The sequence below is a fragment of the Corynebacterium jeikeium genome (genome assembly GCF_028609885.1).
Taxonomy (GTDB): domain Bacteria; phylum Actinomycetota; class Actinomycetes; order Mycobacteriales; family Mycobacteriaceae; genus Corynebacterium; species Corynebacterium jeikeium.
Map to the genome: position 1 here is coordinate 1,036,352 of NZ_CP063195.1, position 57,671 is coordinate 1,094,022.

The 57,671-nt window shown below is 61.1% G+C and carries 49 protein-coding genes, 1 tRNA gene and 3 rRNA genes (2 of these 53 running past the window's edge); 34 read left to right on the top strand and 19 right to left on the bottom strand.

Annotated features, from left to right (window positions below; translation table 11 throughout):
* From tyrS to der, 22 genes are all read left to right on the top strand, one after another.
* Window positions 1-930: the 3' portion of a tyrosine--tRNA ligase gene (gene tyrS, locus CJEIK_RS04540; RefSeq protein ID WP_005295680.1), read on the top strand. Its footprint begins 357 nt before the window's first position; 930 of the gene's 1,287 nt are visible here — the last part of the coding sequence; its start codon lies off the left edge, out of view; it ends in the stop codon at window positions 928-930.
* Window positions 931-1,512: 582 nt separating this feature from the next.
* Window positions 1,513-3,040: ribosomal RNA gene (locus CJEIK_RS04545) — 16S ribosomal RNA — on the top strand.
* Between the two features lie 405 nt (window positions 3,041-3,445).
* Window positions 3,446-6,521 (top strand): 23S ribosomal RNA (locus CJEIK_RS04550).
* A gap of 148 nt (window positions 6,522-6,669) precedes the next feature.
* A 5S ribosomal RNA gene (gene rrf, locus CJEIK_RS04555) occupies window positions 6,670-6,787 on the top strand.
* Together the 16S, 23S and 5S rRNA genes form the textbook arrangement of a ribosomal RNA operon.
* 229 nt (window positions 6,788-7,016) lie before the next feature.
* Window positions 7,017-7,925 (top strand): tetratricopeptide repeat protein, encoded by a 909-nt coding sequence (locus tag CJEIK_RS04560; RefSeq protein ID WP_005294513.1) that lies wholly within the window; start codon window positions 7,017-7,019, stop codon window positions 7,923-7,925.
* Between the two features lie 3 nt (window positions 7,926-7,928).
* Entirely contained in the window at window positions 7,929-8,936 is a 1,008-nt protein-coding gene (locus tag CJEIK_RS04565; RefSeq protein ID WP_005294515.1) for an HAD-IIA family hydrolase, read from the top strand.
* The gene (locus CJEIK_RS04570) at window positions 8,937-9,113 is read left to right on the top strand and encodes a hypothetical protein (RefSeq protein WP_005294519.1); all 177 of its coding nucleotides are present in this window, start codon (window positions 8,937-8,939) and stop codon (window positions 9,111-9,113) included.
* The gene (locus CJEIK_RS04575) at window positions 9,113-9,964 is read left to right on the top strand and encodes a TlyA family RNA methyltransferase (RefSeq protein ID WP_005294521.1); all 852 of its coding nucleotides are present in this window, start codon (window positions 9,113-9,115) and stop codon (window positions 9,962-9,964) included. The genes CJEIK_RS04570 and CJEIK_RS04575 overlap by 1 nt, the downstream gene beginning before the upstream one ends.
* Complete coding sequence (locus tag CJEIK_RS04580) at window positions 9,961-10,950, top strand: NAD kinase (RefSeq protein WP_005294523.1); 990 nt, start codon at window positions 9,961-9,963, stop codon at window positions 10,948-10,950. Before CJEIK_RS04575 ends, CJEIK_RS04580 begins: the two co-directional genes overlap by 4 nt.
* A gap of 2 nt (window positions 10,951-10,952) precedes the next feature.
* Window positions 10,953-12,668 carry a DNA repair protein RecN gene (recN, locus tag CJEIK_RS04585; RefSeq protein ID WP_005294524.1) on the top strand — a complete coding sequence of 572 codons (1,716 nt, stop codon included), beginning with the start codon at window positions 10,953-10,955 and terminating at the stop codon, window positions 12,666-12,668.
* A 114-nt stretch (window positions 12,669-12,782) separates the two neighbouring features.
* Window positions 12,783-13,508, top strand: a complete 726-nt coding sequence (locus CJEIK_RS04590) for a hypothetical protein (RefSeq protein WP_143336400.1) — start codon at window positions 12,783-12,785, stop codon at window positions 13,506-13,508.
* 262 nt (window positions 13,509-13,770) lie between these two features.
* The gene (locus tag CJEIK_RS04595) at window positions 13,771-15,372 is read left to right on the top strand and encodes a hypothetical protein (protein ID WP_005294526.1); all 1,602 of its coding nucleotides are present in this window, start codon (window positions 13,771-13,773) and stop codon (window positions 15,370-15,372) included.
* 46 nt (window positions 15,373-15,418) lie between these two features.
* Window positions 15,419-16,621, top strand: coding sequence for a putative cytokinetic ring protein SteA (gene steA, locus CJEIK_RS04600; RefSeq protein ID WP_005294529.1), 1,203 nt, complete (start codon window positions 15,419-15,421; stop codon window positions 16,619-16,621).
* A gap of 33 nt (window positions 16,622-16,654) precedes the next feature.
* Entirely contained in the window at window positions 16,655-17,587 is a 933-nt protein-coding gene (locus CJEIK_RS04605; RefSeq protein ID WP_005294532.1) for a copper transporter, read from the top strand.
* A gap of 63 nt (window positions 17,588-17,650) precedes the next feature.
* Window positions 17,651-19,318, top strand: coding sequence for a CTP synthase (locus CJEIK_RS04610; RefSeq protein ID WP_034964895.1), 1,668 nt, complete (start codon window positions 17,651-17,653; stop codon window positions 19,316-19,318).
* 39 nt (window positions 19,319-19,357) lie between these two features.
* Entirely contained in the window at window positions 19,358-20,014 is a 657-nt protein-coding gene (locus tag CJEIK_RS04615; protein WP_005294537.1) for an NUDIX domain-containing protein, read from the top strand.
* Window positions 20,011-20,910 carry a site-specific tyrosine recombinase XerD gene (locus tag CJEIK_RS04620; RefSeq protein WP_005294541.1) on the top strand — a complete coding sequence of 300 codons (900 nt, stop codon included), beginning with the start codon at window positions 20,011-20,013 and terminating at the stop codon, window positions 20,908-20,910. Before CJEIK_RS04615 ends, CJEIK_RS04620 begins: the two co-directional genes overlap by 4 nt.
* A gap of 75 nt (window positions 20,911-20,985) precedes the next feature.
* The gene (locus CJEIK_RS04625; RefSeq protein WP_005294544.1) at window positions 20,986-21,879 is read left to right on the top strand and encodes a ParA family protein; all 894 of its coding nucleotides are present in this window, start codon (window positions 20,986-20,988) and stop codon (window positions 21,877-21,879) included.
* A gap of 64 nt (window positions 21,880-21,943) precedes the next feature.
* Window positions 21,944-22,711 carry a segregation and condensation protein A gene (locus tag CJEIK_RS04630; RefSeq protein WP_248623866.1) on the top strand — a complete coding sequence of 256 codons (768 nt, stop codon included), beginning with the start codon at window positions 21,944-21,946 and terminating at the stop codon, window positions 22,709-22,711.
* A gap of 33 nt (window positions 22,712-22,744) precedes the next feature.
* Window positions 22,745-23,341: an SMC-Scp complex subunit ScpB gene (gene scpB / locus CJEIK_RS04635; protein ID WP_005294548.1), complete on the top strand. Its 597-nt coding sequence runs from the start codon at window positions 22,745-22,747 to the stop codon at window positions 23,339-23,341.
* 64 nt (window positions 23,342-23,405) lie between these two features.
* A complete protein-coding gene (locus CJEIK_RS04640) occupies window positions 23,406-24,278 on the top strand; it encodes a pseudouridine synthase (protein ID WP_005294550.1) in 873 nt (290 codons plus the stop codon).
* A gap of 49 nt (window positions 24,279-24,327) precedes the next feature.
* Entirely contained in the window at window positions 24,328-26,661 is a 2,334-nt protein-coding gene (der, locus tag CJEIK_RS04645) for a bifunctional cytidylate kinase/GTPase Der (protein ID WP_005294553.1), read from the top strand.
* Window positions 26,662-26,691: 30 nt separating this feature from the next.
* On the opposite strand, the gene trhA is transcribed toward der, so the two are convergent.
* Window positions 26,692-27,351 carry a PAQR family membrane homeostasis protein TrhA gene (trhA, locus tag CJEIK_RS04650; protein ID WP_005294557.1) on the bottom strand — a complete coding sequence of 220 codons (660 nt, stop codon included), beginning with the start codon at window positions 27,349-27,351 and terminating at the stop codon, window positions 26,692-26,694.
* 95 nt (window positions 27,352-27,446) lie between these two features.
* Complete coding sequence (locus CJEIK_RS04655; protein WP_005294561.1) at window positions 27,447-29,135, bottom strand: formate--tetrahydrofolate ligase; 1,689 nt, start codon at window positions 29,133-29,135, stop codon at window positions 27,447-27,449.
* A gap of 141 nt (window positions 29,136-29,276) precedes the next feature.
* On the opposite strand from CJEIK_RS04655, the gene CJEIK_RS04660 reads away from it, so the two are divergent.
* Window positions 29,277-30,743 (top strand): glyceraldehyde-3-phosphate dehydrogenase, encoded by a 1,467-nt coding sequence (locus tag CJEIK_RS04660; protein ID WP_005294564.1) that lies wholly within the window; start codon window positions 29,277-29,279, stop codon window positions 30,741-30,743.
* A 36-nt stretch (window positions 30,744-30,779) separates the two neighbouring features.
* Here the strand turns inward: CJEIK_RS04660 and CJEIK_RS04665 are convergent, their stop codons facing one another.
* Window positions 30,780-32,408, bottom strand: coding sequence for an aspartate:alanine exchanger family transporter (locus CJEIK_RS04665; protein ID WP_005294566.1), 1,629 nt, complete (start codon window positions 32,406-32,408; stop codon window positions 30,780-30,782).
* Window positions 32,409-32,780: 372 nt separating this feature from the next.
* On the opposite strand from CJEIK_RS04665, the gene CJEIK_RS04670 reads away from it, so the two are divergent.
* Window positions 32,781-34,475 (top strand): ABC-ATPase domain-containing protein, encoded by a 1,695-nt coding sequence (locus CJEIK_RS04670; RefSeq protein WP_005294568.1) that lies wholly within the window; start codon window positions 32,781-32,783, stop codon window positions 34,473-34,475.
* Here the strand turns inward: CJEIK_RS04670 and CJEIK_RS04675 are convergent.
* The 5 genes from CJEIK_RS04675 to CJEIK_RS04695 all read right to left on the bottom strand — a co-directional run bounded on the left by CJEIK_RS04675 (window position 34,472) and on the right by CJEIK_RS04695 (window position 39,014).
* A complete protein-coding gene (locus CJEIK_RS04675) occupies window positions 34,472-35,515 on the bottom strand; it encodes a glycerophosphodiester phosphodiesterase family protein (RefSeq protein ID WP_005294570.1) in 1,044 nt (347 codons plus the stop codon). The two genes, CJEIK_RS04670 and CJEIK_RS04675, sit on opposite strands and share 4 nt — an antisense overlap.
* 91 nt (window positions 35,516-35,606) lie before the next feature.
* On the bottom strand, window positions 35,607-36,209 hold the full coding sequence (locus tag CJEIK_RS04680; protein ID WP_005294573.1) for a response regulator transcription factor: 603 nt from the start codon (window positions 36,207-36,209) through the stop codon (window positions 35,607-35,609).
* The gene (locus CJEIK_RS04685) at window positions 36,206-37,333 is read right to left on the bottom strand and encodes a sensor histidine kinase (protein ID WP_005294575.1); all 1,128 of its coding nucleotides are present in this window, start codon (window positions 37,331-37,333) and stop codon (window positions 36,206-36,208) included. Before CJEIK_RS04685 ends, CJEIK_RS04680 begins: the two co-directional genes overlap by 4 nt.
* A complete protein-coding gene (locus CJEIK_RS04690) occupies window positions 37,333-38,094 on the bottom strand; it encodes an ABC transporter permease (RefSeq protein ID WP_005294577.1) in 762 nt (253 codons plus the stop codon). Before CJEIK_RS04690 ends, CJEIK_RS04685 begins: the two co-directional genes overlap by 1 nt.
* A 2-nt stretch (window positions 38,095-38,096) precedes the next feature.
* On the bottom strand, window positions 38,097-39,014 hold the full coding sequence (locus CJEIK_RS04695) for an ABC transporter ATP-binding protein (protein ID WP_005294579.1): 918 nt from the start codon (window positions 39,012-39,014) through the stop codon (window positions 38,097-38,099).
* A gap of 159 nt (window positions 39,015-39,173) precedes the next feature.
* Between CJEIK_RS04695 and CJEIK_RS04700 the strand changes: the two genes are divergently transcribed.
* The gene (locus tag CJEIK_RS04700; RefSeq protein ID WP_005294581.1) at window positions 39,174-40,487 is read left to right on the top strand and encodes a glycosyltransferase family 87 protein; all 1,314 of its coding nucleotides are present in this window, start codon (window positions 39,174-39,176) and stop codon (window positions 40,485-40,487) included.
* Window positions 40,488-40,502: 15 nt separating this feature from the next.
* A complete protein-coding gene (locus tag CJEIK_RS04705) occupies window positions 40,503-40,643 on the top strand; it encodes a type II toxin-antitoxin system Phd/YefM family antitoxin (protein ID WP_005294583.1) in 141 nt (46 codons plus the stop codon).
* An 84-nt stretch (window positions 40,644-40,727) separates the two neighbouring features.
* On the opposite strand, the gene CJEIK_RS04710 is transcribed toward CJEIK_RS04705, so the two are convergent.
* The gene (locus tag CJEIK_RS04710) at window positions 40,728-41,123 is read right to left on the bottom strand and encodes a hypothetical protein (RefSeq protein ID WP_005294585.1); all 396 of its coding nucleotides are present in this window, start codon (window positions 41,121-41,123) and stop codon (window positions 40,728-40,730) included.
* A gap of 490 nt (window positions 41,124-41,613) precedes the next feature.
* On the opposite strand from CJEIK_RS04710, the gene CJEIK_RS04715 reads away from it, so the two are divergent.
* On the top strand, window positions 41,614-42,051 hold the full coding sequence (locus tag CJEIK_RS04715) for a hypothetical protein (RefSeq protein ID WP_005294587.1): 438 nt from the start codon (window positions 41,614-41,616) through the stop codon (window positions 42,049-42,051).
* 210 nt (window positions 42,052-42,261) lie between these two features.
* Here the strand turns inward: CJEIK_RS04715 and CJEIK_RS04720 are convergent.
* From CJEIK_RS04720 to CJEIK_RS04730, 3 genes are all read right to left on the bottom strand, one after another.
* A tRNA-Pro gene (locus CJEIK_RS04720) sits at window positions 42,262-42,335 on the bottom strand.
* 69 nt (window positions 42,336-42,404) lie between these two features.
* Window positions 42,405-42,908 carry a ribonuclease E activity regulator RraA gene (rraA, locus tag CJEIK_RS04725; protein WP_005294589.1) on the bottom strand — a complete coding sequence of 168 codons (504 nt, stop codon included), beginning with the start codon at window positions 42,906-42,908 and terminating at the stop codon, window positions 42,405-42,407.
* Between the two features lie 5 nt (window positions 42,909-42,913).
* On the bottom strand, window positions 42,914-43,663 hold the full coding sequence (locus CJEIK_RS04730; RefSeq protein ID WP_005294590.1) for an alpha/beta hydrolase family protein: 750 nt from the start codon (window positions 43,661-43,663) through the stop codon (window positions 42,914-42,916).
* Between the two features lie 72 nt (window positions 43,664-43,735).
* On the opposite strand from CJEIK_RS04730, the gene secA2 reads away from it, so the two are divergent.
* From secA2 to CJEIK_RS04755, 5 genes are all read left to right on the top strand, one after another.
* Complete coding sequence (secA2, locus tag CJEIK_RS04735) at window positions 43,736-46,051, top strand: accessory Sec system translocase SecA2 (RefSeq protein WP_005294593.1); 2,316 nt, start codon at window positions 43,736-43,738, stop codon at window positions 46,049-46,051.
* 71 nt (window positions 46,052-46,122) lie between these two features.
* Window positions 46,123-46,557 (top strand): oxoglutarate dehydrogenase inhibitor Odhl, encoded by a 435-nt coding sequence (gene odhI, locus CJEIK_RS04740; RefSeq protein WP_005294594.1) that lies wholly within the window; start codon window positions 46,123-46,125, stop codon window positions 46,555-46,557.
* A gap of 6 nt (window positions 46,558-46,563) precedes the next feature.
* On the top strand, window positions 46,564-47,301 hold the full coding sequence (gene ftsR, locus CJEIK_RS04745; protein ID WP_011273493.1) for a transcriptional regulator FtsR: 738 nt from the start codon (window positions 46,564-46,566) through the stop codon (window positions 47,299-47,301).
* 82 nt (window positions 47,302-47,383) lie between these two features.
* Window positions 47,384-47,881 carry a hypothetical protein gene (locus CJEIK_RS04750; protein ID WP_248623856.1) on the top strand — a complete coding sequence of 166 codons (498 nt, stop codon included), beginning with the start codon at window positions 47,384-47,386 and terminating at the stop codon, window positions 47,879-47,881.
* A 124-nt stretch (window positions 47,882-48,005) separates the two neighbouring features.
* The gene (locus tag CJEIK_RS04755) at window positions 48,006-48,518 is read left to right on the top strand and encodes a MerR family transcriptional regulator (RefSeq protein WP_005294601.1); all 513 of its coding nucleotides are present in this window, start codon (window positions 48,006-48,008) and stop codon (window positions 48,516-48,518) included.
* Here the strand turns inward: CJEIK_RS04755 and CJEIK_RS04760 are convergent.
* Genes CJEIK_RS04760 through gndA form a run of 6 tightly spaced genes read right to left on the bottom strand, consistent with a single transcriptional unit; the run spans window position 48,515 to window position 54,902 of the window.
* Window positions 48,515-49,018, bottom strand: a complete 504-nt coding sequence (locus CJEIK_RS04760; RefSeq protein WP_011273495.1) for a hypothetical protein — start codon at window positions 49,016-49,018, stop codon at window positions 48,515-48,517. The two genes, CJEIK_RS04755 and CJEIK_RS04760, sit on opposite strands and share 4 nt — an antisense overlap.
* A 27-nt stretch (window positions 49,019-49,045) precedes the next feature.
* Complete coding sequence (locus CJEIK_RS04765; RefSeq protein ID WP_005294605.1) at window positions 49,046-49,885, bottom strand: hypothetical protein; 840 nt, start codon at window positions 49,883-49,885, stop codon at window positions 49,046-49,048.
* Window positions 49,878-50,921 carry a hemolysin family protein gene (locus CJEIK_RS04770; protein WP_005294607.1) on the bottom strand — a complete coding sequence of 348 codons (1,044 nt, stop codon included), beginning with the start codon at window positions 50,919-50,921 and terminating at the stop codon, window positions 49,878-49,880. Before CJEIK_RS04770 ends, CJEIK_RS04765 begins: the two co-directional genes overlap by 8 nt.
* Complete coding sequence (locus CJEIK_RS04775; RefSeq protein WP_005294610.1) at window positions 50,921-52,291, bottom strand: hemolysin family protein; 1,371 nt, start codon at window positions 52,289-52,291, stop codon at window positions 50,921-50,923. Before CJEIK_RS04775 ends, CJEIK_RS04770 begins: the two co-directional genes overlap by 1 nt.
* A gap of 16 nt (window positions 52,292-52,307) precedes the next feature.
* Window positions 52,308-53,456: a DEAD/DEAH box helicase gene (locus CJEIK_RS04780; protein ID WP_005294612.1), complete on the bottom strand. Its 1,149-nt coding sequence runs from the start codon at window positions 53,454-53,456 to the stop codon at window positions 52,308-52,310.
* Window positions 53,457-54,902, bottom strand: coding sequence for an NADP-dependent phosphogluconate dehydrogenase (gene gndA / locus CJEIK_RS04785; RefSeq protein ID WP_005294616.1), 1,446 nt, complete (start codon window positions 54,900-54,902; stop codon window positions 53,457-53,459).
* A 44-nt stretch (window positions 54,903-54,946) separates the two neighbouring features.
* On the opposite strand from gndA, the gene CJEIK_RS04790 reads away from it, so the two are divergent.
* A complete protein-coding gene (locus tag CJEIK_RS04790) occupies window positions 54,947-55,426 on the top strand; it encodes a PaaI family thioesterase (RefSeq protein ID WP_005294618.1) in 480 nt (159 codons plus the stop codon).
* Here the strand turns inward: CJEIK_RS04790 and CJEIK_RS04795 are convergent.
* Window positions 55,423-56,838 (bottom strand): NAD(P)/FAD-dependent oxidoreductase, encoded by a 1,416-nt coding sequence (locus tag CJEIK_RS04795; RefSeq protein WP_005294620.1) that lies wholly within the window; start codon window positions 56,836-56,838, stop codon window positions 55,423-55,425. The two genes, CJEIK_RS04790 and CJEIK_RS04795, sit on opposite strands and share 4 nt — an antisense overlap.
* Window positions 56,839-57,018: 180 nt before the next feature.
* On the opposite strand from CJEIK_RS04795, the gene CJEIK_RS04800 reads away from it, so the two are divergent.
* Window positions 57,019-57,671 carry the 5' portion of a class I SAM-dependent methyltransferase gene (locus tag CJEIK_RS04800; protein ID WP_005294622.1) on the top strand. It continues 580 nt past the right edge of the window, so the window shows 653 of its 1,233 coding nt (coding positions 1-653); its start codon is at window positions 57,019-57,021; the stop codon falls past the right edge of the window.

Below are 57,671 nucleotides of genomic sequence, written 5' to 3' on the forward strand. Positions count from 1 at the left end.
AATAGCCCGGCCGTGATGGTGAACAACGCGGACTGGATCAGCCAGATGAACGTCATCGAGTACCTGCGCGATGTCGGCAAGAACTTCTCGCTGAACACTATGCTGGACCGCGATACCGTGAAGCGCCGTCTGGAATCCGACGGCATTTCCTACACCGAGTTTTCCTACATGTTGCTGCAGGCCAACGACTACGTGCACCTGCACAACGAGTTTGATTGCGTGCTGCAGATCGGCGGCGGCGACCAGTGGGGAAACATCGTTTCCGGCGTAGATCTGAACCGCCGCGTGAACGGCGCCAAGGTGCACGGACTGACGGTACCGCTGGTGACGGACGCGGAGGGCAACAAGTTCGGCAAGTCCACCGGCGGCGGCAAGCTATGGCTGGATCCCCAGCTGACCAGCCCGTACTCCTGGTACCAGTACTTCATCAACGCGGGCGATACCGTGGTGATCGACTACCTGCGCTGGTTTACCTTCCTTTCCCAGGAAGAGATCGCGGAGCTGGAGCGCAAGGTTGCCGAGGAGCCTTACAAGCGCGAGGCGCAGCGTGTTCTGGCCCGCGAGATGACCACTCTGGTGCACGGCGCGGCTGCCACCGAGGCTGTGGAGCTGGCCGCCCAGGCGCTGTTCGGCAAGGCTGAGCTGCAGGATCTGGACGAGCCCACCCTGGCTTCCGCACTACAGGAAACCGAGGTTGCCGAGGTCGGCGCCGATGCCACCATCCTGGACTTGCTCGTCGAGTCCGGTCTGGAGAAGTCCAAGGGTGCCGCCCGTCGAACCGTCGGGGAGGGTGGCGCTTACGTCAACAACCAACGCATCGAGGACATCGAGTGGTCCCCGTCCGCCGACGATCTGCTGCACGGTTCGTGGCTGGTGCTTCGCAAGGGCAAGAAGCGTTTCGCCGGTGCGCGTGTAGGTGCTTCTTCTTAGTGACGCCACCCGCACGGCCTGTATGCGCTAAACCGATCCCTTGGTAGTTGCATTTTTCTGCTTCTACCAGGGGATTTGTGTCTTTCTCGGCGTTGGGTGTACATTAATTCAAGTCGCCGAGAGCGAGCGGGGAAATAAAAACCGGCTTGAGCTAATCGGTGTGCGTAGGTTGTTTGAGAACTCAATAGCGTGATGAACCAAGTTTAGATACTTTGTTGACCAACCTTTGTGTTGATTCTGATGCATTGTATGTCTGTTCACTTTTTTGTGACTTGTTTCAGTGCTCCACTGGCCCCTATGGATTGTGGGTTGGTGGTGGTTACGCCAGCGTGGTTTTAACGTCTCCACGATATGTAATGTGCGTATCCCAACGAGAGGTGCCTTTTTCTTACGGGTGCTTGTTGGGCTGATAAATAGTTTTGGAAAGTTGTGGATGTATGTTGTGTCTGATCAATAGCCGGCGAGACTGTTTGAGTGTTGTTGGTGTTGGTTGATGTGATTTATTTATCCTTTTTTCAATTCTTTTGTCAGTAATTTTTTGTTTGCCTGGTTTTCAGGCTCACCATGTGTCTGATGACAGTTTTTATGGAGAGTTTGATCCTGGCTCAGGACGAACGCTGGCGGCGTGCTTAACACATGCAAGTCGAACGGAAAGGCTCCTTGCTTGCAAGGGGTACTCGAGTGGCGAACGGGTGAGTAACACGTGGGTGATCTGCCTTGCACTTCGGGATAAGCCTGGGAAACTGGGTCTAATACCGGATAGGACCATGCTTTAGTGTGTGTGGTGGAAAGTTTTTTCGGTGCAAGATGAGCCCGCGGCCTATCAGCTTGTTGGTGGGGTAATGGCCTACCAAGGCGACGACGGGTAGCCGGCCTGAGAGGGTGTACGGCCACATTGGGACTGAGACACGGCCCAGACTCCTACGGGAGGCAGCAGTGGGGAATATTGCACAATGGGCGCAAGCCTGATGCAGCGACGCCGCGTGGGGGATGACGGCCTTCGGGTTGTAAACTCCTTTCGCTAGGGAAGAAGCCACTGTGTGGTGACGGTACCTGGATAAGAAGCACCGGCTAACTACGTGCCAGCAGCCGCGGTAATACGTAGGGTGCGAGCGTTGTCCGGAATTACTGGGCGTAAAGAGCTCGTAGGTGGTTTGTCGCGTCGTCTGTGAAATCCCGGGGCTTAACTTCGGGCGTGCAGGCGATACGGGCATAACTAGAGTGCTGTAGGGGAGACTGGAATTCCTGGTGTAGCGGTGAAATGCGCAGATATCAGGAGGAACACCGATGGCGAAGGCAGGTCTCTGGGCAGTTACTGACGCTGAGGAGCGAAAGCATGGGTAGCGAACAGGATTAGATACCCTGGTAGTCCATGCCGTAAACGGTGGGCGCTAGGTGTGGGGGTTTTATTTACGATTCCCGTGCCGTAGCTAACGCATTAAGCGCCCCGCCTGGGGAGTACGGCCGCAAGGCTAAAACTCAAAGGAATTGACGGGGGCCCGCACAAGCGGCGGAGCATGTGGATTAATTCGATGCAACGCGAAGAACCTTACCTGGGCTTGACATACACCGGATCGCTGCAGAGATGTAGTTTCCCTTGTGGCTGGTGTACAGGTGGTGCATGGTTGTCGTCAGCTCGTGTCGTGAGATGTTGGGTTAAGTCCCGCAACGAGCGCAACCCTTGTCTTGTGTTGCCAGCACGTTATGGTGGGGACTCGCGAGAGACTGCCGGGGTTAACTCGGAGGAAGGTGGGGATGACGTCAAATCATCATGCCCCTTATGTCCAGGGCTTCACACATGCTACAATGGTCGGTACAGTGGGTTGCGATACCGTGAGGTGGAGCTAATCCCTTAAAGCCGGTCTCAGTTCGGATTGGAGTCTGCAACTCGACTCCATGAAGTCGGAGTCGCTAGTAATCGCAGATCAGCAACGCTGCGGTGAATACGTTCCCGGGCCTTGTACACACCGCCCGTCGCGTCATGAAAGTTGGTAACACCCGAAGCCAGTGGCCCAAACTTGTTAGGGAGCTGTCGAAGGTGGGATTGGCGATTGGGACGAAGTCGTAACAAGGTAGCCGTACCGGAAGGTGCGGCTGGATCACCTCCTTTCTAAGGAGTATTTATTATTTTTGTTTTGTTTCTGGGTGAATAGGTAGCCGGTTCAACCATCGGTTGGTGGTGGTTGTTGGGTACTGTTTTTGTTCAGGTCGCTTTTTGTTGAAGTGTGGATGTTGTGTGTTGGGGTTGGCACAGTGTTGGGGTTGGCAGAGTTGTTGTTTGGTTTGTCATGTTGTTGGGTGTCTGGGACAATCTGTTGTTCCTGATTGTGGATGCTTTCGATGGGCTGACGGAGTGTTTCGTTGGTGTGTTGTGGGTGTTCAGTGTTGTTTGAGAACTGTATAGTGGACGCGAGTATCTTCTTTTTGTGATTTTTTGTTTGAAATCATTTTTGTTCACGCGCTGATTACATGAATGTTTTGTTTGTGTGGTTGGTGTGTGGGTGTCTTAGTATTGTGTGTTGTCTGTGAAGGGCGCACGGTGGATGCCTTGGGCATGATAAGCCGATGAAGGACGTGGAAGGCCGCGATAGTCCTCGGGGAGTTGTCAATCGAGCGTTGATTCGAGGGTGTCCGAATGGGGAAACCTGGCCACAGTTGTGTGTGGTCGCTGCATGGATGAATTCATAGTCTGTGTGGTGGTAACGCGGGGAAGTGAAACATCTTAGTACCCGCAGGAGAAGAAAATAATAATGATTCTGCTAGTAGCGGCGAGCGAACGTGGATTTTGGCTAAACTGCATGCGTGTGATACCTGGCAGGGGTTGCGTGTGTGGGGTTGTGGGGTTGTGTTGTGCGGTGCTGCCATGCCGTGCCCCGGCATTGTGTGTTAGCGGAAGTGGTTTGGAATGGCCTGCCGTAGACGGTGAGAGTCCGGTACGTGAAAGCATGTGGTGTTGGGGTTGACATGATTTACCCGAGTAGCAGCGGGCTCGTGGAATCTGCTGTGAATCTGCCGGGACCGCCCGGTAAGCCTGAATACTTATTGTGACCGATAGTGTATGAGTACCGTGAGGGAATGGTGAAAAGTACCCCGGGAGGGGAGTGAAATAGTACCTGAAACCGTGTGCCTACAAGCCGTCAGAGCCTTTAGAGGGTGATGGCGTGCCTTTTGAAGAATGAGCCTGCGAGTCAGCGGCATGTCGCGAGGTTAACCCGTGTTGTGGGGTAGCCGTAGGGAAACCGAATCCTAATTAGGGTGTTTGTAGTGGCATGTCCTGGACCCGAAGCGGGGTGATCTACCCATGGCCAGTGTGAAGCAGCTGTAAGAGGCTGTGGAGGCGCGAACCCACTTAGGTTGAAAACTGAGGGGATGAGTTGTGGGTAGGGGTGAAAGGCCAATCAAACTCCGTGATAGCTGGTTCTCCCCGAAATGCATTTAGGTGCAGCGTCGTGTGTTTCTTGCCGGAGGTAGAGCTACTGGTTGGTTGAGCGGGACTATCATCTTAGCGACGTCAGCCAAACTCCGAATGCCGGTAAGTCAGAGCGCGGCAGTGAGACTGCGGGGGATAAGCTTCGTTAGTCGAGAGGGAAACAGCCCAGATCGCCGGTTAAGGCCCCTAAGAGTGTGCTAAGTGGAAAAGGATGTGGGATCGCGAAGACAGCCAGGAGGTTGGCTTAGAAGCAGCCATCCTTGAAAGAGTGCGTAATAGCTCACTGGTCGAGTGGTTCTGCGCCGACAATGTAGTGGGGCTCAAGTACACCGCCGAAACCGCGGAACTCAATCTTTTGGTTGGGTTGGTAGGGGAGCGTCGTGTGATCGTTGAAGCTGCCGGGTGACCGTGTGGTGGAGGTTATGCGAGTGAGAATGCAGGCATGAGTAGCGAATGATGCGTGTGAAACGTATCCGCCGGATGACTAAGGGTTCCTGGGTCAAGCTAATCTTCCCAGGGTGAGTCGGGTCCTAAGGCGAGGCCGACAGGCGTAGTCGATGGTTAACGGGTTGATATTCCCGTACCCGTGTGTGTGCGACCAATGGTGAATCAGTGATACTAACCGCCCTGAAGGATGCCACTCACACTTTGTGTGTGTGGTGTGTGGATGCGTGGGACCTGATCTGGTAGTAGCCAAGCGATGGGGTGACGCAGGAAGGTAGCCAAGCCACTTATTGGATTGTGGTGTAAGCGTGTGGCCCGCAGGAATTGGTAAATCCGTCCTGCATGTGGGTGAGGCGTGATGCGTACCCGTTGTGGGGATGTTGGTGATCCTATGCTGTCGAGAAAAGCCTCTAGTGAGTGCATGTACGGCCCGTACCGTAAACCGACACAGGTGGTCAGGTAGAGAATACTAAGGCGTTCGGGTGAACTGTGGTTAAGGAATTCGGCAAAATGGCCCCGTAACTTCGGGAGAAGGGGTGCCACTGCTGGTGAACGACGTGTTGAGCTGGTGGTGGTCGCAGAGAATAGAGGGAAGCGACTGTTTACTAAAAACACAGGTCCGTGCGAAGACGGTAAGTCGATGTATACGGACTGACGCCTGCCCGGTGCTGGAAGGTTAAGAGGACCTGTTAGATCCTTGTGGTCGAAGCGGAGAATTTAAGCCCCAGTAAACGGCGGTGGTAACTATAACCATCCTAAGGTAGCGAAATTCCTTGTCGGGTAAGTTCCGACCTGCACGAATGGCGTAACGACTTCCCTGCTGTCTCAACCACAGGCCCGGTGAAATTGCAGTACGAGTAAAGATGCTCGTTACGCGCGGCAGGACGAAAAGACCCCGGGACCTTCACTATAGCTTGGTATTGGTGTTCGGTTCGGTTTGTGTAGGATAGGTGGGAGACTGTGAAGTGGCCACGCTAGTGGTTGTGGAGTCGTTGGTGAAATACCACTCTGATCGGATTGGGCATCTGAACCTCGGCCCGTGATCCGGGTTAGGGACAGTGCCTGGTGGGTAGTTTAACTGGGGCGGTTGCCTCCCAAAGTGTAACGGAGGCGCCCAAAGGTTCCCTCAGCCTGGTTGGCAATCAGGTGTTGAGTGTAAGTGCACAAGGGAGCTTGACTGTGAGACTGACAGGTCGAGCAGGTACGAAAGTAGGGACTAGTGATCCGGCACCGGCTTGTGGAAGCGGTGTCGCTCAACGGATAAAAGGTACCCCGGGGATAACAGGCTGATCTTCCCCAAGAGTCCATATCGACGGGATGGTTTGGCACCTCGATGTCGGCTCGTCGCATCCTGGGGCTGGAGTAGGTCCCAAGGGTTGGGCTGTTCGCCCATTAAAGCGGCACGCGAGCTGGGTTTAGAACGTCGTGAGACAGTTCGGTCTCTATCCGCCGTGCGCGTTGAAACTTGAAGAAGGCTGTCCCTAGTACGAGAGGACCGGGACGGACATACCTCTGGTGGGCCAGTTGTCACGCCCGTGGCATGGCTGGTTGGCTACGTATGGGAGGGATAACCGCTGAAAGCATCTAAGCGGGAAGCCTGTTCTGAGATGAGGTTTCTTTTGAGGTTCCCTATAGATTATGGGGTTGATAGGCCGGATCTGGAAGTCATGTGAGTGATGGAGGTGACCGGTACTAATTAGCCGATGTTCAACACAAAAGCCACTTTTGTTGTGTGGTTGTTGCTGAGACGATTTCGAATTGTCGCTAAATTGTGCTCGCGTCTGTTATGCAGTGTCTGGAACGGCACTACACACCAGCAAACCCGTGGGGTTTGGTTGGGTGTGTGTTTTGTTCTGTTGTGGTTTGTCGGTGGTTGTTAGCGGTGGGGTCACGCCCGGTCCCTTTCCGAACCCGGAAGCTAAGCCTACCTGCGCTGATGGTACTGCACCTGGGAGGGTGTGGGAGAGTAAGTCACCGCCGGCACTAAAACTAAAAGAATATTTGGGGTGTGGGTCGTTGTAACCTTTTATGGTTGCGGCAACCCACACCTCATTTTTTTATGCCTTATCGCTAAGCCCGGCAGGCGTGGGCGTCAATAGTAGAATGCAACAACATTGCGCCTTTGCAGCAAGCAAAACTAGGATTGATAAGGTTCACGGGACGGGCCCTACAACCCGAAATGACGAATACGACGGAAGGTGTACCCCCAAGCATGGCTGAGAACTCAAGCAACAATCGCGGACGCGGTGGTCGGCCCCAGGGGGAGGGCAAATTCCGCAACAAGGGTGGCTTTAAACCCAATCGCGGCGGCCGCCCGAACCGCAACTCCAACAAGAAGCGTGGCTCCAACTGGGAGACCCAGCGCGGCCCGCACAGTGGCCCGCAGCGCTCAGGCTATCGTGAAGAGCGTCTTAACAAGCGCCTTAATGAACCAGAAGTTCCCCAGGACCTCGACCCGAAGGAGCTTGATCCTTCGGTGCGCCAGGAACTCCGTAGCCTCTCCAAAGACAACGCGGACATGGTGGCAAAGCACCTAATCATGGCCGTCACACTTCTGGACAACGAACCGGAGAAGGCACTTGCCCATGCTCGCGCAGCTAAGGACCGTGCGGGGCGCGTCTCTGTTGCTCGTGAAACTTGTGGCATCGTCGCTTACCACGCAGGCGAATGGAAGGAAGCCATCTCCGAGCTGCGCGCCGCGCGCCGCATGTCGGGAGGCCCCGGACTACTGCCCGTCCTCGCTGACGCCGAGCGTGGTCTTGGCCGCCCGGAGAAGGCCTTGGAGGTAGCTAACGATCCGCAGGCCGACAAACTAGATGCGGAATCCAAGGCAGAACTGGCCATTGTCGTCGCCGGCGCCCACCAGGACCTTGGCCAGCCCGACGAAGCTCTGCTGGCCTTGGAAGCTCAGCTGGACAATGCCGAAGCGCCGGAAGTAACGCGCATGCGCCTGTACTACGCCTATGCAGACGCACTGGCCACGGCCAAGCGCAACGAAGAGGCTACCGACTGGTTTACCCGTGCAGGCGAAATGGATACCGAGGAAGTCCTGGACGTCCCGGATCGCCTGGCTGAACTGGGCGCGGACTCCAACGGTGCAGAGCAGATCGAGGATAAGTAGCCCATGGCACACCCGTTGCTGGATAACTACGACGCTTTGCTGGCCGACCTCGACGGCACTGTATTCTCGGGCCACACCCCAGTTCCTGGAGCCGCAGAGGGCTTGGCCGGCCGTAAAGTCATGTACGTAACCAACAACGCCTCGCGCTCTCCGCAACAGGTCGCCGAGCACCTGAATTCAATGGGCTTCCCGGCAGAGGCCGATAACGTGGTTACCTCAGCTATGGCCGCCTGCGACCTCGGCAAGCGATATATCTCCGAGGCCGGCATCGAAAGCCCTGTGGCCTACGTGATCGGCCACGACTCCTTCAAGCAGCTGGTGGCCGACGCTGGCTTTAGAGTAACGGAGACCGCCGACGACCAGCCTCACGTTGTCTTCCACGGACACAGCCCCGACAACAACTGGACACGGCTTTCAGAAGGTGCCCTGGCTATCCAACGCGGAGCCCGGTACTTCGCCTCTAACTTGGATACCACCTTGCCCTCCGAGCGCGGGTTCTTGGTCGGCAATGGCTCGATGGTGGCGGCCGTGACCTCTGCCACGGGAGTCACGCCCGAGTCCGCTGGCAAGCCCGGCCCCGCTATGTTCGAAGTCGCTGCTAGCCGCATTGGATCCACAAAGCCTCTAGCCGTCGGCGATCGCCTGGATACCGACATCGTTGGTGGCAATGCGGCGGGAATGGACACGCTCTGCACCGTCACTGGAGTGTCTACCCACACCGACATTATTGACGCCCCCTCGTCTCAACGACCCACGTTTATTGCCGGCAACCTACGCGACCACCTGCCCGGCTGGTCCGCAAGCGTGGATGAGGGGACAGCCCGCATCCGCGTGACTGCCGGGGAGCTTGGGGACGTCGAAGTCATGGCAGCCGAAGCTTTGGCCGTGGCCGCGCCGCTTGCGTGGAAGCTGATCGACGACCCGGATCTCCCGCAGGTCGCTAGGGTCGAGAACATCGACTTTGTAGGCGCAGATGCGCAAGCCGTGGAAGCCTTGGGAGGTTGGAAGTAAGTGGGCGAGGGACAACCGAAACCTTCGATGTTGTCGGGGGACAGTAGGCGTCAACAAGAAGAGCTGGCACAAGCCGTCGACGAACTACTCGCACGCGACGTGCACGGCGCCGAAGAAGCCGCAGTGCTGGAGGAAGCTCACCGGGTTGTAAACGAAGCTCTGGGAGGCGAACGCTGATGGCCAAGCGGGGGCCGAAACTGCAGCGGCTGGACGCGGAACTGGTAGCGCGGAAGATTGCCCGTAGCCGCGAGCACGCCCAGGAGATGATCAAGTCGGGGCGGGTGACCGTCAACGGCATGCTGGCGAAGAAGCCGGCTAGTGGCGTGGACGGAAACGTATCCATCAAGGTCGCAGAGTCCGAGGACGACCGCTGGGCTAGCCGCGGCGCACACAAGCTTTTGGGCGCACTGGAGGCTTTCGAGCCCCAGGGCCTCAGCATTGAGGGCAAGACCGTGCTGGATGCCGGCGCCTCCACGGGCGGCTTTACGGATGTGTGCCTGGATCGTGGGGCGGCGAAGGTAAAGGCTGTGGACGTGGGCTACGGCCAGTTGATCTGGCGCCTGCAGAACGACGACCGGGTGGACGTCATGGACCGTACGAACGTGCGCACCCTCACCCCCGAAGACCTTGGGGGCCAAGTGGACCTGATGGTCGGCGACTTGAGTTTTATTTCCATCCGCCTGGTTCTGCCCGCGCTGGCCGCGTGTGTAAAGGAGGGTGGGGATCTACTGCCCATGGTCAAGCCACAGTTTGAGGTTGGCAAAGATCGCCTGGGCCACGGCGGGGTGGTCCGCAGCCCTGAATTGCGTGCGGAAGTGACCCGCGAGGTGGCCGTCGAGGCGATGAAGTATGGTTTGAGTACGAAGGCCGTTGTCGCCTCCCCGCTGCCGGGGCCAAGCGGCAATGTTGAGTATTTTCTCTGGTTGGTCAAGGACAGTGCTGCGGTTTCACCTAGCATGGTTGAAGAGGCTGACCACACCGGCCTGGACGAGATGATCGCAACCGCTATTAAGGAGGGCCCGCAGTGACCACACCGGGGACTGACCACAACGCGGATCAGGGCGCGGATTCTAGCGACAAGGCCACCAAGGCTGCTTCTGGCGCACAGACCGAACGAGAGGTTCTGCTTGTTGCGCACACCGGTGTGCACGAGAACTTGGGCCTGGCTGCAGAGGCGGCGTCCCGTCTGCAAAAGGGCGGCATCAACGTTCGCGTGATGGCTACCGCCGACCCGGCTCCAGTGGCCCGTCATGAGGTTCTAGGGCGTTTCAAGCGTTTCGGCCACACCAAGGAGGCCGCCACGGGCGTGGAGATGGTGATTGTTCTGGGCGGCGACGGTACCTTCCTGCGCGCAGCCGACATCGCGCACTCGGCGGATGTTCCGGTGTTGGGCATCAACATGGGTCACATCGGCTTCCTTGCGGAGTGGGAGCAGGAATCCCTGCAGGAGGCTGTGGACCGGGTGATCGACCGCGACTACCGCATCGAAGACCGCATGACCTTGTCGATCACTGCCCGCGACATGGACGGTCGCGTGTTGGGAACCGGCTGGGCGCTGAATGAATGCTCCGTGGAGAACCTGAACCGCCAAGGTGTGCTGGATACGATCCTGGAGGTCGACGAACGCCCTGTTTCTTCGTTCGGCTGTGACGGTGTTTTGGTATCGACGCCCACAGGCTCCACCGCCTACGCCTTCAGCGCAGGTGGCCCGGTTCTGTGGCCGGAGTTGGACGCAATTCTGGTGGTAACCAGTAACGCGCACACGTTGTTTAGCCGCCCGCTGGTAGTCTCCCCGAACTCAATGGTGGCGGTGGAGACGAACCCGTCGACCTCGCCCGCGACGGTGGTGATGGACGGTTTCCGCCAGATTCACATGCCCCCGGGCGCACGCGTGGAGATCCGGCGTGGCCCGCAGCCGGTGCGTTGGGTGCGCTTGGACTCCGCGCCGTTTACCGACCGCCTGGTACACAAGTTCCGCTTGCCCGTGACGGGCTGGAGGGGTCCGCGCCACTAGCAATGCTGCATGAACTACACATTCGCAACCTCGGTGTAATCGAGGAGGCGACGGCGGAGTTTTCCACGGGCTTGAGCGTTGTCACCGGCGAGACCGGTGCGGGTAAGACGATGGTGGTTAGCTCCCTGCGTTTGCTCTCTGGACACCGCGCGGACGCCTCCCGCGTGCGCAATGGTGCGGACAAGGCCAGCGTGGAGGGGATTTTCTCCGCGGATTCCGCCGCAGTGGATGAGCTGGTTGAGCAGGTCGGCGGGTATGTCGACGACGGGGAAGTTATTGCTTCCCGCACGGTGAACGCCACAGGGCGTTCGCGTGCGCATCTGGCGGGCAAGACGGTGGCTGCGGGAGTGCTGGGGGAGTTCGCCGGGCACGTCATTACGATCCATGGGCAAAACGACCAGCTTCGCCTATTGGATCCGGTGCGTCAGCTCGGCGCTTTGGATGACTACGCGGGGCTGGGGGAGAAGGTTGTTACCTACCAAGCCCGCCGCGCTGAATGGCTGCGTTTGGACAAGGACCTGCGCCGTCGCATGGAGGCACGCCGCGATCTGGCTCTGGAGAGCGAAACCCTGCAGCGCGCGGTGGAGGCTATTGACGAGATCGATCCGCAGCCTGGCGAGGACGTGGGGGTTAAGGCGCAGATAAAGCGTTTGCAGGCTGCTGATGAGATCCGTGCAGGCCTGCAGCGGGCCCAAGCTGCCCTTGATGGCATGGACGGTCTTTCCGGGGACGATTTTGGTGATTCTGAAGGCGCGAGTGCCCTGGTTGGGCAGGCGGCCAACGAACTGGCCAACCTGACCGATACCGAGGCAGAGGGTGGCAATCTGTCTGACCTAGCCGATCGGCTGGGCGAGGTGAGCGTACTGCTGGCCGATATTTCCTCCGAGATCGGGCAAGCATTGTTGGACGTTCCCGACCCCGATGAGCTCGATGGGCTGTTGCAGCGCCAGACCCAGCTGCGGGAGCTGCGTAAGTATGCCGTTGATGTGGATGGGGCGCTGGCATGGCGCGATCAGGCACGCGAGCGTCTGGAATCCATGGACGTTTCCGATGAGGCGTTGCAAAAGCTGCAGGATGATGTTGCGGCGGCGCGGGATGCGGCGCGCGAGGTGGCTGAGGATTTGTCTTCGGCGCGTGTGAGGGCGTCCAAAAAATTTTCGAAGGCCGTCACCGAAGAGATCCGGGGCCTGCATATGTCGGCCGAAATTCGCGTGGACGTGCGGCAGCCTGGTGAGAAGGCGGGCGAGCTGGGTCCACACGGAATCGACGAGGTGGAGTTCCAGCTGGTGCAGGGCGGCAATGTGAATCCGCTGGCGGGTTCGGCTTCTGGCGGTGAGCTCTCGCGCGTGATGCTGGCGCTGGAGGTCGTGTTGGCCGCGGGGACCAAGGGCGGCCGGACGATGGTCTTCGATGAGGTCGACGCGGGTGTTGGCGGTAAAGCTGCCGTGGAGATCGGGCGCCGTCTGGCGAAGTTGGCTGTTGACAATCAGGTGATTGTCGTTACTCACTTACCCCAGGTTGCTGCGTTTGGTGACGCCCACGTGTACGTGGCTAAGGCGACCTCCGCGGACTCGGTAACTTCCTCGGTGCGCACGCTCAGCGAGGATGAACGGGTGGAGGAATTGTCGCGCATGTTGGCAGGCTTGGAGTCTGAGACGGGGCGGGCTCACGCTGAAGAGCTGATGGCGATGGCTACGGAAGCGAAAGCGAAGCTGTAGAAAATTTTTTGGCAAGCGGGCGACGGGGTGTGATCGGCGCTACAGTGGTGCTGTGTTAAGAGGGGGAGCGCGCACCCGCAGCGATCTGCGTGCAGTGTGAGGGGGACTAGAGCGGTGAAGCGTGTAGCGGCAAGTGTGTTTCTAATATTTTTTGGATTCGCTTTGACTGCGTGCGGCAGGGAGAGTGACGAACCTGTCCTGACCGGCGCTTTTGCTGAGACTGAGGAGCAACCTACAGGCGACGGGCCTGTGGATAACTCGCATTCAGGAGGGGCTGAAGGCGACGGCCGTATGCTAAAACCTGAGGGGCACAAGGGGATGTGGTTCGAGACTGAGCCGACGGATCCGTGGGAACACTACGTGTGGGCATCGCAGAAGTTCGTGGGAGACCCAATTGAGCTTCCGAAGCTAGAGGGGAAGGGGAATAAGGATAGTCTCCAGGGGATTCCAGACATTTGTGATAGTCGAGTTTCGGCACGACTTAAGGAGATAGGCTTTGACCAAGAAGAATCTATTGATTCACCGCTAATCTATACGTGTAATTTTTATGAGGTAGAGCCGGTCAATGGATCTTTTTCTGAAGCGCTATTTCAAGTTTCACTTGAAAGTGAAAAGCAAGGTGATAGCGGTAAGGAGGCGCACTATGACCCCCGTCGAGAGGATGTAGTTCCCCTTGGGGGCGGAAATAGAAATTCTCGTGAATGTGCTATTTCCAAGAACGTGAATAATGGTAGGTTGGCTGTCGAGATACTTTCTGGGGGGTCAGGTAGTAGTGTTCGAGAACTATGTGTGTACTCAGAATATTTCTTTCAGATTTACGACAACATAATTAGTATTTGATGATATTTAGGGGTGGGGAATGATAAAGTTCGATGTTTCTGGATTAAGAGCCGTTCAGCAGAGCCTGCGGTCTTCATTGATTGCGTTGAAAGGATTAAAATCTGCTGGTCGAAGCTTGGGAAGCTACACCGGTGCGCCATCAGTTACTGGCGCGTTCTCTCAGCATCATTCGTTTTGGGTGGGGCAATCAGGGTCAGCTGAAAACGTTCTCGATATTTTGAAATCAAACATTGAATGGCTCCAAGAGGTATTCTCCAACCAAATGGACGGGTTTGACCTGCAGGAGTATTTCAGCAAGCAATCCTTCGACCAGGTGAATTCCCAGGTTTCGGTCGCCGATAGTAATAGGCGGAGATTCTTTATCCCGAACCGAGATTCCCGGTCGATCGACAATCTGATGTACAACACGCCCGTGACTGTCGCGGAAGCCTCGATGCCACTTGCGTCACTGATCTCAGCATTTCAGGGAGACGATTCCGCGCCACTTGCGGTCGCGGATTCCTGGGAGAACGCGGCCAAGGCGCTCAAAGACTCCATGGATAACCTCAAGAGCGCATCAACCGGCTTGGCAAGCTCCTCCGAAGGCTATTCCTTCGACACAGCCCGCGAGGCTATCGACGATGTCCACAAAACCGGCCTCGTCGTCGCCTCCAACACCACCGCGATGGCGGGCTCCGTTCGCCAATTCCCGCTCGTCCGCAGCACCAATCTGCAAGCACTCGAAACCATCCAAGCCACAACCTCCCTGATCGCGGACCCAGCGGAACGTCTGCTCGCCGAACAAGCCGCCGTCGCCAACTTCGTTTCCTCGCAGTTGCAGCCATCCCTTGAGATGGTCCGCCCACCCGTCTCCAACCTCGGGGTTCCAATCGTTGGACACTCTGGTGGAGGAACTTTGGACGCCACCACCGTCTCCACCGCCTCCGCACAACCGACGGTTACGCACATCAACGGCCACACAAACGCAGCAGCTCCCGCAAGCGCCACGGCTCACGGCGAGCAAGCAGCCTCCGCCGCCACAAATGCACCGAAGCCAACTGCAGCTCCAGCGGCCGCCCACGCTGCGCCCACTCCAGGGGGACTGCACACTCCGGCCAATACACCGGCGCCCGTTCAACCGGCCGCAGCCGCGGTAGCGCCGCAGACACCTGGATTCGCGCCTGGAGGCATCACGTCACCGTCGCAGGTGTCGACGATCACGCCGCACCAAACAACAGCAGCTACTGCCACAGTTCCCGGCCAGGGCGGCACTTCCTTGACTGGGACGGAAAACCTCATCAACGCACAGAACCGTTTTGGAAACCGAGGCATTGCTTCCGGGCGGCCCGGCGTGGTTAGCGAATTGGGCGCCAAGGGGCACGGCCCGCAGCTTCGCAGTATCAGCGGTGGTGCCGGAACTGGCACGAACTCTGTCACTGGTGCGCCGAAGGCGGACTTGCGCAAGGTGTCTGCCACAGCACCCCGGCCTAATCTCCCCGGCAGCTTAAAAGCAATCTCCTCGACTCCTCTTAATGCCCTGCACGGCGAGCACGCTCACGCGAACACTCCTAACTCTGGCAAGGGAGCAACTTCTGCGGTCCACGGCACTCCTGGCTCTAAAGGTGGTGCTGGGGTGAAGGGCGGCGGGCACGTGGCGTCCACAGCAATGGGGAGAGGAACAAACATCGGCCGAGCAGGAAAGGGGTCGAAGAGTGGTCTGCGCGGGTCGGCGGTGACCTACGGCAAGCAGGATCGTTCGTACTTCCGGCGCCTGTTCTTCAGCGGCGAAGATCCGGTGATCGCTGGGAAGAAGGCACGCGGGCGTAAGGGACCCGACAAGGAGGGAGCCGCGACACAACAGACGGTGAAAAAGGTGATTCGTTAGAGCGAAAACGGCCTTTCACCGGCGCGCCTAACGCAACACTGGCCACATGAACACCACAATGGTGGGCATGATTTTCTCCCGTAGCGACCAGCCCGGAATCAACGGCGCCACCCGTGACCTCACCGGACCCAAGGGATTTACGAAGGCCAAGATCTCCGAGGGCGACATTGCCATTGTCGACGAACCCGATATCAGTCGTGCTAACTGCCAGAAGCTCATTGACGCGCGCGTGGCTGCCGTGGTGAACGCACAACAGTTCACCACGGGCCAGGTGCCGAACTTCGGGCCGCAGATGATGCTCGACGCTGACATTCTGCTGATCGAAAACGCCGGCGAGGAACTGCTCTCGAAGGTGAAGAACGGCAAGAAGGGGCGCATTGACGAGGGTAAGGTCTACTACGGCGACCGCTCCATCGGTGGCGGTGAGATCCTGGACATGGATACCGCGGCCTCCCGCTTCGAGGACGCCCGCGAGGCGCTCGGCGACCACATGGAAGCCCTATCTGGAAACATGTCCGAGTTCGTCCGCTCCGAGGCCCCGCTGCTGGTCGACGGCCTTGGCATCCCGGATGTCGACGTGGATATGGACGATCGTAAGGTGCTGGTGGCCAGCCCCGATGCGAACATCGAGCAGAAGCTCAAAGACCTGCGTTACTTCATGCGCGAGTACTCGCCGATCATCGTTGCCGTGGAAAACGCAGCCGACAGTCTGATGCAAGAGGGCTACCGCCCGAACGTAATCATCGGCGACCCGGAGAAAATCTCCAACGAGGCACTGCGCTGTGGCGCCACCGTGGTGCTGCCCGCAGACCCGGACGGCCATGCGGTGGGCCTGGAGCGTATCCAGGACCTCGGCGTGGGCGCAATGACTTTCCCCGCCGCTACCCAGGATCCGACCGACCTGGCGCTGCTGCTGGCCAATTACCACGGCGCTTCCATGGTGGTAAACCTCGGCGATGCGGAGGATCTGGACCGCGTGTTCCAGCGGGCCCAGTCGCCGGAGACCCCGTCAGCTCTGATGTCTCGTCTGCGCGTCGGCCCCCGTCTGGTGGGTTCCACAGCAGTGGCGGAGCTTTACCGCGTATCCCGTTCCGGCGGCGGTTGGCTCTGGGCGCTACTGGGCATCTTGGTCGCCCTAGCAGTCATCGTTGTAATCATCGGCTTCTCCGGTGATGGGGAGTTTGTGGACAACCTCGTGAACACCTGGAATAACTTCGCGCTGAGCGTACAGGATCTGTTCAAGAAGTAACGCGAAAGTAGCAGGGAGACAAGAGGCATAAGCATGAGCAAAAACTCGAAGGGCTCCGCCGGCAAAGTGATTGCCGGCCTGGGCTTCGGCGTGGCCGTCGGCACTGCACTGGGTTTTTTCGCCCTCGCCCCGAACGTGCCGGGCGGACCCGTGGCGAAGGATTCCTCCGCCGAGCAGGAGCTAAAGAGCGAGCAGACCGCACGCGAGAAGGCCGAGGGGCAGTCCACCGCCAGCGACAAGGTCTTGGGATCCGTCGCGGGGCCGGCGGTACGCAACCTGTTGCGCGGTTCGTCAGTAGATCTTTTTGTTCTTCCGGACGCCGACCAGGCCAACGTCGATAGCCTCAAGCGCCTGGTCAAAATGGCCGGTGGGGAAGTCCACGGTGTGATCGAGGTGACGGAGAAGGCGCTGGACGCCAACAATGGAGACACCCTGAAGTCCATCGCTGCGAACTCCTTGCCGGCCGGTGCAAAGCTTTCTGAGGACAAGCTGGACCCGGGTATGCACACCGGCCAGCTGTTGGGCGCGGCTTTGGGTGCCGGCGAAAAGGAAGCCAGCGAACCGGACCGAGGCGTGGCCTTGGGCGCACTGTCCAACGAAGACTTCATCGCCTACCAGGGAGAAGCGCCGAAGACCGCCGATCTGGCCCTGGTCGTGGGCGGGGATACAGCAGATGACAAGGACCGTGGCAATTACGGCACCAAGTTTGTCGCCGACTTCGCCGCAGGCCTGGATTCCCGCATGAAGGGCGCCGTTTTGGCCGCTCAGGCGGGCAGTGCTGAAGATGACGGCGCGGTGGGGCAGGTTCGTGCGAACCGAGCTGCGAAGGAAGCCGTCTCTACCGTGGACAACGTGGACACCGTTGCCGGTCGCATCGCCACCGTTCGTGCGCTGGGCCAGCAGAAGGACGGCAAGGCGGGCCACTACGGCGCCGCCGCGAACGCGTCGAATGCTACGCCTGAGTAGGCTTGTGTTAGGCTGAAACCCCGTAGATAGCGAAGTTCAAGCGTCGTTGATTCGGGAGTTACCTTGGCCACTAATCGTGCAAAGAGCAGCACTAAATACATCTTCGTCACCGGTGGTGTGGCGTCCTCGCTGGGCAAGGGGCTCACGGCAGCAAGCCTAGGGCAGCTGCTTTCCTCCCGTGGCCTGCGGGTAACCATGCAGAAGCTGGATCCGTACCTCAACGTTGATCCGGGCACCATGAACCCCTTCGAGCACGGCGAAGTGTTCGTCACCGAAGACGGTGCGGAAACTGACCTGGATCTAGGCCACTACGAGCGTTTCCTGGACCGCAACCTCTCCGCCGCTGGCAACGTCACCACCGGCAAGGTGTACTCTAATGTCATCGCCAAGGAGCGCCGCGGTGAGTTCCTGGGCAAGACCGTCCAGGTGATCCCTCACATCACTGACGAGATTAAGTCGGCCGTGTTGGCGATGGGCCAGCCGGATAAGAACGGCCAGGCCCCGGACGTCGTCATTAGCGAGATCGGCGGCACCGTCGGCGACATTGAATCCCAGCCCTTCCTAGAGGCCATCCGCCAGGTCCGCCACGAGGCAGGCCGCGAGAACATTGCCTTCATTCACGTTTCTCTGGTGCCTTACCTGGCGCCGTCGGGTGAGTTGAAGACTAAGCCGACCCAGCACTCCGTAGCGGAGCTGCGCAGCATCGGTATCGTCCCGGACGCGATTGTTTTGCGCGCCGACCGCGAGGTCCCGCAGGCTATGAAATCCAAGATCGCCCTGATGTGCGACGTGGACGAGGATGGCGTGGTTTCCTGCCCGGATGCACCTTCCATTTACGACATCCCGAAGGTGCTGCACTCCCAGCACTTGGATAATTACATCATCCGCCGCCTGAACCTGCCGTTCCGCGACGTGGACTGGACAACCTGGGGCAACCTGTTGGAGAGCGTCCACAACCCGCAGGGTGAAGTCACCATCGGCATCGTCGGCAAGTACATCGATCTGCCGGATGCTTACCTCTCCGTCGCGGAAGCGATCCGCGCGGGCGGTTTCGGAGCGAACGTGCGCGCCAACGTGAAGTGGGTCGCCTCCGATGAGTGCGAGACCGAGAAGGGCGCCGCCGAGGCTCTGAAGGACGTCGACGGTGTAGTCATCCCCGGTGGTTTTGGCAACCGCGGCATCGAGGGCAAGATTGGCGCTATCACCTACGCGCGTAAGCACAAGCTTCCGCTGCTGGGCATTTGCTTGGGCTTGCAGTGCATCGTTATCGAGGCCGCGCGTACAGCAGGGCTCACCGATGCTTCCTCTACCGAGTTTGACGCCAACGCCTCCACCCCTGTGATCTCCACGATGGAGGAGCAGAAGGCAGCTGTGTCGGGCGAGGCAGACCTGGGCGGAACCATGCGTCTGGGCGCCTACCCAGCACGCCTGGCCGAAGGCTCCCTGGTCGCTGAGATGTACGGTGCTAACGACGTGTCGGAGCGCCACCGTCACCGCTACGAGGTGAACAACGCGTACCGCGAGCAGATCACCGAGGGCTCCGGCCTGCAGTTCTCCGGCACCTCCCCGGACGGCACCCTGGTCGAGTTCGTGGAGTACCCGAAGGACGTACACCCGTACTTCGTTGCCACTCAGGCCCACCCGGAGTACAAGTCCCGCCCGACCCGTTCCCACCCGCTGTTCCAGGGACTGGTGGACGCTGCGCTGAAGCACCAGGCTGAGCGCTCCTAATTCAGCGCGCCTAAGCTTCCACTCCTAAACTAGGGAGTCATGAGCAACGACAGCACCCCGTACCGCGTTGTAGATAGCGAACTGCTGCTGGACGCGCCGATCATCGGCGTGCGCCGCGATACGATCACCACCGCCACCGGCGAGGCGAAGCGCGAGATCGTGGAGCACTTCTCCGCCGTCGCCGTCGCCGCTGTGCGCGATAACCACGTGATGATGATCCGCCAGTATCGCCATGGTGTGGGCCGCCACCTGTGGGAGATTCCCGCCGGCCTGCTGGACCTGGTGGGGGAGGATCCCCTGGAAGCCGCCCGCCGGGAGCTAGCAGAGGAAGCAGGGCTGCGCGCCCACACCTGGCACCTGCTGGGGGATGTCGTGACCTCCCCAGGTTTCAGTGAGGAAATGTGCCGGATCTACCTGGCCGAAGACTTGGACGATGACCTCTCCGGCATCGACCTACCCGAGGCAGAATTCGAAGAGGCGGAGATTGAAACCCGCTGGGTGCCGATCCCCGAAGCCATCGAATGGGTGCAGACGGGCAAGGTCGAAAACTCCATCGCCACCATCGCCCTGCTGCACCTGGCCGCAGGTACCCGCCGGGACGTTTCAGAGCCATTCAACTACCACTCCGGCCTCGCCGATCGCCGCTCCGCCAGCGCGGAAGCCAAGCCCGGCACGGACATGAAGTTCATCCGTTGAGCGCAGAAGCCAACCGCAAACTCGTCACGGCCTACATCCGGCATCTGAAGACCGAGCGCGATGTTTCCGTACACACTCTGTCGAACTACCAGCGCGACCTCGACCGCTACCTGGTGTGGCTAGGCTCCAAGGCGCTGCAGGAAGTCACCGCCACAGACATCGAGGATCACCTGGTTTACCTCCGCAAGGATCTGAACCTCGCGGCATCCTCCGCAGCCCGCGGACTGGCTGCGATCCGCGGCCTACACTCCTTCGCCCATACCGATGGCCGACTGGCGTTCGACGTTGCGGCGGACGTACCCACACCCTCGCAGGGCGGGTCCATCCCGAAGGCCCTAAGCCTGGCACAGGTCGAGGCTTTGCTGAATGCGGTGCCGGCGGGCGATGGGGCGTCACAAATAAACATCCGCGACCGTGCGCTGCTCGAGATGCTCTACTCGACCGGCGCGCGCATCACCGAACTTCTAGACCTCGACGTCGACGACCTCGACCGGGAACAGCGCGTGCTGCTCGTGCGCGGCAAGGGCGGCAAGGAACGCATTGTGCCGCTCGGGCGCCCCGCGCTGCAGGCGGTGGAGCGCTACCTGGTGAGGGCGCGGCCGAGCCTGAACAAGAAAGGCAGCCCGGCGCTGTTTCTCAACAACCGCGGGGCGCGCCTGGGTCGCCAATCGGGCTTCAAGATCGTTTCGCAGGCGGCGGAGGCGGCGGGGCTGGAGCACGTCTCGCCGCACAGCCTCCGACACAGCTTCGCCACGCACCTATTGGAGGGCGGCGCAGATATTCGCGTGGTGCAGGAACTTCTCGGCCACGCTAGCGTGGCTACCACGCAGATTTACACCAAGGTCAGCCCTGAGCACTTGAGGGAAATTTGGGCCTCATCTCACCCCCGTACCTAGTGCGCCTGATAATCTCTAGGGTGTAATTAAAGGCTATTTATCACAATCAAGGGAAAGGGCTTGACGGGATCGCCGATGTCACGTTCACAGTCACACGCGGATGCGTTGTTTGATAAGCCCGATCAGCGCATCGGCCTGACCGGACGACCGATCAAGGAACTGCCGGACCCCGAACCGTTGGATCGCCACGGTCCGGCCTCCATCATCGCGATGTGCAACCAGAAGGGCGGGGTGGGTAAGACCACTTCGACGATCAACATCGGTGCTTCGCTGGCCGCGTTCGGCCGAAAGGTACTGCTGGTGGATCTGGATCCACAGGGCGCCCTGTCTGCAGGCCTGGGCATTAGCCACGACGAGTTGGACGTTACGGTCTACAACCTGTTGGTCGATTCTTCTGCCTCTATTCTGGACGCCATCCACTCCAGCCCCGTCGACGGTCTGGATGTTGTTCCGGCGAATATCGACCTGTCGGCTGCGGAGATCCAGTTGGTGAACGAGGTCGGCCGTGAGCAAGCCCTGGCTCGCGCGCTGCGGCCCGTGATGCGCGACTACGACTTCATCATCGTCGACTGCCAGCCTTCCCTCGGCCTGCTGACGGTCAACGCCCTGAGCTGTGCGGATTCGGTGATCATTCCGGTGGAATCCGAGTACTTCTCCCTGCGTGGCCTGGCACTACTGATGGACACGGTGGATAAGGTCCGCGACCGCCTGAATTTCAAGCTCGAAGTGCTGGGCATTCTAGTGACGATGTTTGACCGCCGAACCCTCCATGCCCGCGAGGTGATGGAGCGGCTGGTGGAAGCGTTCGGGGATAAGGTTTTCGATTCCGTCATCACCCGCACCGTGCGCTTCCCGGAGACTTCGGTGGCCGGCGAGCCGATCAACACCTGGGCGCCGAGCTCTTCTGGCGCGGTGCAATACTCGAATCTGGCGAAGGAAGTCATTGAGCGCGTCGCTCAGCAAATCTAGCCAGCCCGTGCAGGAGCCAGGGCAGCCAGAGCAGCCCGAGCAGCCGGAAATCACCGGCTTCCGGGTGGCACTGGCTAACTTCGATGGCCCCTTCGACCTGCTGCTGCAGCTGATACACTCCCACAAGCTGGATATCACCGAGGTCGCGCTGGCGCAGGTCACCGACGAGTTCATCGCCTACACCAAAACCCTCAGCTCCAGCGCAGAGGACTTGGACGAGGTCACGGAGTTCCTGGTGGTCGCCTCCACTCTGCTGGATCTCAAAGCAGCCCGCCTGGTGCCGCGTGGCGAGGTGGACAGCGAGGAAGATCTCGCGTTGTTGGAAACCCGCGATCTGCTGTTCGCCCGCCTGCTGCAGTACCGCGCCTATAAGCAGGTGGCGGATCTTTTCGCCGACTGGCAGCGAGACGCAGCCCGCGCTTATCCGGCAACCCTGTCCTTGGAGGAACACCACGCAAATCTGCTGCCAGAGGTGAAGATCGGCAAGAATGCCGACGAGTTCGCCGAGCTAGCTGCGGCAGTGTTCCGCCCCAAGCCCGACCACGTGGACACTGGACACATCCACCAGGTGGCGGTATCTGTGCCAGAGCAGGCCGGACGAATTCTCAATACCCTCAAGGTCGCAGGCGAGAACACCTGGGTGACCTTCGGGGCGCTCATCGCCGACGCGGAGCTGAACATGATCGTCGTCGGGCGCTTCCTGGCGCTGTTGGAGTTGTATAAGGCCCGCGCCATCGGCATCGAACAGCCCGAGCCACTGCAGGACATGTCGGTGGCCTGGACCGGGCTGGATATCGACCCGGCTGTTGTGGCGGCCAGCAACTGGGAATAGGCGTCACAAAGAAAGAACAGAAAGGCACACACCATGAGCGACATGAACCCCAACCCCGCGCCGCTGCCGCAGGTGTCGGTGCTGCGCAGCCGCGTGGAATCTCTGCTGTTGGTGAGCGACGAGGCAGTGACGCCCACAGAGCTTGCCCGCGTGCTTTCCAACGAGGAAAAGGCGGTGCCAGAGGCCGAGGTGGCGCGTACTCTCCACGAGATTGCAGCGGAGTACGAAGCCAGGGGAAATGGCTTTGAACTGCGTGAACACGAGGGCGCTTTCCGGTTGTACACGCGGCGCGCGAACTCGGACGTGGTGGAGGCGAAGCTGCTGGATGGCACCCAGCAGCGCCTGAGCCGCGCGGCTCTGGAGACCCTGGCGGTGGTGGCCTACCGGCAGCCCGTCACCCGCAGCCAGGTGGCCGCCGTGCGCGGGGTGAACTGCGACGGCGTGATGCGCACACTGTCTCTACGTGGGCTGATCGCCGAGACAGGGGAGCAGGGCGGGGCACACCTGTACTCCACGACCGAGCTTTTCTTGGAGCAGATCGGCATCGAATCGCTGGAGGAACTGCCGGATCTGGCGCCGCTGCTGCCAGAAGTAGACAGCATCGACAGCCTTGACAATATCGACAATTAAGCAGGTTGAAGGGTATAGTTCGGGCTGATAATTCAAGATTTTAGTTCGAAGGGCTAGAAACACCGTGGACACACCCGCTCGCCGAGACGGCACACCGGAGACCGCTCCGAAAGACATCTACCTATCCCAGGCCAAGCCCGCCAAGCGTCAGCACGTAACGGCGCAGGAGGCGGAGGCTGCTCTCAATAAGCCAGAATCGGAGAAAGCGCAGGTGCGCCTGCAAAAGGTGCTGGCCTCCGCGGGTGTGGCTAGCCGCCGCATGAGCGAGAAGCTGATCGCCGCCGGTCGCGTGGAAGTCAACGGCGAAGTCGTGGTGAAGATGGGCACCCGCATCGACCCGAGCGTCGACATCGTCCGCGTGGATGGCGAGCGCGTGCAGGTCAACGAAGAGATGGTCTACTTCGTTCTGAACAAGCCCCGCGGCGTGCACTCCACGATGAGCGACGACCTGGGCCGCCCGTGCGTGGGAGACCTGGTTGGTACGCGCCTTAAGGAAGGCCAGGGACTATTCCACGTCGGCCGTCTGGATGCCCAGACCGAAGGTCTGCTGCTGCTCACGAACGACGGTGAACTCGCCAACCGCCTGATGCACCCCAAGTACGAGGTGAAGAAGACCTACATGGCCACGGTGCTCGGGGAGGCGAGCCGCAAGTTGATCCGCGAGCTGAAAGACGGCGTGGAGCTGGACGATGGCATCGCGCGTGCCGACAGCGTGCAGATCGTGGACGTGTGGCAGGGCAAGTCGCTGATCAAGGTGGAGCTGCATGAGGGACGCAAGCACATCGTGCGCCGCATGCTGAAGGAAGCCGGCTTCCCGGTGCAGGCGCTGGTGCGCACCAAGATCCACACCGTTCAGCTGGGCGAACAGAAGCCGGGCACGATTCGCGCACTGAACCAGGCGGAACTGCAGAGCATGTACAAGAAGGTCGGGCTGTAGCTAGATCAGCCGACGTAAACACACAATCAATTAGGGGAACGACCTTTTTATGACGAACGCACCTTTCTTCGAGCCAGGCTCCGCCCTGGATCAGCTCGCCAGTGCAAAGAACATTGAGGATGGCGGCCTGATCGTCGCAGTCGACGGCCCAAGCGGCACCGGCAAGTCCACCGTCTGCCGCCGCCTGGCCACCGCCGCGGACGCGAAGTACTTGGATACCGGCGCTATGTACCGCGTCGCCACGCTGCATGTTCTGCGCCAGGGCATCGACCCTTCCGAAGAGTCCGCACGCGAGGCGATCATCGCCGCCACCGCCGACCTGCCCCTGGAAATCAACGAGGATCCCACCTCCACCGAGGTGCTACTGGACGGCACCGACGTTTCCGGCGAGATCCGCGGCCCCGAGGTCACCGCACACGTCTCCGCCGTCGCCGCCATCCCGGAGGTGCGCGAGAACCTAGTCGCACTGCAGCGCTCTTTGGCCTTCGCCGCTGGTCGCTGCGTGGTCGAGGGCCGCGACATCGGAACTGTTGTTCTTTCGGACGCCCCAGTGAAGATCTTCATGACCGCCTCCGCCGAGGTGCGGGCCCAGCGCCGATACGATCAGGATCTGGAAGCTGGCCGAGAGGCGGACTACGAGGCTGTACTCGCGGATGTGCAGCGCCGTGATGAGGCCGACTCTTCACGCAAGACTTCTCCGCTCCGCCCGGCAGAGGATGCCGTGATTGTGGACACCGGCGAGATGGACATAGACGAGGTACTGGAGAAGCTGGCGCAGCTGACCCTGGCCAGCGCCAAGCCGGACAGCCTGGATTCCCCCGAAGAGCTGGTTTTCCGCACGGCTGATGGCGAGGTGCTGGGGGAGTCCGACTTCTCCGCCGCCGAGTTCTCCGAGTACGACGATGACGAGTTCGACGAGGGCAACGAGTCCGCCCCCGACGAATTCTTCATCACCGGCCCGGACGACTTCACCCTCGAGGGCGGCGGCGACATGCCGGAATCCGACGAGGACTGGGAAGCCCTGGAGGAGGCCTTCGGCGTACTCGGTGACGAGGAGGCCGAACAGGAGGCCCTGTGCACCGTCGCCATCGTCGGCCGTCCGAACGTGGGCAAGTCCACCCTGGTGAACCGCTTCATCGGCCGCCGCGAGGCTGTGGTGGAGGACTTCCCGGGTGTCACCCGCGACCGCATTTCCTACCTGGGCGAGTGGTCCGGCCGCCGCTTCTGGGTGCAGGATACGGGCGGCTGGGATCCGGATGCGAAGGGCATCCACGCGGCCATCGCCCGCCAGGCGGAGACTGCCATGGAGACCGCCGATGTGATCGTCTTCGTGGTCGACTCGAAGGTCGGCATCACCTCCACGGACGAGGTCATCGCCCGCAAGCTGCAGCGCAGTAAGGTGCCCGTGATCGTGGTGGCCAACAAGTGCGATGCGGACGCGCAGCTGGGCGACGTCGCCGAGTTCTGGGCGCTGGGCCTGGATAACCCGTACCCGGTGTCCGCGCAGCATGGCAAGGGCGCGGCGGACGTCATGGATGAGGTCCTGCGGGTCTTCCCGGAGCACCCGCGCGAGCTTTCGGTCGTTTCCGGCCCGCGCCGCGTGGCCCTGGTCGGTCGCCCGAACGTGGGCAAGTCCTCTCTGCTGAACAAGATCACGGGCGAGGAGCGCTCCGTGGTCAACAACGTTGCAGGCACCACTGTCGACCCGGTCGATTCCATCGTGGAGCTGGAGGAAAAGACCTGGAAGTTCGTCGATACCGCCGGCATTCGCAAGAAGACGAAGCAAGCGCGCGGCCACGAGTTCTACGCCTCGCTGCGCACCCGCTCCGCCATCGACGCGGCGGAGGTCGTTGTTTTTCTTGTTGACGCCAGCGAGCCCATCGCCGAGCAGGATCAGCGAGTACTTCGCATGATCCTCGACTCGGGGCGTGCCCTGGTGGTGGCCTACAACAAGTGGGACCTGGTGGATGAGGACCGTCGCGACCTTCTGGAGCGCGAGATCGAGCTGCAGCTTTCCCACGTCCCGTGGGCCCGCCGCGTGAACATTTCCGCAAAGACGGGCCGTGCGCTGCAGAAGCTGGAGCCCGCGATGATCGAGGCTTTGGAGAGCTGGGATCAGCGCATCTCCACCGGTCAGCTGAATACCTGGCTGCGCGCGGTGATTGCGGAGACCCCGCCGCCGATGCGTGGCGGCCGCCTGCCACGCGTGCTGTTTGCCACCCAGGCCTCCACCAAGCCACCGGTGATCGTGCTGTTCACCACCGGCTTCCTGGAGCACGGCTACCGCCGCTTTTTGGAGCGCAAGCTGCGTGAATCCTTCGGCTTCGAGGGCTCGCCGGTGCGCATCGCAGTGCGCGTGCGCGAGAAGAAGCGTAAGAAGTAGGCGCCAAAAATAGGCGCCAAGAAATAGGCGCTAGCGCAGCACCAGGATCCAGATAGCGATGTGGTGTAGTAGCGCCGCCAGGATCGTGGCGGCGTGGAAGACCTCGTGGAATCCAAACCAGCGCGGGGAGGGATTGGGCCACTGCTTGGCGTAGATCACCGCGCCGACGGAGTAGACGATTCCGCCCAACAGCATCAGCAGGCTCACGGCCACGCCCAACTGCTGGTAGTAGCCCACGGCGCCGATGGCAGCCAGCCAGCCGAGGGTGAGGTAAGTGGTGGCATCCAGCCACCGCGGGTGATCAATCCACACCAAATTCAGTACCACTGCCGCGGTGGCAGCCAGCCAGCACACGGCCAAGATCCACAGCCCGCCGGTGTTAAACCAACCCCAGCCGGTGAACCATCGCGCGCCGAATGCGCCGACTGTCACCGGCCCGTAGGTTCCGGCGATGAAGACCGCGATCATGGCATGGTCGGCACGCCGCCAGCTGTTTACCGCGCCCTCGGAGCGCCACGGCACGCGGTGGTACAGCGCGCTGACGGTGAGTATCCCGGCCAGGCACAGTGCGTACAGCGCCGTGGCCATGGTCATCCAGGACAGATGAAACTTGGAGGCTGCAACGATGGTCAGTGCCGTGCCCATGCCGCCGAAATACCATGCGGCGGCGGTGTGCAACCGCCCCCGCATATACGGGCGGGGGCCGCGGTCGAACGCGGGGCGAGGGGGCTTCTTCGTTAGCACTTGAGTTTTATGCACGAAAGAAAGTTTACGCGCATATACGTTTAGAACAACCCCGAGATAACCCCCTGCGCGTTAACATCAATGCGCTCGGCCGCGGGTTTCTTCGGCAGGCCCGGCAGAGTCATCACATCGCCGGTGAGTGCCACCACGAATCCGGCACCGATACGTGGTACCAGCTCGCGGACGTGCAGGGTGTGGCCGCTTGGCGCGCCCAGCGCGCTAGGGTCATCGCTGAAGGAGTACTGCGTCTTCGACACGCACACCGGCAGCTTGTCCCAGCCGTTATCCTTCAGAAACGCCAGGTCCTTCAGAGCCTGCGGGCCGAACTGTACGTCCGCCGCGCCGTAGATCTCCGTGGCAAGTGTGCGCAAGGTGGCTTCCACACCATCGACCGGCTGATAGATCTGGTGGCTGGAGCTGGGGGCGTCCTCATCAGAAACACCATCAACGACCTCCAGCACCGCAGAGGCCAGATCGGTCGCGCCGGCACCGCCCTCGGCCCACACGTTGCACTCCACCACGCGGACGCCGAACTGCTCGCCCCAGTCGGCGACCTGAGCGCGCTCGGTGGCGGTGTCAGAGTTAAACAGGTTTAGCGCGACCACGGGTTCCACGCCGAACTTGCGAATGTTGCTGACGTGGCGCTCCAGGTTGGCCAAACCGGCCTTTAGTACGGAATCGCCGTTGTGCTTTAGCGAGCGGATGGTGGCCACCACGACCGTTGCGGCGACGTCGAGGCCACCGGCGCGGGACTTGATGTCGAAGAACTTCTCCGCACCCAGGTCGCTGCCGAAGCCGGCCTCGGTCAGCACAACCTCCGACAGGTCCAGCGCCGTGGTGGTTGCGATCAGCGAGTTGCATCCGTGCGCGATGTTGGCGAAAGGCCCACCGTGCACCAGTGCGGGGGTGCCACCCAGGGTCTGCACTAGGTTCGGGTTGATCGCATCGCGCAGCAGGGCGGTGATAGCGCCCGCGCACTTCAGGTCGCCCGCGGTGACTGGCTTGCGATCATAAGTTTGGCCCACCACGATGCGCCCGATGCGCTTCTTTAGATCTTCCAGGTCGGTGGCCAGACAGAGGATAGCCATGATCTCGCTGGCCGCCGTGATATCGAATCCGCCCTCGCGGGGCGTGCCCTGACCAGGGCCGCCTAGGCCTGTGACCACATGGCGCAGCGAGCGGTCGTTGACGTCCAGGCAGCGCCGCCACGTCACCCGCCGCGGGTCGATGCCCAGAGCATTGCCGTGCTGCACGTGGTTGTCCACCATCGCCGCCAGAGTGTTCGTCGCGGCGGTGATGGCGTGCATGTCGCCTGTGAAGTGCAGGTTAATGTCTTCCATCGGCACGATCTGCGCATAACCGCCGCCAGCAGCGCCGCCCTTGATGCCCATGACCGGCCCCTGGGACGGCTCGCGGATCGCCACCATCGTCTGGCGCCCTGCCGTGCGCACCGCGTCCGCCAAGCCGATCAGCACCGTGGACTTGCCTTCACCCGCGGGGGTCGGGCTCATTGCGGTCACGAGCACGAGCTTGCCCTTTCTATTGACGCCCTCACGCTCCGCCCGCAGAGCGGGAACGTCGATCTTGGCCTTTGTGCGGCCGTAGGGAATCAAAGCGGCCTCCGGGATGCCGGCGCGCTCCGCGATCGTGGTGATGGGCTCCAGGGAGTGGGCCTGTGCGATTTCGACGTCGCTGGGTTGGGGATTGCTGGTTGCAGAAGAGTTAGTCATATTCCCAGAATAAACATCTACCCCTTATCGCCCCCGTAATAGCGGGTGTAAGCGTGGGGGCAACTAGACTTCAGGGGGGTAAGAGGGTAACCCCCCGAATATTCGCAAAACGATTACTTCCAGTGAGGTAGTGAGGTATAGATGACCGACAACGCACACACCAAGAGTGCCCTGCACAGCGATTGGAACGAGCGGCTGGCCCTGGCGCAGGAAATGCTGCCGCTGATCAGCCGCCTGCACCGCGATAAGAACGTGGTGACTTCCATCTTCGGCCGACTGCTTGTCAACGTCACCGACATTGAGATCATCAAGTCCCACCGCTACGCTCGCCGCGTGGTGGAAAAGGAGCTGCCGCTGGAGCAGACCCTGCCGGTCCTACGCGAGCTGGTGGAGATGAACCTGGGCACTGCCTCCATCGACATTGGATCCCTGGCCAGCCGCTACAACAAGGACTCCGAGGGGCTGACCCTGCGCGAGTACCTGGAGCGTGAGCTGGCGGAGGTTATCGGCGGCCCGGAGCAGGTCGAGCCTCGCGACATCGTCCTCTACGGCTTCGGCCGCATCGGTCGCCTGTTGGCCCGCATCCTGGTTGCCCGCGAGGCGACCTATGGCGGTGCGCGCCTGCGTGCCGTCGTCGTCCGCTCCAAGGGTGAGGGCGACCTGATCAAGCGTGCTTCTCTGCTGCGCCGCGACTCCGTCCACGGTGCGTTCGACGGCACGATCACCACGGACGAGGAAAACAACACGATCTGGGCCAACGGCACCCCGATTCGTATCATTTACGCCAACAACCCGGCGGAGATCGACTACACCGAATACGGCATCAACGACGCAATCGTGGTGGACAACACTGGCGTGTGGCGCGACCGAGACGGCCTGTCTCAGCACCTGGAGTCCAAGGGTGTGGCCAAGGTCCTGCTGACTGCTCCGGGCAAGGGCGACATCAAGAACATCGTCTACGGCATCAACCACGGCGACATCACTGAGGATGATCGCATTCTGTCTGCGGCGTCCTGTACTACCAACGGCATCACCCCGGTGCTGAAGGTCATCAACGACCGTTACGGCGTGGAGCACGGCCACGTGGAGACCGTGCACTCCTTCACCAACGATCAGAACCTGATCGATAACTTCCACAAGGGGGATCGTCGTGGTCGCGCTGCGGGCCTGAACATGGTGCTCACCGCCACGGGCGCGGCGAAGGCCGTTGCCAAGGCTCTGCCGGAGTTCGCGGGCAAGCTGACGGGTAACGCTATTCGCGTGCCCACCCCGGACGTCTCCATGGCAGTGCTGAACCTGACTCTGAACCAGGATGTTGAGGCCGACGAGGTAAACAACTTCCTGCGCCGCGTCTCCCTGCACTCCACGTTGCGCCAGCAGATCGACTTCATTAAGTCCCCGGAGGTCGTCTCCACCGACTTCGTCGGCACCACCCACGCGGGCATCGTTGACGGTCTGGCCACCATCGCCAATGGCAACCACCTGGTGCTGTACGTCTGGTACGACAATGAGTTCGGCTACTCGAACCAGGTGATCCGCATTGTTGAGGAGATCGCCGGCGTGCGTCCGCGCGTGCTGCCGCAGCGTGCTGCTGCGCAGGACCTGTAATTAGACACCAGCACTAGCGCCAGTGCTGGTGCTGGGTTACAGCAGCATTAACAAGAGCATCTGGCAGCCGATGATCTTGCCGATCATCGCTGCCGGATAGACGGTGGCGTAGCCGCGCATAGGCAGCTCCGTATCCGCTTGATCGTTGAGATAACTAATCACCGCGGGGTTGGTAGAGACGCCAGCGGCCATGCCCATCGCCTCGTCCCACTTCAGGCGCAGCAGCCACATCCCGCCCAGGCCACAGACGATGGCCGAGGTCACGGTGATGATGAAGCCAAGGGCGATGTAGTTCAGGGACGTGATGTCCGTCAGTGCGTCACGGAAGCCCGTGCCCGCAATAGTGCCTACACCCGCCAGGAAGATGGCCAAGCCCAGACTGCTGAGGGCCTTGTTGGCGTGGTAGGGGATTTGCCAGCCGATGGGGCCGGTGCGGGCGAGTGCTCCGAAAATGAGGCCCATGACGATGGGGCCGCCACCGAAGCCTAGGTTGAGCGTGGTGCCGCCAGGCAGAGGGATGGGGATCGCGCTGATGAGCAGACCGATGGCCAGCCCCAGGGTAAAGGGCAGCAGATTAACGTCCGCCAGGGAGCGTTCGGAATCGCCCAGGAATTGGGAGACCTCGTCGATGCGGTGCTTGGGGGTAACCACTCGCACGCGATCAGAGTAGTGGAGCACGTCGTTCGGGCCGGGAACTAGGTCTTCGTCGCCGCGACGGATGCGGGCAATGATGAATCCATGGCTGATCGGGTCGATGTCCTTGATGCTGCGTCCGGCGATGCTCGGGTTAGAAACGGTAATGCGGCGATAGCCGATGTAGGAGCTATCCACGTCGATGTCGATCTGCTCGCCCAGTGCGGCCGTGGCTTTGTCTAGAGAGTTCGGCGTACCGGTGATCACCACGATCATGCCGGGGTACACCTCTGCATCTGGGTAGGCGAGTTTGTGGTCCTTCTCTTGGACGTCCTCGGTGGCGTGGTGGGGGCGAACCAAGCGGGTGACGATGATCTTCGCATCCGCGATGGTTCGCAGGTCGCGTACACATCCTTCGATGCCCTCCCGCAGACGCACGCCGCGGTGCTCCAGTGGTGCGTGCAGCACCCCCTCGTCGATCGCGTCCTGACGGTGGTTTACCTTCAAAAGCTTGGTTCCGATAGCGGCTACGGCGATGGCGCCGAGCACACCGCCGGGGTAGGCCAGGGAGTAACCGACGACGGGGTCGGCGGCTAGCTCGGGGTGGGTGCCTTCCAACATGTCCACGACGGCCGCCATGCCGGGGGTGGACGTCAACGCGGCGGCAAAGGAACCGGTGGCCGTGGCGGCCTCGACTCCGAAGAGTGGCACCAGCAACCACGTCATGCCCATTAGGCCGACGAGTAGAACCACAACGAAGAGGATCATGCGCCAGCCGCGCTCGCGGAAGTCGGCGAAGAAGGCGTGCCCGGCTGTCAGGCCGATAGCGTAGACGAAGATTGCCAGGCCGAATTGGAAAATAATCGGGGGCAGCTGGATGTTGGGGTCCGCCGTGGAGAAGGCAATGGCGACGAAGAGAATCGCCGCGGTGCCCAGCGACATGCCGCCGAGGCGGATCTTGCCGATGGCGAAACCGAGGGCGAGGATAATGACTAGGGCGATCAGCGGGTTTTCAGCAAGGAATGCCAGCATGCTCTCGATCCTATAGAGAAATCCCCGCTCACACGAGGTGAGCGGGGACCCAAGAGAAACCTCAGATTAGGACTTTCTGAGTAGCCGGTTTTTACTTGCCGGAGATCAGACCAGCCAGGCCGGCGAGTGCGCCGCCGATCAGGTTAACGAGACCCTGGAAGAAGTTTGCAATCAGTTCAATCATGGGAGTGATCCTTTCATTGTGTAGTGACGGGCGCTAGGGAAGTATGTGAGTTTGTTAGCGCCTTCACACTGACAATCGTTTGTGCTCTCTAAGCGTTACGTCCTAGATACAATTTTTTCGAAAAAATTGTGAAAGACATTCTTTTAGCAGGTGAGAGGCCTCAAAATTTTTTCCCTAGGCTGGGGTACATGGCACGAAATACTCTCTCGGATCTCTTTTCCCGCACCAAAAGCCTCGACGGCGCAGGCTACGGAGCCTACAAGAAGCTGAAGGGCGCGTATAGCGAATCGGGTCTGACGGTTTCCATCGACCGCGTGCAGGCCGATCCTTATGCCAGCCCCTCCAAGGTGCGGCTCATCCTTCCCACGAAGGTTGCGAGCATCCCACAGCACCTCGTTGACGATGCCACCGGCAGGGTAGCGGTAGCCGACTTCCTGGCCCGGCGGATCCAGGCCGATCCCAACCGACCGCGCAACGTCCATGTCGGCGATATCGGTCAGCAGGTTCTCGAGCGCACCCACGTGCTGGTCACCCCGGATCGCGTAGAGGCCCGCCTACTCGTCGGCCTCCCCGCCAAAGGTCGCCGCATTCTCGGCCGCCAGGCAGCACATTTGCTGGCCGATGATTTGCCGAACCTCTCTGACGACTGCCTGCGCCACGATCGCTTTGACCCCGCCGATGTGCAGGCCCTCGAAGATCACGTGGCACTCCTGCGCGACCAGGAGGCATTGCGCGCCCAGTTGAAGTCCCGCAAGCTCGTCGCCTTCGTCGGCAACGGCGCGATCCTTCCGCGCGCGGCGGGAGATAGCGACCGCCCACTGGCCGCCAACCGGGCAACGTCTTTTGAATCCCCGGAGTCGCTTTCCCAAACCTTCGAGCTCCCCAGCGGCCGCACGGTCACGGGGATGGGCATACCGGAGGGCCTCACCGTCATCGTCGGCGGTGGTTACCACGGCAAGTCAACGCTTCTGCGCGCCCTGGAACGCGGCATTTACCCGCACGTCTCCGGCGATGGCCGCGAGTGGGTTATCTCCCGTGCCGACGTTGCCAGTGTCCGCGCTGAGGATGGCCGCCCCATCACCGGCGACGACATTTCGCCGTTCATCACCAATCTGCCCACTGGCACCGACACGAGCCGCTTTTCCACCACGAACGCATCGGGCTCCACCTCCCAGGCCGCCAATGTCGTCGAAGCGCATGCCGCAGGCGCTTGCGCGCTGCTCATCGACGAGGACACCTCGGCCACTAACTTCATGATCCGCGACCGCCTCATGCAGCGCCTCGTACCGAACAACAAGGAGCCCATCACCCCGTTTGTGCAGCGTGTTCGTTCTTTATATGACGCCACCTCGGTCTCCACCGTCCTAATCGCTGGTGGCTCGGGTGCCTATCTGCGGCTGGCCGATACTGTCATTGCGATGGATGCCTACCGTCCCAGCGAGGTGACCGCACGTGCACATGAGATCGCGCTGGAGAGGCAGACCCCGGTAGACACAGAAGATGCGCAAGAAGCGGGGGAGTTCCAACACATTACCGCCGAGCGTGTCCTGGCGCGCGGGACTCTGTCGTCTCGCAAGCCTCCAAAACCTCGCGGGCTATCCACTATCAGCGTGGATCGTTCGGACATTGACCTAAGCGCCGTCGGGCAGCTTGTTGCGCCATCTCAGACAGCGGCGATCGCGGCTGCGCTGGCGTGGTTGTCTAAGAACGCCGATGGCCAGACCCCGCTGGTGGATCTGGTTGCTCGTCTGGAGCAGCAGATCACCGAGAAGGGTCTGGCCGTGCTGACGCCGGGGCGTGATCACCCCGGCCACTTGAGTCGCCCGCGCGGGGCGGAAATCCTGGCTGCGGCAAACCGCTACCGGGAGCTCAAACTCGCCTAGAGGACCTGGCGCTCGTTCTCCTTGAGAACCTCCATGCCGCGGGTCGGGTAGTCGGTGATCAGACCGTCGACCTTCGCGTCGATCATCGCCTGCATGTCGGGCTTCTCGTTGACGGTCCACGGCAGAACCTGCAGGCCTGCCTCGTGGGCAGAGGCCACGCTTTCCGGAGTGACCAGCTTGTAGTGAGGAGAGAGGATCTCCGCACCCAGCTGGGTCGCGGCCTTGTTTACGTCGCCGCCAACCTTGTCGTAGTCAACGTCACCGATCCACTGGGAGTCGGACTTCCACGTGGTGGCGTCATAAAGAAGCGCCAGAGAAATATCCGGCTGGGCCTTGCGTACCAGCGGCAACGAGCGCCAGTCGAAGGACTGGATGGTGGTGCGGGATGTGGCCTTGTTGGCGCGCACGACCGGCAGGATCGCGTCGACGAATTCCTGCGGCTCGGCGGACTTTTCGCGATCCTCTGCCTCGATCTTGGTTTCGATGTTGAAGCGCATCTGCGGGTCGGCAGCGGCGATGTCGAACACATCTTGCAGCTGCAGCAGCTTGTTTTCTTCCTCGGCCTTCGCATCCGGGAAGTCCTTCAGCACCTTGTTGCAGTTCAGAGTCTGCAGCTGCTTCCAGTTCAGCTCATGGATGAGCTTGCCTACGTAGGGGAACTCCGGGTCATTCTCGGTGGCGGGCTTGGTGTCGGTGCACTTGTCGGCCTGGATCTCTGGGTCGTGCCAAACGACCGGAGTGCCATCCTCGGCCAGGACGATATCCAGTTCCAGGGTGGATACGCCCATCTTCACGGACTCTTCGAATGCCTTGCGAGATTCCTCGGTGTACTCGCCACGTCCACCACGGTGGGACTGCAAGTCGAAGCCCTGTGGCTTGGCTGGCTCAGGCTTCGAGGATCCAGCGATGGAGGAGCCGAAGCTAAAGGAGGATCCGGCGATGGAACCCTGCGCGGCAACTGCGGTGCCGGCGGAACCGAGGGAAACGATGGCGGCCACTGCTGCGGCAGCGGTCTTGCGCCAGGTGAGGGGTGTCTTCATACTTTCCTTACTGCGAGTTGTGAGTGCTGCGGTGGAGTCGTGAAGTAACTCACACAAACCTAACAGTCGCTCAGCTACTCGGCAGCACGAGCTAGATCCACCCATTCGTCTTCGCCACGTGCGCCGCCTCGTAGCGATTCCCCGCGCCCGTCTTAGTCATAATGCTGGAGATGTGATTCCGCACAGTCCCCGGCGAGAGGTGCAGCGCCTTGGCGATGGCAGGGGAGCTCTTTCCTTCGAAAAGCTGCTGGCACACCTCGGTTTCCCTCTCGCTAAGGGGATTATCGGGCGTCAATAAGCTTTCCTGGGCAAGCGTCGGGTCGATAACGCGCAGGCCTGCATGGACGCGCCGGATGGCATCGGCGAGTTCCTCGGGAGGCGTGTCCTTAACGATGAATCCGTCCACGCCCACTTCCATCGCACGTTTGACGTACCCGGCTTTGCCGAATGTCGTGACGATCAGGCAGCGGCACCGATTCCCGGCAAGCTCCTTCGCAGCATCGATGCCGTTCATCCCAGGCATCTCGATGTCTAGCAGAGCCACGTCGATCGGCTGCTCCAGCGCCAGTGCCACGGCCTCGGTCCCGGTCGCGCATTCGGCAACGACCTCGATGTCCGGCTCCGCGTTCAGTAGTGCGATCAGTGCCCCGCGAACCAGTGATTGATCCTCGGCAAGTAGTACACGAATCGTCATCGGGCGGCCTCCTCTGCCACTGCGCTATCGTCGATCAGCTCGTCGTCGTCTTCCATCGCGATCAGCACGGTACTCAGGCCCCGTTCGCGGCGCACAATCAGCTTCCCGCCGGCTTCCTCGACTCTTTGGCGCAGACCGGCCAGACCGCCTGTACCCTGTGTGACCTCACCGTTGAGCCCGCAACCGTTATCGGTGACCTGCAGCTTGTGGGCATTGACGCTCACCCAGCACGCGCTCGCCCCGGAGTGCCGCACCACGTTTGTCGTGAGCTCACGCAGCCCCCAGGAAAACACCGCGTCGTGTGCGCCCGGTGCCTGCAGGAGTTCGGGTAAATGTGCAGTGACGCCCTTAGTTTCCAAAGCCCGGCGCGCCGCCTGCAGCTCACCGGCGAAGGTGGGTGTGCGCATTCGGGTGACCGTCGAACGCACCTCCGCCAAGGCTAGGCGGGAGAGGTCGCTGATTTCCTTGAGTTCCTGCTTAGCCTGCTCGGGGTTGTTGTCCATTGCCCGTCTGGCGACCTCGGACTTTAGGTTGATCACCGTCAGCGAGTGACCCAGCAGATCGTGCACGTCCGTTGCGATATCCTCCCGCTGCTGCGCCAGGTCCAGCTCGTGCCGCAGCTTGTGGCGAGATTCATCGTATTGGCTGAAAATCCCAAGAGCGACGAGTAACAACGGCATGACGAAAAGGGTGAATGCGCCCCAGGTAAGGTCGTCCGGCCACCAGTTCCACACTGCAACCGTCCCGAGTACACCCGTTGCCACCACGATCGGCAGTGCCTTCCGCAGCGTCACCGTGAATCCCAACATCGCGGCTAGGTAGGGGGCAAAGGCCACCGCGCCAGCCTGCATCGCTGGCACGCTGGCCAACGCAATGGCTAGCAGTATGCCCCAGCGCAGAAGTGCCCGCGCTAGTGTTCCCCAGCCGCGTGGAAAGTATCCCAGCGAGCCGAAGGCGTAGAAGTAGAACGTGCCGAAGGCCAGCAGGCATATAGTCATCCAGGCTTTCGCCGTAGTGGCGAATCCTTCCCCTGTGTAAACCTGCAGAGCGACGGGCACCAGGAATATCAGCCATATCGAGGCGAAGATGGCGGAGTTCAACTGAAACCCGTCAAAAGGGCGCATTAGCTGCGCTCCTTGTCGCGCTTGCCCATGAGCAAGCAGACTCCCACGAAAATCGCCGTCCATACCGCGATGCTAACCCAGGCGTACCACATCGGGTCGTTGATGAATCCGTGGTCGAGCAGTTGAGCGCCTTCGGCCAGCGGCCAGCGAACTAGCATCATCGCGCCGTACATGGGAGTGAAACGGCCCACCTGCAGAAGCGATCCGCTGAGTGGCATAAAAACGTTTCCGGCGAAGGCCAGGATCACGATGGAGGCAGTGGCGATGGCCACCGTGTTCTCCTTCGGAATAGTCAGTGTCCACGCCAAGCCGTAGAAGCCGAAAGGTATGGCACACAGTACACATGCGACAAAACTCAGCGCCCACTGGTCGGCCTGCATGTGGGCCCGGGTTAGCCCGCCGACTATAAACACGGCCACGATCGGCAGCACCGCACGCACGGCGATGCTCAGGCCATTGGCGAAGGCTAGCTGCCACGGGCGCAGGGGAGTAAGGGCCAGCTGCCTGCCCCAACCACTGCGGTTATCTGTCACGGAAGTACCCGCTGCGCCGACGGCGCCTACTACGCCGGCGTAGAAGGCCATGCCCAGCATGACGAACGCGGAGACGTTTCCGCCGTTCATTTCCTGATCGCCATATTCCTGCATTGCGCCGAAAATCAGGTAGAAGAAGATCGGCAGACCGACGCTGAAGAACAAGGTGGTCATGTCCCGGCGCAGGCGTAGTAGCTCGTGACCGGCGAATTTTAGGGTGGTGCTCATTGTTAGGCCTCCTCGTTTTCGTTCGTCAGCGCAAGGAATGTGTCCTCCAGGCTGTGGCTAGTGATGTCGAGATCGCGGGCGTCAGTTTCCGTCAACAGGTACCGGGCAAGCGCGTCAGAGTCGTTGGTAGTGATACGAAGGCGACGGCCGTTTGCTTCGCTCTTTATGACGCCCCTAAGGCTCGATAGCTCGGGGAATCCACCCGGGAACTCGGCGCTAACCACGCGGTTGGCACTCATGTTTCGCAGCTCGTCGGTGGTGCCGTCGGCAACAATTTCGCCTTCGTGCATAAGCACGATGCGTTGGGCGAAGTTGTCCGCTTCCTCTAGGTAGTGGGTCGCGAAGATGATAGTGCGGCCCAGCTGCGCCTGATGCTTCATGGAGTCCCAGAAGCGGTGGCGTGCGCCGGCGTCCATACCAGCGGTGGGCTCATCGAGGATGAGGATGTCCGGGTTGCCGAGGATTGCTAGGGCGAAGCGAAGGCGCTGCTGCTCGCCGCCGGAGCACTTGCCTACGCGGCGCTTGTAGATCGGCTCCAGGTTGGCCTGCTCGATAACCTCGTCGAGCGGTAGGTGCTCGGGGAAGGCGGCGGCGATCATCTCCACAGTGTCCTTCACGGTCAGATCGTGGAGCAGGCCACCGGTCTGCAACAGTGCGCTGATGTTCTGGTTGTACACGGCCTGCTTGGGGGTTTGCCCCATAACTTTCACTGTGCCGGCGGTCGGGGAAGTGAGCCCTAGGATCAGGTCCACGAGGGTGGTCTTGCCCGCGCCGTTGGTGCCGAGCAGTGCGATGATCTCGCCCGGGCGAACGCTGAGGCTAACGTCCTTCAGCGCGTGCACCGGTTGGTTGGAACGTGGCTTGAAGGTCTTGCTGATTCCTCTTACTTCTATGGCCTGTGCCAGTTTTGTTGTACTCATGGTTTTTACGCTATTTCGCCGAAGTAGGGACCGCGCATACCGTTCATCACGAATTGAGCCATGACGTTTGTCATGGGCTGTCATAAGCTCTGCAAAATTTTTTTCCTTGCTTGGTCGTGGTAACCAAAAAGCAACGATTTGCGTTTTAAAGTAAACGAGATGAGTGTTATAGCTTCCACCAGTTCGCGCGGCACCTCCAAGAGGCTGCCGGGCGCTTTTGGTGCGTTCGTGGCTTTCGCTCTTCTCGCTGCGTATGCGGTGTACCGGCTTACTTTGCCAGAGGTTCGTGCTTACTGGTTCACGAACCTCTTTAAGTGGCCGACGGATTTCAAGGTCTATTACAACGCGGCGGTGGCACTGAACAGTGGCCAGGAGCTGTATTCTCAGCCTTTCGTCGGGGGCCTTCCATTTACGTATCCGCCCTTTTCTGGCGTGATTTTTAGGTTGCTGCCGCTTGCACCGTTTGAGGTTGCGGCAAGTATCTGGCTAGGCCTCACCGCCTTGGTGCTGTTTGCGGTGATCGTCGGGGTTTTCCGCGAGCGCGGTTATGCCTGGTCCCCGGGGTTGATCCTCGTTTCCCTGGCAGCACTAGTCGCATCGTTCAACCTGGCTCCGGTCTTCGGTACTTTCTTCTGGGGCCAGATCAACATCTTCCTCATGGGCTTGGTTGCCCTGGATTTCCTGCGCAGGCGCACCGGCAACAAGGGCGGCGGCATCTTCAGCGGCCTGGCCGCCGGCATTAAACTCACCCCGGTCTTCTTCTACCTGCCGCTGTTGCTGGGCAGGCGCTGGCACGCAATGGTTTACATGACCCTCACGATCCTCGCGACCATCGTCATCGGCTTCCTTTTCGTCCCGGACGCCAAGTCTTTCTGGCAGACCAAAATCTTCGAAACGCAGCGCATCGGCGGCGAGGACAACCCGGGCGCGCAGTCCCTCGGCGCCGTCTTCCACCGCCTGGGTTACGACAGCACGGTACTGTGGCTCGCCTGCGTGGTCGTCATCTTGGCGCTGTACAGTATCGTGGTCCTGGGCTGCTATCGCCGCGGTAACTACTCGATGATCATGGCCCTCGGCGGGGTTGTTGCCTGCATCATCTCGCCGTTTAGCTGGTATCACCACTGGGTGTTCTTGGTGCCGCTCTTTGTCGTTTTTCTGGACGCCGGGTTCCAGCTCGTACGGGCGGTCTCAGACAAGGTGAAGGGCGCGCCGGGCTGGGTTCTCGAACAGCTGCTGAGCTTTGCCGTAGTGGCGGCCCTGACAGTTGTGTTCCTGCCTTTCGTCAGCAACGCAACGTCCCGCAGGTTCGGCTTCTTCGGCCAGGGCGTGGCTCACGATAACCCGCTGTGGCAGGGCGCCTTCACCTTCCTGGGCGTGGCCTTCGTCGTGGTGGCCGCAGCGTACTATACGGTCCGGTATTTCACGGACCGCCGAGCTACTGGGACCGAGCGCGCCGCTGCTGGTTCTCTGTAGGGGTGCGCTGTGAAAATGTTTAGCTATACCGAGTACGAATCGCTGCGAGAAACTGCTTACCTTCTGCGCTCCCCCGAGAACGCTCGCCGCCTCCTCGGTTCCATCGAGAATCTGGAGCGGGGGCGCGGCGCCCATCACGACCTCATTGAGGACTAATGATTCTCGTTTGGGATGAGTCTGCCTGGGAGGACTATTTGTGGTGGTAGACAGCAGATTGCCGCTACCACTACGGGCGCTGACTTAGAACGGGTAGTCCGTGGCATCGGGCGTCAAGAAAAGAACGCCAACGACCGTGCCCTTTCGGCTGACGGCGATCCGAGACATCAGTTCGCCGGCTTCGTGATTGAGCGTCGAGACGACGACAGAGGTGCCCGTGCTTTTTGTAGAGAGTGCTTCTGACGCCGGTGCCGCGTTGCGGTCTCCCTTGATGGGGACGATCGTCTGGTCGGTGATCTCGTGGAGCTCGCCGAAGTCGGTCAGGATGGATGTCCACACGTCCACGATGACGGACCAGGGGAGGTCTTCACGGACGTGAGGATCGAGCATTTCAACGGTTTCTGCCTCTTCGCCCTTTGCAATGTGGCGAATGAGCTTGTCTGAGATCTCTGGGAGCTTGTCGGTTGATACTGGGGCCATGGTTTCTCCTGTAAAGGGGTTTCGCACCGCGCCGAATCGTTTAAAGGCTGCCTGGCGGGAAACATTAAGCGCTTGCCCAACGTCCGCCCATGAATGTCCCGCATGTCTAGCTTGCGCGACGGCATCTTCCAACTCGTGTTCGGCGAGGCTGACTGCTTGCAGTGTGTGTCGGATATTTGTCAATGGATCCATGACCGTTAGTCAACCATAGGTTAACACGGGTGTCAACTATTAGTTGACGAGAAGGTGTGGCAGTAAGTGACAGCCTTCAGCGCCCTCCGGATGGATCACGTTTGGTTAAGCTTTGGGTATGGGACTAACGACGTCGCTAATCCTCACAAACGAATCTGTAGCATCAGGGCAACTGGAAGCCTGGGGGCTTACCCCTATTAAGGAAAATGGTGACCTGTGGACCGCATTTCATGCCCCGGCGAACCGGTTTTTTGCGGTAGCTCGGCCGGGTAACTGGACTGTTCTGTGGGACCCAGAAATGCAGATCGCGGAGCATTTCGAAACCAACTCACTGCCACTCCCAGGCACCTGGCACGTGGCAAGCACGGTGTCTTCAACTGGGTTCGTGGATTACCGTGTATTCGTTGATGGAACACTTGTACGGCACCTGCTTGCTGGTGATGAGGAGCTTGACGAAGGTGTTCCAGTCGTTGACGAGTCCGCCTTCGTCTTTCGTGAAGGCAGCGAGGCAGGGGAGCCAGCCGAGGTGGACGGCGACCTGATCATCCAGGAACTCCCTCGCGCAGTAGGGGCTGTTGGTTACCGCGATGACTTGTTTGACGTTGAGGGACAGTATTTCGCGTATAGGACAACTAAACAGGACGTCCACGGGAACAGGTCTGCAAATGAAGGCGCAGCAACAACGACTGTGAGAAAGAGAGCATCCTTCTTTGGCAGGCTGTTCGGAAAGAAATAACCGGGGTCATTCCCTATAGCTCAACGCCAGCCCGATACCCGCGCCAAGAGAGAGGCCGAAAGCAACCCCAATCGGGATAAAGAAATCCAAGATTAGTGCGATCGCCAAGCCTAGTACAAGGCCAATGGCCGCACCGATAGCAACTCCGGTGTAGCTATTCTTTTTCTGTGGTGGTGGTGAGGTTATACCCCGGATAATAGTGAAAATTTGTCGGACTGACAGGATTTGAACCTGCGACCCCTACACCCCCAGTGTAGTGCGCTACCAAGCTGCGCCACAGTCCGCCGAAGCCCTGTTAAAAGGACAACGGCGATAGGTTACCCCACTCCCATCGCCGTTAGGAAATCCCCTGCTTAGACCGGCTGCACAATCTCGTCGGAAACGATAATGCCGTCCGAATCGCAGTAGATGTACTCGCCGGGGACGAAGTCCACGCCGCCGAAGCTCACCGTCACGTCGCGCTCGCCCTCGCCGGTCTTCGTGGACTTGCGCGGGTTGGTGCCCAGCGCCTTGCAGCCGAACTCCATCTGGCCAATCACCTTGGAATCACGGATCGGCCCGTTAATCACCACTCCGGCCCAGCCGTGATCCTTGCCCAGGCCCGCAATAATGTCGCCCACCAGCGCAGTGTGCATCGACGCATCTCCGTCGATCACCAGCACGCCACCCGGATTGTCCTCCTGCAGCACGCTCTTCAGCAGCGCATTGTCCTGGAAGCACTTCACCGTGGTGATCTTCCCGCAGAACTCCACCACGCCGCCCAGGTCGCGGAACTGCGTGTCGCAGCTGCGCACGTCGCTGCCAATGATGTCCACCAGGTCGGCGGTCGGAATAAAAGTCAGTTTCTCTTCAGCCATGCCACCTACTTTAAGCGCAAGCCTTCCCACGCCGCGATCATTTCGCCTACACGCTGCCCGGATCCCCTCTGCAGCAGCAGGTGATCCATCCCCTCCAGGCTCACCCAGTCCGCGCGAGGCAGTGCCGCCCGCATCGCATGCGCCTCCGCCACGGGAACTACCTGGTCATCGGGGGAGTGCAGCACCAGAGACGTGGCGTCACTAGAAGAAACGGCGGCCACAGTATCGGCCGAATCGGCCGCGGCGAGCTCATCCAACAGCGCCTGGCCCAAAGAAAGCTCCCGCTGGCGCTCGAACATCTGCATGATCTCCGGCGCGCGCTTCGCGGTTTCCTGCAGTTCAAAGGGCGTGCCGACGGTCACGATGCTCTCCACCGAAGCGACCTCCGCCGCCGCCCGCTGCACCGCGGTGCCTCCCAGCGAATGCCCCACGAGCAACTCCGCCCCGCCGAACCACTCGGCGGCAGCGCGCACGTCGGAAACGTTCGTCGCCAGCGTGGTCTCCTCGAACTCGCCACCCGAGTCACCCAGTCCAGCGAAGTCGAAGCGCAAGCTCGCATAACCTGCCCGCGCCAGCGCCTTGGAAATGCGCGTCACCCCAATCGCCCCGCGCGTACACGTAAAGCAGTGCGCGACAACTGCCCGCCGCGGCGCATCCTCCAACTTCACATCCCGCGGCATATCCACCGTTCCCGCCAACTGCCAGCCACTTTCTGTGGGAATGGTCACGTGAACGGAGCGTATCGTGCGGGTCATGGATCGCCTCTCGCCTTAAGTCGATTAACGTGGTCTACATATTCTTACACCTCAAACTCGAAGGGCACATTCATGGCATTTGACTGGTTCTGGAAGGCGATGGGATCTTCCCCAAAGAAGAATCAGAAGAAAAGCCGGGCCGTGGTCGCTCAGGCCGACTCGTCGCGCTACTCGGGGCTAAGCGATGCGGAGCTTCGTGACGCCGCCTCGGACGTGGTCACCGAACAATCCACTAGCGAGGATGGCCACCACTTCGGTGGGCAGGTAGACGACGCCCCCGCGCTGCTGGCGATCCTCCGTGAAGCGGCAAGCCGCACCCTGAACATGGAGCCTTTCGACGTGCAGATGCAGGGCACCTACCGCCTTTTGCACGGCGATGTGGTGGAGATGGCCACCGGTGAGGGCAAGACCCTAGCCGGTGCGATGGCCGCCGTCGGCTTCGCCTTGCAGGGCAAGCGCGTGCACGTCATCACGGTCAACAGCTACCTAGCTGGGCGTGATAACGACTGGATGGGTCCGATGTTCGACTTCTTCGGGCTGACCCACGGCGCGATCCACGAGGACCTCACCGCGGACCAGCGCCGCGATATTTACTCCCGCGACGTCATTTTCGGCGCCATCAACGAGCTCGGCTTCGACGTCCTGCGCGACCAGCTGATCACCCGCCGCGCCGACCAGGTGCGCACCCCGGCGGACGTGGCCGTGATCGATGAGGCCGACTCGGTGATGGTCGACGAGGCTCTGGTGCCATTGGTGCTCGCCGGTTCCGAGCCCGGCCCCGCGCCCGCCGGCCGCATTACCGACCTGGTCAAGCGCATGGAGGAAGACAAGCACTTCCACGTCTCCGAGGATCACCGCAACGTCTTCCTCACCGACGAGGGCGCAGCATTCGTGGAGAAGGAACTGGGCGTGGAGTCCCTCTACGAAGACGAAGGCGAGCTACTAGTGCAGGTCAACGTCGCCCTACACGCCGAGCACCTGCTGATCCGAGACGTCCACTACATCGTGCGCGACGGCAAGGTTGCTCTTATTGACGGCTCCCGCGGCCGCGTGGCCGAGCTACAGCGTTGGCCCGATGGCTTGCAGGCCGCAGTGGAGGCCAAGGAGGGGCTGGACGTTACCGACGGCGGCCGCATCCTCGACCAGATCACCATCCAGGCGCTGGTCGGCATGTACCCCGAAGTCTGCGGCATGACCGGTACGGCCCTGGCAGCCGGCGACCAGCTGCGACAGTTCTACAACCTGCAGGTCTCCGTCATTGAACCGAACGTGCCGAACATCCGCTTCGACGAAGCCGACCGGGTGTACGTCTCCGCCGCCGAGCGCAACGACGCGGTGGTCAAGCACATCGTCGAGGTACAGAAGACCGGCCAGCCGCAGCTGGTGGGCACCCAGGACGTCGCGGAATCCGAGGAACTGGCAGAGGCCCTGCTCTCCGCGGGCGTGGAGTGCTCCGTGCTGAACGCGAAGAACCACGAGGCCGAGGCGGCCGTCGTCGCCGAGGCCGGCCGCCCGGGCCGCGTGACCGTCTCCACGCAGATGGCCGGCCGCGGTACGGACATCAAGCTAGGCGGTACCGACGAGGCCGAACACGACGAGGTCGTGGAGACCGGCGGCCTGCACGTCGTGGGCGTGGGCCGCTTCCGCTCCCAGCGATTGGATAACCAGCTGCGCGGCCGCGCGGGCCGTCAGGGCGATCCAGGCAGCTCCCTGTTCTTCGTATCCCTGGAAGACGATGTGGTCGCGATTGGTGGAGCAGGGGAGGAGCTGCAGGCCCAGCCAGAGGAAGACGGCCTGCTCCCGCAGAAGAAGGTCCAGCAGTTTGTGGACCACTGCCAGCGCGTGACGGAGGGCCAGATGTTGGACATTCACGCCACTACCTGGAAGTACAACAAGCTGATCAAGGACCAGCGCGACATCGTTAACGATCGCCGGGACACCCTGCTGGATACCGCCGCGGCCTGGGACGACCTGAGCTACCACAACGTCGACCGTGCCGCGGAGCTGAAGAAGCAGGGGATTAGCGAGGAGGTGCTGGAGCAGGCCGCCCGCGAAATCATGCTGTTCCACCTGGATAACGAGTGGTCGGAGCACCTGGCTTACCTGGATGACGTGCGCGAGTCCATCCACCTGCGTGCCATCGCCCGCGAATCGCCGATCGACGAGTTCCACCGCATGTCCATCGCCGCCTTCGGCGAGCTGGCCGAGCGCGCCGTCAACAAGGCACGCGAGACGTTTGACGAGGTAGAGATCACTTCCGACGGTGCCCAGCTGGGCGAGATGGGCCTTCACAAGCCCAGCGCAACGTGGACTTACATGGTGAACGACAACCCGCTGTCCTCCTCTGGGGGATCTGTGATGGGGTCTATCGTTCAGATGTTCCGCTAGCTGCTTTAGGGTATTGTTAGACGTATTGTTAAAGCCGAACCGATTAGTTCGAATGAGAGGACTTGAAAGCTATGAGCGATAACACCGGAGTGCCTGAGGCTTCTGTCGAGACCACGTCAGTCTTTCGCGCAGACCTTCTAAAGGAGATGGAGTCTGGTTCGCAGCACGATGCCTCTCCCGCCGGTGTGGAGGGCCTTCCTGAGGGCTCCGCGCTGCTGGTTGTGAAGCGCGGCCCGAACGCTGGCTCCCGCTTCCTGCTGGACCAGGAAACGACCGCCGCTGGCCGCCACCCGGACAGCGACATCTTCCTGGATGACGTCACCGTTTCTCGCCGTCACGCCGAGTTCCGCCGCAATGGCGACCAGTACGAGGTTGTCGACGTCGGATCCCTGAACGGCACCTACGTCAACCGTGAGCCGAAGAACTCCTCGGTTCTGTCTAATGGCGACGAGATCCAGATCGGCAAGTTCCGCCTGGTGTTCCTGAACGGTTCGAAGGAAGCCTAAGGAACAGTGAGCGCACAGAGAAGCCACGCTAGCGCTCCTGCACCTTCCTCCTCACCAGCCGGAAAGGTTCTTCCCACCTCGTCCATCGGCGATGTGCTGAAGCAGCTGAAGCCGGACTTTCCGGACGTCACCGTCTCGAAGATCCGCTTCCTGGAATCTGAAGGCTTGGTCAGCCCGCGCCGTTCCCAGAGCGGCTACCGGCGCTTTTCCCCGGAGGATATTTCCAGGCTGCGCTACATTCTGACCCTCCAGCGGGATAACTACCTTCCGCTGAAGGTTATCCGCGAACGCTTGGAGGCCATGGACTCCGGCAAGGTCACCCCGGTGACCGCCGCCCGCAAGTCTGCCCCCGGTGCGATTTCTCCGGAGCAGATGCGGGCCACGCAGTCCCGCCGCCTGACTCGCGCGGACGTTACGGCGCGCGCCAACGTGCAGGATTCCTTCACCGGATCCCTGATCCGCATGGGGCTGATCTCCGCTGACCCGGCCGGTTTCTTCTCGGTCGATGACGTAGAGATCGTGCAGATTGCACAGAACCTGACCGACCACGGCCTGGACAACCGCCACCTGAAGGCACTGCTGACCATCGCGAACCGCCAGTTCGACATGGTTTCCCGCATCGCCTCCCCGCTGGCTCATGGCCGCGACGAGAACGCCCAGCAGCGTTCCGCCGAGACCGCCCGCGAGATGTCTGCGCTGATCATTTCCCTCAACACCGCGCTGGTGAAGGGCAACCTTGGCTAAAGGCACCGAAGTCGTCTTTCTCGGCCGCGCTGTCGGTAGCTCGCTCGGCTGCGGCGCGCCCGTGCCCGACTGTCTTATTTTTATGACCCCCCAGCGCACCCATATCCTGCCGATCTGGGTAGAACCAACGTTGGATCTGGGCGGGCGCCCCACGGATGCCGAGGTTCTGGCGAATATCCTGAAACACGACGAGGCGTGCGACCCGTGGTTTGCCCGCATCGTCACTAACTCTCGCGGCCAGATGACCGCCGGGTTGGTGCTGGAAGAGGGAGAGTCCGAGCGTTTCATCGACATTCGCCCTTCGATCCTGGAACCTCTGTGGCACGCGGGCGTCATCTTCGACGTGCGTGTGGACCCCGGGGTAGAGAGTGCGCTCATCCGCGTTAACCCGGCTTGGGTTGACGAGCTCGAAGCGAAGCTCAAGCAGGTGGACGAAGACGGTGACCAGGTGGACTTCCTGCTGGACTGGAACCCGGAAGATATGGGGTTCACCGTAAGCGACAACGCGGATTCCGACTTCCAACAAATGTGGGAGGGCCTGGGTCTGTCGAGCGACCTCGACGACTGGTTAAAGGAATGACACGCCTGTTGTTACACGTGTGATTTTTGTGACTCGTGTTAAAGTAATGTTCGGCTAGCGGTTGACTGAGCCGCAAACCGGTCTAATCTTTAGAAGAGAATTGAAATTACACCAGGAGTGTTTCATGCAGGATGCCCTTTTCGACGTCCATGGCCCCGACGACGAGGTCGGCTACCGCGTACCGATCGCCTGCCAAGTCGCCGGCATCACCTACCGTCAGCTGGACTACTGGGCCCGCACAAAGCTGGTTCAACCCAGCATCCGTAACGCCGCTGGTTCCGGCTCCCAGCGCCTTTACTCCTTCCGCGACATTTTGGTGCTGAAGATCGTGAAGGGCCTGCTGGATACCGGCATTTCCCTGCAGAACATCCGCAAGGCTGTAGAAAAGCTGGAGAACTTGGGCGTCGATGACCTCGCCGGCATCACCCTTGTCTCCGACGGCCACACTGTCTACGAGTGCCGTTCCTCCGAAGAAGTCATTGACCTCCTCAACGGCGGCCAGGGCGTGTTCGGCATTGCAGTCCCGGGACTGATGAAGGAACTCACCGGCACGATTACCGCCTTCCCGTCTGAGAAGGTTGTGCAGGACGCTGCCATCGACGAGCTGGCCGAGCGTCGCCGTCGCCGTATGGCCTAGAGCTGCCTCAGAAAAGCTCCCCGCGCGCGCTGTTCTAGCTCGGGTAGGGGATTATCCCGCAGCTGCGGGGCCAGCACTCCACCATTCTCTTCTGCAACCTCCACCTTGGAGACAGCCAGTGCTTCATCGGCCTTCTGCCGATCCGCTGGCTTCCACAGCTCCGCACCCGGCTGTCCGCCCTCACCCCATGCCTTGTAGGACTTAATCGCTTCCGCGTCCGGCTTGCGCACGACCTCCGCCTTCAGGCAGTGGTCAAGTTCGACCTCATTTGAGTCGTTAAACTTCTGCACCGCATCCTTTAATTCCGCCTCATTCGCTGCCCACACCTGCACCACGAATTCCCCCTGCGGGCATTCCGGAGTGGCCAGGTCCTCCTGGTTGTTCCGCGCCAACGCAACCCACCCGGCCACCAGGAGCGCTACCACGATCACGGTCACGAGCGCGCCCCAGACCCACCCGGCTACTCGATAGTTCTGCTTTCCGCTTGCGTGACGTGCCACGATTCTTCTTCCTCCCAGTAGCTCTTTCTAACCAGTGTAGGCCAGCAGCCTTCTACGCAGCCCCTGTCCGCGCTCCATCAGCCCCTTTTGCCGAGCGACGTACTCCGCCCGCCCCGCCGGGGTCTCGATACGCACGGGCTCGAAGCCCCATTCGCGCAGGTCGTAGGGCGAAGCCTCCATATCCAGCCGGCGCACGTCACATGCGAGCTCAAAGCAATCCAGCCACAATTCGCCGGGGATCAGCGGCCCCAGCTTCGTGGCCCATTTGTATAGATCCATGGTGGCGTGCAGGCATCCCGGTTGTTCCATCTGGGGCTGCGAGTCGCGTGTCGGAGCGTGGGCGTTGCGGGGCGCGGCGGCGTCAGTAAAAAAGCGAAAAGCGTCAAAGTGCGTGCACTTCAACTGCGATGCTTCCACCACCTCGTCGGTACCCGCCCCGCCCAGCCGCAAAGGCTCGGGGTGACGGGGTGCATCCTTGTAAACCATCGCCCACTCGTGCAGCCCAAAGCAGCCGAGCACAGGCGGATGCTGATAGGTCGCCTTCAATAGCCGTGCGATATAGCGCACCGTCTTGCCTCGCGCGGCCATAAACCGTTCCGTATCGAGGGTCCACACGTCGCCACGGCGCACATAGTGATCCTTGTAGTGCGGCAGGTCGCCGTTGCCATCCCACACCACACCCTTATTGACGCCCGGATGCCAGTGGCTCAGCTTCCCAGGGGTAGTGGGGTAGTAGGTGAACATGAAATCCCACACCGGGTGCCTTTCGCCCTCCGCGCGGCGCCGGCGGTGCCCCTCGGTAAGGCGCTGCACGCGCTCCCGGTGGGCGGCTTGTCTATCGCGCCAGTCGTGCAGTACCTCAGTCATGGGTCCAGTCGCGGACAGTGCCGACGAGTTCTTCGATGATGTCCTCCAGCGTGATCATGCCGATAATCTGCCCATTTGTATCCACTACCGCGGCGATGTGGCTGGAGGTACGCCGCATGTTGCGCATCGCTACATCGAAGCTGGAGCCAGTCTTGACCTCCAGTAAGGGGCGGATGTCCGTGGTATCCAACTGGCCGTCGGGCTCCACCAGGTTGTCCAATACGTCCTTGACGTGGACGTAGCCGATCCACTTTCCCTTGGTATCTGTGACGGGGAAGCGGGAATAGCCCGTCTCCTGCACCGCCTTCTCCACGGCCGCGACCTTCATCCGCGGACCGTCCTGCCGGATGCAATGCACGTCGGCCGCGGGGATCAGCACCTCATCCAGTGTTCGGCGCGAGGAGCTTAGGGCCTTGTCCAGACGGTTGGCCTCTTCCGGGGCGATCAGCCCCTCGGAGCGGGACTCCTGGATCATGCTGGCCAGTTCGGAGGGGGAGACGGTGGAGTCCAGCTCGTCCTTCTGCTCTACGCCCATCAGCTTGAGCGTATGGCGCGCGATCCAGTTCAGCGCCTGCATGATTGGGTTCGTGACCTTAACGAACAAAAGGTGTAGCGGCACCACGAACGTCGCCACGGTTTCTGGGCCCGCCAACGCGATGTTCTTTGGAACCATCTCACCCAGGATGATGTGCAGCATCGTTACGACCAGCAGGGCAATCGCGAAGCTCACCGGGTGCAGCAGCTCCGGTGGCAGGCCTAGAGCTTCAAATGGTGCCTCGATGAGGTGCGCGATCGCGGGCTCGCCGACCTTACCCAGCAACAGCGAGGCAATCGTGATGCCGAACTGCGCCCCCGCCAGCATGATTGACAGGTGCTCGCTGGCGTAAAGCACCCTCTTGGCACGCTTGTTGCCCGCTGCGATCATCGAATCCAAGCGATCCCTGCGCGAGGAAATCAGCGCGAACTCCACCGCCACGAAATACCCGTTGAGCGCCAACAGGAAGACGGCGAAAACTATGGCCCAAATGTCACCCATTAGTTTGCCTCCTCCTTAGTCAGCGGCTGCAGCAGAACTTTGTCCACGCGTCGGTTATCCATCTCCTTGACGGTGGCCCTCCAGCGCCCGGACATACCTGTTTCGAAGCTCTCCATCATCTCGTTGTCTCCGACGGGCAGCAACACCTCATCCCCCTCGGCGGGGATGCGCCCCAGCGTGGCCATGATCAGCCCGCCGAGCGTATCGTAGTCACCCTCCGGTGCGGTGTAGCCCACTGCATCTGGAAGCTCGTCGGTGCGTACCAGGCCGGAAACCTCCCAGTGGGTGCCCGTCTTGCGGACTTCCTTGTCCTCTTCCACGTCGTCGTGTTCGTCCCACACCTCGCCGAGGATCTCCTCGACCACGTCCTCGATCGTCACGATTCCGGCGGTGCCGCCGTACTCGTCCACGACCATCACCAGCTGCGAGCCCGCGGCCCGCACCTGATTCAGCACGTCATCGCCGCTCAAAGAATCCGGCACGGAGGGGACGTTCTTCATCAGCTTGTTCAAAGTGGTGGTGGGGCGCGAGTCGTGGGGGATGGTCAGTGCATCCTTCACGTGCACCACGCCCACGGTCTCGTCCAGGTCCCCACGGGTCACGGGGAAGCGCGAGTGCCCGGTTTCCAGCGCCAGCTCGATCAGATCCTGCGCGGTCTCCTCGACAGTCAGAGATTCGACGGTCGACCGGGGTGTCATCACATCCTCCGCTGAGGCGTCACTAAACCGCAGCGACAGATCCAGAATCCGCGCCTTAGACTCGGTGAACCCACCGTTGCCCGTTGAGTTCTTCACCAGCGCCGAGAGCTCTTCGGCCGATCGTGCGGACGCCAACTCGTCCGCCGGCTCGATACCCAGCTTCCGCACAACCGCGTTCGCTGTAGCGTTCATGCCGTTGATGAACCATTTCAGCGCCACGTTGAACGTCCATGCGGGACGGATCGTAGCGCGGGCCGCTTCGATGGGGTGGGTGATCGCCAGGTTCTTCGGTACCAGCTCGCCGAACACCATCGACAGCACCGTCGCCACAATCAAGGACAGCACTAGCGCGATCGGCATGGCGGCGGCCTGGCTCAGACCCGCGGCCTCCAGCAACGGGTCGAAGAACTTCGCCAAGATCGGCTCTGCCAGATAACCCGTTGCCAGGGTGGTGATCGTAATGCCCAGCTGCGCGCCGGATAGCAGGAAGGAAAGCTGCCCGTGCGCCTTTTGCACCAACTTCGCAGTGCCGTCGCCCTTGGTGCGTGCGTGCTCGTCGATGGTGGAGCGCTCTAGCCCCGTCATCGCAAATTCCACGGCCACGAACAGGCCGGTGGCGGCCGTCAGCAGCACAAACAGGACTAGCCCGACTAGGGAAAGAACTATGTCCACTTGAGTATTTCGACTCCTAAATCTTCTTCAGCTCGGCGACCAACTTGGCACCTGGTAGCACTGTTGGGTGCACTCCGGCCTTGGCCATCATCTTTTTGGTATCGGCTTGCTGGTCTGCATAGGAAAGTGTTACCACTGTACCGCTGGCTCCGGCGCGAGCAGTGCGCCCCGCCCGGTGGACATACGCCTTGTGCTCGGCAGGCGGGTCGATGTGCACGACCAGCTCGACGTCCTTCACGTCGATCCCGCGGGCGGCAATGTCGGTGGCCACCAACACGGTGTTCTTGCCTTGGGTAAAGCCCTCCAACGCCGCTTGGCGGGTGTTCTGCCCCTTGTTTCCGTGGATCCCCACGGCGGGCACTCCCGCGCGCACCAGCTTCTTGACCTGCCGGTCCACAGCGTATTTGGTGCGCATGAACATGACAGTGCGCTTCCGCAGCTTTCCAATCGCCACGACCAGTTCGTTGCGCTCTTCGTGGCTTTCCACCACGCCCAGCAGGTGGCGCATCGTGTCCACACTGGCGGTGGCCTCGCCCGTAGAGTGAGTCACTGGGTCCCGCATGTACTTATCCACCAACACCTGAACGTCGCCGTCCAGCGTGGCGGAAAACAGTAGGTGTTGTGCCTGTTTGGGCATGCGATCTAGGAGCTTGGTCACCTGCGGCAAAAAGCCCATGTCGGCCATCTGGTCGGCCTCATCGATGGCCACGGTCTTCACTTCGGAAAAGTCGAGCATGCCTTGCCCCAGCAGATCCAGGGCGCGCCCCGGAGTGGCCACCAAAATGTCCACGGGCCTGGCCAGCGCCGTGATATTCCGCTGAATCTTCACCCCGCCGACGACCTCAAGCAGCCGCTGACCGGCCGCGTTTGCAATCGGGTCCAGCCGCGAGCGCACCTGTGTCGCCAGCTCTCTGGTCGGCACTAGCACCACACCACGCGGTTTTTTAGGTTTGGACGCCCCCCGCCTCAGCCGCTGAATCATCGGCAGCCCGAATGTGAATGTCTTGCCGGAACCTGTTGGCCCGCGGCCGAGAACATCTCGTCCCTCGACGGCCGCGGGGATGGCGGCCGCTTGAATCGGGAAGGGCTTGGTTATTCCCTCGGCGGAAAGCTCTTTGGTGATGCAATCATCCAGCCCGAGCTTTCCGAACTCTGATCGGGACAATTACGCTTCAACCTCGCTACGGTCCCCAGACCAGAGGGTGTGGAAAGAGCCCTCGCGGTCGGTACGTCGGTAGGTGTGGGCGCCGAAGTAATCACGCTGGCCCTGAATCAGAGCCGCCGACAGGCGCTCTGCACGCAGAGAGTCGTAGTAGGACAGGGAAGACGCAAACACCGGCACCGGCTGTCCCAGCTGGGTGGCCAGGATGACCACACGGCGCCAGGAGTCGATCAGGCCACCCAGCTCACCCTTGAAGTACGGATCCAGCAGCAGGGACGGCAGCTCTGCGTTCGCATCGTAGGCCTCGCGGATGCGGTTCAGGAACTTCGCGCGGATGATGCAGCCGCCGCGCCAGATGGTGGCCAGGTCGCGGGGGTCCACACCCCACTTGTGCTCGTCGGAGCCGGCCTTGATCTCGTCAAAGCCCTGCGCGTATGCCACCAGCTTGGAGGCGTACAGTGCGCGGCGGACGTCCTCGATGAACTCTTCCTTCGGCACGTCCAGGGTGGATAGCTCGCCGCTAGGCAGGTTGCCGATGGTGGCGTCGCGCTGCTCGCGGGCGCCGGACAGCGCGCGGGCGAACACGGCCTCACCGATGCCGGTGGTCGGAATGCCCAGGTCCAGAGCTGCCTTCACGGTCCAGCGCCCGGTGCCCTTCTGGCCGGCGGAGTCGACAATGACGTCGATCAGCGGCTTGCCGGTCTTCTCATCGGTCTGGGAGAGAACCTCCGCGGTGATTTCGATCAGGTAGGAATCGAGGTCGCCCTCGTTCCAGGTCTTGAATACCTCTGCGATCTCCGCCGGCTCCATCCCCGCGCCGTAGCGCAGCAGCTGGTAGGCCTCGCCGATTACCTGCATGTCAGCGTACTCGATGCCGTTGTGCACCATCTTCACGAAGTGGCCCGCGCCATCGGGGCCGATGTGCGTCACACACGGGGTGCCGTCAACTTTCGCGGCCACGGACTCCAGCAGCGGCCCCAGGGCCTCCCAGGATTCCGCCGGGCCACCGGGCATGATAGCCGGTCCGTTCAGCGCGCCTTCTTCACCACCGGAAATGCCGGCGCCGACAAAGTTCAGGCCACGCTCGGACATTTCAGCCTCGCGGCGGATCGTGTCGGTGTACAGAGCATTACCACCATCAATGATGATGTCGCCTTCGTCCATTTCCTCGGCGAGCTGGGAAATGACGGCGTCAGTACCAGCACCTGCCTGCACCATGATCAGGGCGCGACGGGGCCGCTCCAGCGACTTAACGAAATCGGCGATCGTCTCCGCGGGAACGAAGTTGCCGGTCTCGCCGAAGTCCTCCATGAACTTGTCGGTCTTCGCAGTGGTGCGGTTGTAGACGGCCACGGTGTGGCCATTGTTGGCAAAGTTCCGGGCGATGTTGGAGCCCATAACGGCCAGTCCAACAACACCAATTTGGGCGGTTCCTTCAGCAGTAGTCATGGTTTTACATCTTACAGGGCGATGTGTTGGTTAGTCTTAGGCACATGTCCAATATTTTCATTGAACTAAGTCGCGTTGCCACTGAGCGCGATCTCACCGCGCAGGAGATTGCCACCCTCAACGAACTGCTGGCCAAACACCCCACCCTCGACCGGACCCTCGGCGTGCAGTACCGTGCCATCGGTCCGGACAAGTTGCAACTGGCTCTCGAGGTCACCGAGGATCACCTGCAGCCCTGGGGTGTGACCAACGGCGGCGTGTATGCCAGCCTGGGGGAGACCGCCGGTTCCATGGCCAGCTTCGTCGCCGCAGGTGCTGGCCCGGCTGTAGTGGGTACCTCGAACCAAACGCATTTCCTGCGACCATCCGTCAAGGGCGATGTCATCGTCTCCACAGCCCAGGCGGAGCACATTGGACGCACCACGCACCTGTTCCGCGTGGAGCACAAAAACGAAAAAACCGGCAAAACTTGCGCCTTGACCTTCCTCAAGACGCAGGTAGTGCCGGATATGCCGAAGGGCTAGTCGGATACCGCGCGGGTGTCGCGGCCCTCGCCAAAGCGCAGGTTGTCGCGCACCTCGATGGAGCGGATGCTTTCCTTGTCCTCCAGGTCGCGCAGCTTGCGGATCGCGTTGCGGGCGTGCAGCTGCTGGCGGGTTGCTACGAGCTGCCAGCGGCGACGGGATACGGAGTTCAGGCCCCAGCTGAAGGCTGCAACCGCACGGTTGCGGAAGCCAACCATGTACAGCAGGTGCAGCACCAGCCACATGACCCAGCCGAAGAAACCGGAGACCTCGGCCTTGTTCATCTTCACCACTGCGTTGAAGCGGGAGACGATGGCCATGGAGCCCTTGTCGAAGTAGCTAAACGGAACGCGGCCCTCGGGGGCGGTGCCGTTGTTGACCTCATCCAGGATGGTGTTGGCCGCATACTGGCCACCCTGCATGGCCACCTGGGCCACACCCGGCAGGCGATCCTTGCTCATCATGTCACCGACGATGAAGATATTGCGGTGCTCGCCCAGGGTCAGGTCGTCGTTCACCGGCACGCGACCCGCACGGTCGACCTCGATGCCGGCCTGCTCGGCCACGTGCTTGCCCAGCGGGGAAGCAGCCACGCCAGCGGACCAGATCTTGGCGTAGGAGGGTACGAAGAACTCCTCCTCGGTCTTCATGTCCTTGTATCGCACACCCTCCTTGGACACGTCGGTGACCAGGGAGTTGAGGATGATTTCCACGCCCAAGTCCTCCAGGCGGCGGGCGGCCTTGCGGCCTAGGCGCTTGCCGAAAGGCGCCAGCACCTGCGAGCCACCGTCGATCAGCAGAATGCGGGTGTCCTCCGTGTCGATCTCGCGGAACTCGTCGCGCAGGGTGCGGTGGGACATCTCGGCCAGCTGGCCGGCCAGCTCCACGCCGGTCGGGCCCGCGCCGACGACTACGAAGGTCAGCAGGCGCTTGCGGGCCTCTGGGTCGTTGGTGATCTCGGCGCGCTCGAAGGCGCCGGTCACGCGGGCGCGGATCTCCAGCGCATCATCGACGGACTTCATGCCCGGCGCGAATTCAGCGAACTGCTCGTTGCCAAAGTAGGACTGGCCAGCGCCGGCCGCCAGGATGAGCGAGTCGTACTTCAGTACGGCATCGGTTCCGCCCAGGTCGGCGGTGACGGTCTGCTCGTTGATGTCCACGTTGCGGACTTCGCCCTTGACCACGCGGACGTTGTCCTGGTCCGCCAGGATCTGGCGGATGGACGGGGCGATCTCGCCCTCGGAGAGGATGCCGGTCGCAACTTGGTAAAGCAGCGGCTGGAACAGGTGGTGGTTCGTCCGGTCGACGATCGTGACCTGGACGTTCTCGTTTTTGAACTTCTTAGCCGCAAACAGTCCGCCGAAGCCCGCGCCGATGATTACGACGTGGTGGCGGTTTGATGTGCTGGTCATCTAGTTGCTTCTCCTCATTTATGGTTGTAATCCGGCACCATCTTAATTGGTTAAGGCCTGTCCTTCACACCGAGAGCCCCCGGTTTTCGAGAATTTCGGGCGCTTTCGGTTGCGCCTCGGAAGGCAAAAGTTGTTTTCCTAGTAACTTCGGGGGGAGTTACAGCGCAAAAGGAAGGCAAGATGACGTCTCCGTACATCGACGAGGAACGCTGGCCGCGCCTGGTTGCTGCCCCGCACTCTCGTTTTATGGGTCGCCGGGCCGAGGCCGTCACCGCGCGCATGGAAGCGCTACTTTCTTCTCACGGAATTGCTTTGGACGCCGGCACGGTGCCGCACATGGTCGTTCGGGACGGCCAGGTGATCGATCGGGTGGTCGCCGACGGCTGGTTGGGGCTGGCAGAGGGCTACATGGCCGGGGAGTGGACCGCTGAACCTCTCCCGGAGGTTCTTGGAGCCTTGATGGATCAGCCTTTCGAGGGGAAGTTTGGGGAGTTTTTCGCCCGCAAGGCCCCGAAGCGCCGCGGTCCTGTCCCGGGGGAGCTACCGGAGGCTCTTGTAGAGCTGTACGCCGGCGCCACCCGCGCGACGGGGGCTGCCCAGTTCAGCAGCGCTTCTCGCACCAGTGCTCACGAAAACGGAATCGACTTCACCTGGTTTGGCGAGCCGGATCCTGTGGAGCGCCTAGATCTGGACGACGCTCAGCGCCGCCGCATTATCACCATGCTCGACGAGGCTGAGGTTGGCCCCGGCGACCGCGTGTTGGAGATGCCATCTTCTGGTGGTCAGCTGGCTGCGCAGGCCGCCAAACGTGGCGCCCGCGTGGACGTTCTGAC

What these genes read in the sequence shown, in the direction of transcription:
- CJEIK_RS04560 (WP_005294513.1), top strand. Translation starts at nt 7,017, where the DNA reads ATGGCTGAGAACTCAAGCAACAATCGCGGACGCGGTGGTCGGCCCCAG.
- CJEIK_RS04565 (WP_005294515.1), top strand. Translation starts at nt 7,929, where the DNA reads ATGGCACACCCGTTGCTGGATAACTACGACGCTTTGCTGGCCGACCTC.
- CJEIK_RS04575 (WP_005294521.1), top strand. Translation starts at nt 9,113, where the DNA reads ATGGCCAAGCGGGGGCCGAAACTGCAGCGGCTGGACGCGGAACTGGTA.
- recN (WP_005294524.1), top strand. Translation starts at nt 10,953, where the DNA reads ATGCTGCATGAACTACACATTCGCAACCTCGGTGTAATCGAGGAGGCG.
- CJEIK_RS04595 (WP_005294526.1), top strand. Translation starts at nt 13,771, where the DNA reads ATGGACGGGTTTGACCTGCAGGAGTATTTCAGCAAGCAATCCTTCGAC.
- steA (WP_005294529.1), top strand. Translation starts at nt 15,419, where the DNA reads ATGAACACCACAATGGTGGGCATGATTTTCTCCCGTAGCGACCAGCCC.
- CJEIK_RS04605 (WP_005294532.1), top strand. Translation starts at nt 16,655, where the DNA reads ATGAGCAAAAACTCGAAGGGCTCCGCCGGCAAAGTGATTGCCGGCCTG.
- CJEIK_RS04615 (WP_005294537.1), top strand. Translation starts at nt 19,358, where the DNA reads ATGAGCAACGACAGCACCCCGTACCGCGTTGTAGATAGCGAACTGCTG.
- CJEIK_RS04625 (WP_005294544.1), top strand. Translation starts at nt 20,986, where the DNA reads ATGTCACGTTCACAGTCACACGCGGATGCGTTGTTTGATAAGCCCGAT.
- scpB (WP_005294548.1), top strand. Translation starts at nt 22,745, where the DNA reads ATGAGCGACATGAACCCCAACCCCGCGCCGCTGCCGCAGGTGTCGGTG.
- der (WP_005294553.1), top strand. Translation starts at nt 24,328, where the DNA reads ATGACGAACGCACCTTTCTTCGAGCCAGGCTCCGCCCTGGATCAGCTC.
- trhA (WP_005294557.1), bottom strand. Translation starts at nt 27,351, where the DNA reads ATGCGGGGGCGGTTGCACACCGCCGCCGCATGGTATTTCGGCGGCATG.
- CJEIK_RS04655 (WP_005294561.1), bottom strand. Translation starts at nt 29,135, where the DNA reads ATGACTAACTCTTCTGCAACCAGCAATCCCCAACCCAGCGACGTCGAA.
- CJEIK_RS04660 (WP_005294564.1), top strand. Translation starts at nt 29,277, where the DNA reads ATGACCGACAACGCACACACCAAGAGTGCCCTGCACAGCGATTGGAAC.
- CJEIK_RS04665 (WP_005294566.1), bottom strand. Translation starts at nt 32,408, where the DNA reads ATGCTGGCATTCCTTGCTGAAAACCCGCTGATCGCCCTAGTCATTATC.
- CJEIK_RS04670 (WP_005294568.1), top strand. Translation starts at nt 32,781, where the DNA reads ATGGCACGAAATACTCTCTCGGATCTCTTTTCCCGCACCAAAAGCCTC.
- CJEIK_RS04675 (WP_005294570.1), bottom strand. Translation starts at nt 35,515, where the DNA reads ATGAAGACACCCCTCACCTGGCGCAAGACCGCTGCCGCAGCAGTGGCC.
- CJEIK_RS04680 (WP_005294573.1), bottom strand. Translation starts at nt 36,209, where the DNA reads ATGACGATTCGTGTACTACTTGCCGAGGATCAATCACTGGTTCGCGGG.
- CJEIK_RS04685 (WP_005294575.1), bottom strand. Translation starts at nt 37,333, where the DNA reads ATGCGCCCTTTTGACGGGTTTCAGTTGAACTCCGCCATCTTCGCCTCG.
- CJEIK_RS04690 (WP_005294577.1), bottom strand. Translation starts at nt 38,094, where the DNA reads ATGAGCACCACCCTAAAATTCGCCGGTCACGAGCTACTACGCCTGCGC.
- CJEIK_RS04695 (WP_005294579.1), bottom strand. Translation starts at nt 39,014, where the DNA reads ATGAGTACAACAAAACTGGCACAGGCCATAGAAGTAAGAGGAATCAGC.
- CJEIK_RS04700 (WP_005294581.1), top strand. Translation starts at nt 39,174, where the DNA reads ATGAGTGTTATAGCTTCCACCAGTTCGCGCGGCACCTCCAAGAGGCTG.
- CJEIK_RS04705 (WP_005294583.1), top strand. Translation starts at nt 40,503, where the DNA reads ATGTTTAGCTATACCGAGTACGAATCGCTGCGAGAAACTGCTTACCTT.
- CJEIK_RS04710 (WP_005294585.1), bottom strand. Translation starts at nt 41,123, where the DNA reads ATGGCCCCAGTATCAACCGACAAGCTCCCAGAGATCTCAGACAAGCTC.
- CJEIK_RS04715 (WP_005294587.1), top strand. Translation starts at nt 41,614, where the DNA reads ATGCAGATCGCGGAGCATTTCGAAACCAACTCACTGCCACTCCCAGGC.
- rraA (WP_005294589.1), bottom strand. Translation starts at nt 42,908, where the DNA reads ATGGCTGAAGAGAAACTGACTTTTATTCCGACCGCCGACCTGGTGGAC.
- CJEIK_RS04730 (WP_005294590.1), bottom strand. Translation starts at nt 43,663, where the DNA reads ATGACCCGCACGATACGCTCCGTTCACGTGACCATTCCCACAGAAAGT.
- secA2 (WP_005294593.1), top strand. Translation starts at nt 43,736, where the DNA reads ATGGCATTTGACTGGTTCTGGAAGGCGATGGGATCTTCCCCAAAGAAG.
- odhI (WP_005294594.1), top strand. Translation starts at nt 46,123, where the DNA reads ATGAGCGATAACACCGGAGTGCCTGAGGCTTCTGTCGAGACCACGTCA.
- CJEIK_RS04750 (WP_248623856.1), top strand. Translation starts at nt 47,384, where the DNA reads ATGACCCCCCAGCGCACCCATATCCTGCCGATCTGGGTAGAACCAACG.
- CJEIK_RS04755 (WP_005294601.1), top strand. Translation starts at nt 48,006, where the DNA reads ATGCAGGATGCCCTTTTCGACGTCCATGGCCCCGACGACGAGGTCGGC.
- CJEIK_RS04765 (WP_005294605.1), bottom strand. Translation starts at nt 49,885, where the DNA reads ATGACTGAGGTACTGCACGACTGGCGCGATAGACAAGCCGCCCACCGG.
- CJEIK_RS04770 (WP_005294607.1), bottom strand. Translation starts at nt 50,921, where the DNA reads ATGGGTGACATTTGGGCCATAGTTTTCGCCGTCTTCCTGTTGGCGCTC.
- gndA (WP_005294616.1), bottom strand. Translation starts at nt 54,902, where the DNA reads ATGACTACTGCTGAAGGAACCGCCCAAATTGGTGTTGTTGGACTGGCC.
- CJEIK_RS04790 (WP_005294618.1), top strand. Translation starts at nt 54,947, where the DNA reads ATGTCCAATATTTTCATTGAACTAAGTCGCGTTGCCACTGAGCGCGAT.
- CJEIK_RS04795 (WP_005294620.1), bottom strand. Translation starts at nt 56,838, where the DNA reads ATGACCAGCACATCAAACCGCCACCACGTCGTAATCATCGGCGCGGGC.